Source organism: Brucella sp. RRSP16, from assembly GCF_052246815.1.
In the GTDB taxonomy this organism is placed as follows: domain Bacteria; phylum Pseudomonadota; class Alphaproteobacteria; order Rhizobiales; family Rhizobiaceae; genus Brucella; species Brucella intermedia.
Genome location: NZ_JBQQAM010000012.1, coordinates 1 through 57,671, shown reverse-complemented (window position 1 = coordinate 57,671; position 57,671 = coordinate 1). Strand labels below are relative to the sequence as shown.

The window sequence follows — 57,671 nt, the reverse complement described above, 5'->3', positions numbered from 1 at the left end:
TTACGTTTGAAGGATTTCTTGTCCTTTTTCATGCGCCGGGTGATTGCGTGATGCATGTAAAGCCCGCCGGGGCGCAGAAGTCGATGGACGGCGCTGAAATAGCTGTCGTAATTGGCGATTCCCACATGTTCGAACATTCCCACAGATGAAATCTTGTCGAACTGACCGTCAAGCTCTGCATAGGATTTGACGTGGATGGTAATCCTGTCTTCAAGTCCTGCCAGCTTGATCCTTTCTCGCGCCAGCGCCGTTTGGGCTTCCGATAACGAAACGCCGGTGCCGATGACACCAAAATTCTGCACAGCATAAATCAGGAGAGCGCCCCAACCGCACCCGATATCAAGAAGCCGGTCCCCCGGTTTCAATCGCAGTTTTCGGCAGATGAGCTCCAGCTTGTCCTTCTGTGCCTGGTCGATATCATTGGCCCAGTCCGTGAAGTAGCCGCATGTGTAAACCATTCGCTCATCGAGGAATAAACGGTAAAACTCGTTGGAGACGTCATAGTGATGCGTGATCGCCTCTTTGTTCGATCCGCTGACGAAAGGCTCCTTGCCGTCAAGAACATCGCGTCTATTGGGTTTACCAGCAAAAAGAAGAGCCGGGAGATCCTTCAGTAGCTGCCATTTTGGCAACTCCTTCAGCCTGTTCTTTACGCTCCCGTCGGTTTTGGCTTTGGCGAGATCGAAGATTGTACCATTGCTGATATCGACCCGACCTGAGGTCCATATCTCGATCAGTGAATCGTAATTCGGTTTGAGAAGGAGCTGCCGAACGATCGTCGGATCGTTGATCACCAGTGACGGACCGTCGAATGCGCCTATGCGCGTGCCGTCCCATAACTCCACATTGAACTGTGGGCGCAGCGTTTCAACAACTGTCCGAATGATGCGAACAGATCTGGCTTCAACGGTCATGCCATGCCTCTCTATTGAGGTTTCGGGCGGTGATCTTCCCGGGCTGACCCTAACCTAAGGTGCTTAGGATTGCAGTCATAAAATCGTGACGGTTACGACCATGCCTTCAGCGCGAACAGCAGTTGACATGCGGGATTGCCTGCATGTCGCGTTTAGGTCAAAACAGCGGGGTAACTTGCGATTCAGGAAAAAGAACAGCCGATGGTTAAACGTTCAAAGATAAGCCGATGGCTTGCAATATACTTGGTCGCTGGCTGTATCCTGAATTTTCCGCCCGAATTGCATGCGCAACAAGCCGCAGGTGCAGAGGTCTCAGTGGCCACTGAAGAGACATCGCACCATCCCGCACCGGCAACCGACACCTTTGGTCAGACGCAATTTGTTCTGAGCGGCGATCCCATCGTCCCTCCGCGCGATTATGCAAAAGGGTTGGAGATACCGAATCCTGACGCATATGATCCCAACGAGTCCGGCACTATTTTTGATATCGTTTATCGGGGCGTTGTCGATGGCAGGATGCATTTCGAAATCCGCGGTTACACCGCCAATGATCTGCAAACCCCGGATACGGGGCAGATGTTGGATTTCCCGGCTGACCAAAATTCCATCGAAATCAGAAATATCCGGATTGATGTAGAGGCTGCTGAACTGGGAAGCCTGACCTATAGGGCAAACAGGCTTTCTGACGGTACCGGTAAGTAGCCGGGGTATTGCAGCCGGCACTTGGATGGAGCTGTATCCGCCGAATGGTGCTTTTTGTTCATTCAATGCGGCGTTGTTGAGAAGTGTCTGACACGTTGAACTGTGAAACGATATAGAAACGGCAAGTACGAGCTTGTGATTCGAAGAGCCGAAATTGCTCCGCATTGGACCACGTTAAAAGGCAGAGGGCATGGAATTTCCCCGTGACATTGTAGATGCGGCCAGAAATTTGTGGCTCGAAGTCTCAGAGGCCAACGAAAGAATAGCACCTGTTGACGCAATCGCGCTTGCCATCCTCCGGGAAAGGCAGCGATGCGCGACGATTGCGCTCTGCGTGTTTGATGATGAAGAGTGGTCGGACGATTATCGCATGGCAGGCGGGTTGGCTGCGGATGCAATACTCGCAGGAAATGGCCAAGTTTCGGATTAGAGCGCTCGCATCGTCGTTGAAACTCATCGCGCACGGAAATGGATCGAATGGTAATCAAACATTCAGGGATAGGGGTCGTTTGCCTGCTTTCACTGGCAGCGGCGGGGTGCACGACATCGCCGCAGAATTATGCAGCCACCCTCTCATCTCAGGACCCCAAATGGCAGTCGCCGCAGTGCGAAGAAATTCGTGCTGAGGCTGTGAACTATGAGGCGAGAGAAACGAAGGCTTCCGATTTGACTCCAGGCCTGCTTATCGGTCCCTACGGGCTCGGCATTGCGGCAGCCATAAAAGAGAACGACGAGAAGCGCAGAAAATTGTTCGTTCGTGAGATGCATCTGCGCTGCTCGAGCTTGCCTCTTCCGAAGGAACTTGAAAACACCCAAAGCGAAACGAACCAGTCGAAACGGGCGGATACTTTTCGATAGATCGTTAGGCTCTGCAACCTGTCTCCGACTTAGTCACCCTCTTTAACAGTGAGATAAGATGTCCAAATTCGTCCCCGTAATTGCGTTGCATGGCGGCGCTGGAACCATTCTCAAGGCCAATATGACGCCAGAGAAGGAAGCGGCCTATCATGCCGGATTGCGTGAATGCCTGCAGGCGGGACTGGACGTCTTACGTAAGGGCGGCAAAGCTCTCGACGCTGTGACGGCCTCGGTGATTGCTCTGGAAGAGAATCCGCTCTTCAACGCTGGTCGCGGAGCTGTTTTCACGGCGGACGAAACGCATGAGATGGATGCAGCCATCATGGATGGCGCTACGCGCGCTTGTGGGGCAATTTCTGGAATTTGCGGCCCGCGCAATCCTGTTCTTGCGGCACGTGCGGTCATGGAAAAGACCGAACACGTATTTTTGGCAGGTGAAGGAGCAAAGCGTTTTTGCGAAGCAACTGGCCTGGAAATGATGGCTCCCGAATGGTTTTCGACAGAACAACGCCGCAAGGCATTGCATGACGAAATGGAACGTCGTCGCAGCGGCGCAGCCGACGATGGCGATCCAGCCCGCAAGCACGGCACGGTAGGCGCTGTAGCACTGGATGGCTTCGGACATCTGGCCGCAGCTACCTCCACGGGCGGTATGACTGGGAAGACGCCGGGACGCGTTGGCGACAGCCCGGTCATCGGCGCGGGAACCTGGGCGGACGACCAGACGGTTGCGCTTTCCGCCACGGGTCACGGAGAATATTTCATCCGCTGGGCGGTGGGCCATGAAATTGATGCACGGATGCGCTGGGCAGGGCAATCACTCGATGAAGCGGCTGGCACCGTTGTCCGTGAACTTGGCGAAATCGGGGGCTCTGGTGGTCTGGTTGCGGTAGACCGTAAAGGCAATCTCAGTTTGCCGTTCAACAGTCCGGGCATGTATCGCGCATGGTGCGGTACAGATGGTGAGATTCATACCGGCATTTATGGCCTGGATTGAATAACTCGCTGAGATCGCAGAGCTTGCTGGGGTTTTGCAAGTTCTGTTGTCTTGAAACGGTTGTTCATATCGTAAGGGACTATTCCATACGCCTTAAATCCCTTTCTGAAGATGCTGGCAACGTTTGCTTCGACACATTAACGGATCAGTATTATTCGATCTCCGGTGGGATAAGCCTATCAACGATATGACAGCGCATGGCAACCTATTCCAAATTGGAATGGCAAGTCTAAAATTGCATTGGCCAAAGCCTCAATTTGCTGCCTATAAATTTCAAACAACAAAATTGACAGTCAAGGGAGGATGCTCCTCAGCTTTTCTTTAAGCTTTCGAAAAAGCGAGAGATTAGCTTCGGGCAACTATGACTGGCGCGTCTTTCAAACATGCGCAAAAAATGGGGAAATAAATGACGGAAGCCAAGTGCGTTCCGGAGGGGAGGAATTACCCTTCTGACGAAAAGGCGCAGCTATTCAATGATATGGCACCTCAAAGCGGCGCCAGTGATGCGGTAAGTGCTGCGCAACCGACGCAGCAGTTCCGCTTGCCGGTCAGCGATCTGCATGCGCTTTCCGTTTTGGAATATGGTAATCCGAAAGGCATCCCAGCGGTCTTTCTGCACGGCGGTCCTGGTGCAGGCGTGTCAGCCAAGCAGGTAGCCAGTTTTGATCTTGATACCTATCGCGTCATCACCTTTGATCAGCGTGGTGCGGGTCGTTCCACCCCTGCCGCTGAAATTGCTGAAAACACCACACAGCATCTGATCATGGATATGGAAACCCTGCGTGAAAAGCTTGATGTCGAGCGCTGGCTCGTGGCGGGGGGCTCGTGGGGATCCTGTCTTGCGCTTGCTTATGGCCTGGCGTACCCGCAGCGTTGCCTCGGCTTTCGGCTGCACGGCATATTTCTCGGCGGGCAGGAAGATGTCGATTGGTGGTTCTATGGCTGTCGGGCTATTTTTCCAGACCACTGGCAGAAATTTGCCGAATTCGTGCCGGCAAGCGAACGCAGCGATCTACTTACCGCTTATTATAAGCGGCTAACCTCTGGAAATCCGCTACAAGAACAGGAGGCCGCCCGGAGCCTGCGAGGATTTTCGGCACGTACACAAACTTTCGAACCGAACACGGACCATGTTTCCAAACTTTTGAAGCCGGAAGCGGCTTTGTCTGTATCACGCATTTTTACCCATTATTGCGTCAACCGGGCTTTTCTTCCAGACAATTATCTCCTCGATAACATCGATCGTATCCGACACCTTCCCGCTGAAATTGTGCAGGCGCGCTACGATACTGTCACTCCGATGATGACGGCGTGGAAACTCAAGGAAGCTTGGCCAGAGGCGAATTTCACCATCGTCACGCTTGCTAATCATCAGTCGACAATCGGCCCGATGGCAGATGCACTGTCAGCCGCATCAGCCCGGCTGGCGAGACAATTGACCTAAGCCCACACTGCAATGCCTGGAATTGAGGACAGTTCGATGTTCGATACAAGAACCGCCGAGACATCGCTTTCGATGACGCACTACATCGATATCTGCAAGGCAGTAAAGCCAGCCGTCTCGCCGGATGGTGAGCTTCTGGTTTATCTTAGCGATGAAAGCGGCACGGCGCAGGTCTGGGCGCGCCCGCTCGCGGGCGGCAGGCCACGCCAGATTACCAACCTACCAGAACCGGTCGGCAATCTTGCATTCAATCCGAAGAGCCGTGATCTGCTCATAACCACCGACTGGGGTGGTGATGAGCGTCACCAGCTGTGGCTGATCGAAAACGCCGAAGGAGAACCGCGTCTCCTCACCACTGATACGACGGTGGTGCACGCCTGGGGCTGTTGGTCGCCGGATGGAACGCAGATCGCCTATGGCGCCAATTATCGCGACCGTTCGCATATGGACATTTATGTGATGACCGTTGCCACGGGCGAGACCAAATGTGTCTACAAAGGTGCCGGCTGGCGCACGCCCGCCGCCTTTGCGCCCGATGGCAAGTCGCTTCTGGTCAATGATTGCCAGCGTGCCATGACGGATCAGGATTTTTGCCGTCTCGATCTCGAAACAGGCGCTTATGAGAACATCCTGCCACATGAGGGCCGGGCGCGCTATCAGGCTCCGAAATTCTTCAAGGACGGTTCCGGCATTCTCTTGATTGCCGATCAGGAACGTGAGTATCTCTCGGTTATGGTCAAGCCGCACGGTGTGGCAACGCTGACAGAACTTGCCGCTTTCGAAGGGCGAGATGTCGAAGCGCTCGCAATCTCACCTGACCAGAACGCGATAGCACTCGTCGTGAACCGTCAGGGCTGGAACGATGTGGTTCTGATCGGCCGTGACGGAGTCGTACGGAAACAGCTAGAGATGCCGGTTGCAGCGGTCGTCGCTTCGATGGCCTGGACGCCTGACGGCACGTCGCTGATCATGCCAGTGGAAGGCGCCACGATGTCGGGCGATATCTGGCGCTGCGATGTTGAAAGCGGTGTTTTCACGCGTCTGACGGACGTGCCGAAGGCTAAGGTGAAACTGCCAGCCTTTGTGGAACCCACGGTAACGAGCGTCGCAAGTTTTGATGGTCTGGAAATCCCCTATTTCGTCTACAAGCCGGAACGTGCAGCCGGCCCTGATGGTTATCCGGTGATGGTCATCGTACATGGTGGCCCCGAAGCACAGTGGAAGCCGGACTTCCGGGCTGACATTCAGTATATGCTGGCGCGGGGCATAATGGTCATCGCGCCCAATATTCGCGGCAGCACTGGCTATGGCCGCGCCTATCAGCACCTCGATGACCGTGAGCTGCGTATGGACAGCGTAGCCGATCTCAAGGCGGTGCGCATGGAGGTCGGGGCACGCGATGATGTGGACGAGAGCCGCATCGGTGTGTTCGGCCGTTCCTATGGCGGGTTCATGGTCCTATCAGCCATGACGGAATATCCAGATTTGTGGAAGCTGGGCGTCGAATATTACGGGATCGCGAATTTCCTCACCCTGCTGCAGACCACGGGACCTTGGCGCAAGGAATTGCGTGCAATCGAATATGGCGATGCCGAAACCATGCGGGATCAACTGGAGCGGTTCTCACCCATCAATCGGATCGGCAACATCGCCGCGCCATTGATGATCGCGCACGGCCTGGAGGACCCGCGCGTCACGCCATGCGAGAGCGAAATGGTCTATTCGTGCCTCCGCGGTCTCGGCAAACCTGTCGAATATCTGCGCGTTCCGCATGAAGGCCATGGCTTTGCACGCATTGAAAATCGCCGTCGTGTTTTTGGCGCGCTTGCCCGTTTCATCGACGAGAATCTTTAGAAGTATTGTGGGGAGAATACGCCGTGAAGAATGGTGAAGAGATCTGGGATCTTGTGGACGCGAAGAAGGCTGATTTTGAAGCCTTGAGTGATCGAGTCTGGGGCATGCCGGAGATTGCTTATACCGAATATCGGTCCTGTGCCGAGCATACTGAAATGCTGAAGGAACAGGGGTTCCGTATTGCCGAGAACGTGGCTGGCATTCCCACCGCCGTGATGGGCGAGGCCGGTGAGGGCGGACCAGTCATCGCAATCTTGGGCGAATACGATGCTCTTCCGGGCCTCAGCCAGGAAGCCGGTATTGCGGAACCGCGTCCGATCCCCGGTACGGGACACGGCCATGGCTGCGGCCACAACCTTCTGGGTTCCGCTGCCATTCTGGCCGCGACGGCGGTCAAGGACTGGCTGGAACAGACCGGCAAGAAAGGCCGTGTACGCTATTACGGTTGCCCAGCAGAAGAAGGCGGCGCGGCCAAGTCGTTCATGGCGCGCGCTGGCGCTTTCGACGATGTCGACATCGCCATCTGCTGGCATCCGGCTTCGTTCACACAGGTGGATGACGCACAGTCGCTCGCCAATACGCGCATGGATTTCGAATTCACCGGACGAGCCTCCCACGCCGCCGCGGCACCGCATCTGGGGCGTTCGGCTCTGGATGCGGTGGAGTTGATGAGTGTCGGCTGCAATTATCTGCGAGAACACATCCCTTCTGATTGCCGTCTTCACTATGCCTATCTCAATGCGGGCGGCGTCGCGCCAAATGTCGTGCAGGCCAAGGCCAAGGTGCGCTATGCCATTCGTGCTACCGACTTGCCGGGCATGTTCGCCCTCAATGAACGGGTGAAGAAGGTTGCCCAAGGCGCTGCGATGATGACGGAGACGACCGTCGACATTTCCATCATGAGCGCTGTCTCGAACCTCCTGGGCAACACGCCGCTCGAAATCGCGATGCATTCGAACATGGAGCGCCTGGGTGGTGTGCCGTTCGATGATGCGGACCGTGCGTTTGCCGCCAAGATTCAGGCAACCTTGTCGAAGGAAGACATAGAAACTGATTATCTACGCGTTGGCCAACCGCTGGCGGAAAATGAACCGCTTTGCGACTACGTCTTGCCGCGCGAGCAGAAAGGTGTGCCGATGATCGGTTCCACTGATCTGGGTGATGTGAGCTGGGTCGTGCCAACCGTTCAGGCGCGCGTGGCAACGCATGCGATCGGTTCGCCCGGTCATTCGTGGCAGATCACCGCTCAAGGCAAAATGCCGGCCGCGCATAAGGGCATGGTCTATGCCGCCAAGGTGATGGCGGGCACGGCGCTAGATGTTCTTCAGAACGAGAAAATCCTGAGCGACGCCAAAGCTGATCACAAGGCCCGCACGGCAAAGACACCCTACACTTGCCCGATCCCACCTGAAGTCAATCCACCACTTCAGCCGCGTCCGGCAGATTAAACGGCTGAATGATTGCACTTGGTGCTGCGCGTCCGCGCGCAGCACATTTGAAAATGCCCAACCATAAAAAGGGGACAACAATGCAAAGACAGAAGACATCCATCCTGCGTTGCACGACAGCACTTGCGCTTGCCACCGGTATGGGCGCTGCGCTGTTCACGGCTGAAGCCGCCTCACCGCCGAATGCGCTTGTCATGGCATGGAACATCGACGCTATCAGCACTTTTGATCCCGCGCAGATCGGCGAGGCCGCTACCAACGAGATCATCCAGAATATCTGTGACCCGATGGTGGATTTTGATCCGGCTGACGAAACCAAGATCGTGCCACAACTCGCCAAGAGCTGGGATGTCTCACAGGACGGCCTGCAGATCACGTTCCACATGCGCGATGATCTGAAGTTCGACAATGGCGACAGGGCGACGGCAGGCGATATGGCATGGTCGCTCCAGCGCGCGGTCAAGCTCGGTTTCGGTAATGCCGCGACGCTGACGGAATACGGTTTCACCAAGGAGAATGTGGACCAGACCATCTCGGCACCGGACGACAATACGGTGGTTTTCAAGCTCGACAAGCCCTATCCGGTCAACCTCATCCTGGCAGCGATTGCAGCCAACCGGGTAGCCAGCCTTCTTAATCAGAAAGTGTTGATGGAAAACCAGGTCGATAATGACATGGGCAACAAATACCTGGCCACTCGGTCGGAATGCGTTGGCCCCTACAAGCTGATGCGATGGAACCCCGCGGAAGTGGTAATACTTCAGGCGACCGATAATTACTGGGGAGAAGCACCGAAGCTCAAGCAGGTATTGATCCGCCATGTTTCGGAAGCGGGAACTCAACGGCTGCTGCTTGAAAAAGGTGACATCGACATTGCTCGTGATCTGACGCCAGAGGACCTGCGCGATCTCGAAACCCAGGACAAGGTGACCGCCTCACGCTCGTTGAAGCCCTCGCTATTCTACTGGAACTTCAACAATGCCGATCCGATCTTTGCCAACGAGAAGGTGCGCCTCGCGATGCGCTATCTCATTGACTACGAAGGTCTCGGCAAGACGGTAATCAACAATGTCGGCGTGCCGCGTGCGAGCTTCGTGCAGCTCGGTGCTTTCGGCGCGCTGGATGAGAAGGAAGGACAGCCCTTCAAACTTGACGTTGAAAAGGCCCGCGAACTGCTGAAGGAAGCCGGTTACGAGAAGGGCTTCGAGACGACGATGTTTATCAGTACCGCGCCTTATGCAGCTCCGATTGCTCAGAGCATTCAGGACGCAGCCGCCAAGGTGGGTGTAAAAATCAAGATTGAGCGCATGGCCAATGCGCAATTGTTCAGCCGTATCCGGGGCCGCGAGTTCCAAACCTCGCTGATGGGCTGGCAGACTACCGTGCCGGATGCGCATGGCAATGCTTCGCGCCAGATTTTCAATCCCGACAACCGGGCTGAAGCCAAGCAGACCATGTATCCGAGTTGGCGTGCGAGCTATTTCAACGAGGCCGTCAACAAAAAGGTCGACGCAGCCTTGTTCGAGAAGGACGAGGCCAAGCGCAAGCAGATGTATATCGATCTGCAGAGAGAGATGATGGAGAAGGGCCCCCACGCCTTCATCTTCCAAATCTACAATGTTGCGGGCGTCAACAAGGCCATGAAGAATTGGAGCTGGAACGGCTTCCGCGTCTATTACGATCTGGCCGCAAAGTAAGGCGAATGGCGTTACCGGCGACTTTCTGGCAGTCGCCGGGCGTCTACTTCGATTTGATGGATGTCCGTATGGCCGCTTGTGGTTCGCAATGTGATCCCGGCCTGGTGTCCCGTTTCTCTCTTTCGGGAGTTTTCAGATGACGACGCACGAAATCATGGAAGACGTCGAGGAGGCCGACCGCGACAGGGAAGCCGGTCCGGTACTTCAGTACCTCGCCGCCACAGCGCGCCTGATTGTTTCAGTGGTGATTACGCTTCTGGGACTGATCACGCTGACCTTTTTCATCAGCCGCCTTTTGCCACTCGATCCGGTCATCGCCATGCTGGGGGACAATGTTTCTCAGGAAGCCTATGACACGATGTATCGTAAGCTGGGTCTTGATCAGCCGTTGATCGTGCAATACGGCCTATACCTCAAGAATGCGCTGATGTTCGATTTCGGCAATGCGTTGACTTCCGGCCGCCCGGTACTGGAAGATATTGCGCGCGTCTTCCCCGCCACCATCGAACTGGCGACTGTGGCAATCGTCATTGGTACCGCGCTTGGCATTCCGCTTGGTGTCTCCTCAGCCATGTATCGCAATTCGCCGCTTGACCATGCCGTTCGCATGGTCAGTCTGCTCGGCTATTCAACGCCAAACTTCTGGCTCGGCTTGATGGCGCTGCTGATCTTCTACGCCACGCTAGGTTGGATCGGTGGTCCGGGACGGATAGATTTCATCTACGAATACTCCGTCGAGCCGACGACCGGTTTCCTGCTTGTGGATAGTGCAATGCAGGGGCAGTGGGATGCATTTTGGAACGCCGTAAGCCATATCATCATGCCAGCCCTGATACTCGCGTTTGGCTCAATGGCTTACATCAGCCGCATGACGCGCGGCTTCATGATCGAGCAGCTCAATCAGGAATATATCATCACTGCGCGCGTCAAGGGATTGTCCTGGGCGCGCACGGTCTGGGGCCACGCATTTCGCAATGTCGCGGTTCAGGTCGTTACAGTCGTGGCACTGTCTTATGCCTTCCTGCTGGAAGGGGCGGTGCTGACCGAGACCGTGTTCGCATGGCCAGGCTTCGGGCGTTACCTCACCAATGCGCTTCTGGCAGGCGACATGAACGCGGTTGTCGGCTGTACTCTTATTGTCGGCATTCTGTTCGTCGGTATCAACCTGATCAGCGATCTCCTGTATCGCGTTTTCGATCCCCGCACCCGATAGGAAATTGCCGATGGACACGCACAACAGCACATCGCCAACTTCCGGTTCCCTGCGGGCCTGGCTGACCGCCTCCGTACCTACTTCTGCCTTTCAGGCCAATATTCAGCAGTTGCGCCGTTCCTGGTTCAAGCTGTTGGCCAACACATCCGCCGTCTTCGGCCTAGCAGTAATCGTGCTTTTGGTGTTGATCGCCATTTTTGCACCTTTGATCGCCACGCACGATATCGGAGCCAACAATCTCGCGAACCGCCTTCAACCACCGTCCTGGGAGCACTTCTTTGGCACGGACGAACTGGGTCGCGATATTTTCAGCCGGCTCGTCTATGGTTCGCGCATCACGCTTTACATCGTGACGCTGACTGCCATCATTGCGGCACCCATAGGTCTCATCGTCGGCACCACTGCCGGCTATATGGGCGGCTGGGTCGATACGGCACTCATGCGCATAGTCGACATCTTCCTTGCCTTTCCCAGTCTGGTACTGGCGCTAGCCTTCGCTGCGGCACTTGGGCCAGGCATTGAAAATGCGGTTATCGCCATCTCGCTCGCCGCCTGGCCACCGATAGCGCGCCTTGCCCGTGCCGAAACACTGACCATTCGCTCGTCCGATTACGTCGCCGCGATACGTCTGCAGGGGGCTTCTACCATGCGGGTGATCGCTAAGCATGTCGTGCCAATGTGCATTCCCTCGGTGGTGATCCGCATCACACTCAACATGTCTTCGATCATTCTCACAGCCGCTGGTCTTGGCTTTCTCGGCCTAGGTGCGCAGCCGCCAAGCCCTGAATGGGGCGCGATGCTCTCCAGTGGGCGGGAATTCATGATGACCTCGTGGTGGCTTGCCGCCGTTCCCGGCACCGCAATCCTGCTCGCCAGCCTCGCCTTCAACCTTTTCGGTGATGGTTTGCGCGATGTGCTCGACCCCAGAAACGGATAAGATCAATGACAGAACCATTGCTTGAAGTTGACGATCTTTGGGTGTCTTTTCCGGGTGCTGACCGCAACATCGATGTTGTTCGTGGTATCAGTTTTTCCGTTGGTCGCGAAAAGGTTGGCATTGTGGGCGAATCCGGCTCCGGCAAATCGATGACCGGGCGCTCGATTCTCAAACTAACGCCAAAGGCGGCACAAATCCGCGCCAAGAGCCTGCGTTTCGGCGAGATTGACCTGCTGTCTGCCAGCGAACGCCAGATGCGTAGCGTGCGTGGCAACCGCATTTCAATGATCCTCCAGGACCCAAAATATTCACTCAATCCGCTGATCCGTATCGGTGATCAGATTATGGAAGCTTATCGGCTCCATCATCGAGTGAAATCGACAGAGGCGCGACAAAAGACGATTGCCATGCTGGAGGCTGTGCACATTCGCGATCCTGAACGTGTCATGCGTCTGTTCCCGCACGAGATTTCCGGCGGTATGGGGCAGCGTGTGATGATCGCGATGATGTTGATCCCCGAACCGGACATGATCATTGCGGACGAGCCGACCTCGGCCCTCGACGTGACGGTGCGGCGCCAGGTTTTGACAGTTCTCGATGAACTGGTAAGCCGTTCAGGTACCGGGCTGATGTTTATCAGCCATGATCTCAATCTGGTGGCGGATTTCTGTGACCGGGTATTGGTCATGTATGCGGGGCGCATCATGGAAGATCTGCCAGCCAAGGAACTGCACAAGGCGCGCCACCCCTATACACAGGCGCTGCTGGCGAGCCTTCCTCGGCTGGACCAGCCGGTCGATATGCTGAAGGTGCCGGAACGGGAGAAGAGCTGGCTCACCGAGCCGACGTTGGTTGGAGGAGTTTCATGACACATGCAGCCAACTCTCCATTCGTGGATGTTTTGGACCTTTCCATCAGTTTTGGCAAAGGGCGCAAGCGCGCCACAGTTGTCAGGAAGGCGCAATTTCATATCGAGCGCGGCGAAGCCTATGGGCTGATCGGCGAATCTGGTTGTGGCAAGTCCACAATCCTGCGCGCTCTCGCAGGTCTCATTCCGCACTATCAAGGAGACTTTTTCTTTGACGGACAAAGAATGGGCGGCGAGCGCGATAAAGTGTTTTTCCGTCGTGTTCAGATGGTCTTCCAAGACCCCTATGCCTCACTGCACCCGCGCAAGCAGGTACACAAGGTGCTGGCGGAATCGCTTGCTATTCACGGCATGGATCGCAGGGACGAGCGCATTCGTGACGTATTGCAAGCGGTCGGTCTCGGTCCAAGCTTTCTCTATCGCTATCCGCATGAACTGTCTGGCGGTCAACGCCAGCGCGTCGCGATAGCGCGTGCGCTTATCATCGAGCCGGATGTACTGCTTCTCGATGAACCGACATCTGCGCTCGATGTTTCGGTGCAGGCGGAAATCCTCAATCTGCTCAAAGTGCTGCGCCGGGAACGCAATCTCACCTACCTGATGGTTTCGCACGATCTCGCTGTGGTGGCGCATATCTGCCAGCGCGTCGGGGTCATGCATAAGGGTATCATTCTGGAAGAACTGACGGCGGACGATCTTCGTCACTCACGCGCCAAGGCCAAATACACGCAGGAATTTCTGCAGGCTAGCGTGGAAGCTGTCGCACATAATTAAGCTAGGGAAGTACGAATATGAACTATCATTCGGTAGCCAATCCTGGACCGGAATGGGAACGCTTGCAGAATCCTGCTGCAGCGGGTTGGTCGGTGGCTGGACTTCGTGCTGTTGGTTCTTGCGCGGATCAACAGGAAACCGACGCGTTGATGGTCGTTCAAGGTAACAAGATCGTCTACACCTATGGCGACATCACACACAAATATCTCTGCCACTCCATTCGCAAGAGTATCCTTGCCGCACTGATGGGGCAGGATGTGGCCGATGGAACCATCGATCTTAGCCTGACGCTGGAGCAGCTGGGCATTGACGACAATGAAGGCTTGAGCGAAGTCGAGAAGCAGGCAACGGTTTATGATCTCCTGACCGCGCGTTCGGGCATCTATCATCCTGCGGGCTACGAGACGCCCTGGATGCGGATGATCAAGGAAAAGCGCCACTCCCATGCGCCAGGAACCTTCTGGTGTTATAACAACTGGGATTTCAATGCGCTTGGAACTATTTTCGAACAGCTTACGGGCAGGACCGTGCATCAGGCTTTCGATGAACGTATCGCTAAACCGCTCGGGCTTGAGGATTTCAGGTTGGACGGCGAAAAACCGGATGGTTGGCATGATCGATTTACGGAAAGCCAGCATGCCGCTTACCCGTTCCGTCTGTCCACACGTGATCTAGCTCGCTTCGGCCAGCTTTATCTGCGCAATGGTCGCTGGAATGGTGCATTCGTTCTACCTGAAGGCTGGGCGCAGGAGTGTGTGATGCCTTATTCTCATGCCGGTGCCCGCGGGGCCTATGGCTATATGTGGTGGCTGGAGCGTGACGGCGTCTTCTTCCCCGGTGTGGTTACACCGAAAGGCAGCTATGCAGGCTTCGGTGCGGGCGGTCACTTCTGTATCGTATTGCCCGCGCTCGACATGGTGATTGTGCATCGAGTGGATACCGATGTTGCTGGCCGGCAGCTGAACCGGCACAAGTTCGGGCGTCTCCTGAAACTCATTCTTGATGCTTTTCAGGGGTAACGTCATGCAGCGGGAGGAGATGACGGTCGCGCTCGCGATAGCTTCAGCTTGTGCAAAGCCGATTACAAGCATCGATGCACGAAAACTGGCGTGCGACGCCATATTGGATACGTTGGCCTGCATGGTGGCCGGTCGCGGCGACGACAGCACGAAAAGCGTTGCTAAAGCCTTTGCAGAGTTCAGCGCCGGTGGAACTGCCTTGTCGGTTACGGGGGGGACAGGCAGCCCGATGTTTGCTGCACTGGTCAACGGTACAGCAGCGCACGCACTGGATTTTGATGATAATTTCCTGCCCGGCATGAGCCATGCTTCGGCAGTGATAGTCCCTGCCATCGTGGCGCTGGCCGATTTGGATAAAACAACGGGGCGTCGCTTGATTGACGCCTATCTGGCCGGGTTGCAGGCGCAGGCGCTGGTGGGCGAGGGTTTGGGACAGGCACATTACACAGCTGGCTGGCATGGGACATCCACTGTGGGGAGCATCGGGACGGCTGTCGCGACTGCCCATATGCTTGGTCTCGATATTACGGCGACGGCACAGGCGATAACCATCGCTGCCAGTTTTGCATCCGGTACCAAGGGCCAGTTCGGTACACTGATCAAGCCGTTTCATGCGGGTATGGCCGCGCGTAATGCGGTTGAGGCCGCGTTGCTCGCAAAAGCCGGAATGCAGGCACGGCACGATATTTTGGAAGGTGAGCAGGGAATTCGTGAGCTATTTGCAGGGGATCCACGTCTCGGCTGGAATATCGAAGCCATCCTCTCCGATAAGCCGCATGTCATTGAAACGGTCGGTGTCATGCCGAAACGGCATCCTTGCTGTGGGTCCACCCATATGATTGTCGATGCACTGCTTGATCTTAAGAGAGAGCACCGATTTGATGCCGAGGATATTTTGGCTGTAGATACATTGGTCGGGATCGCGAACTATCGCAACCTCGCCTACACGCAGCCGGTCGACCAGATGCAGGCACGCTTCTCCATGCAATATTGCGTCGCACGCGCTCTGCGGCAGGGATACCTCACGCTCGCAGATTTCACCCCGGAGGCCGTGGATACTTTCCGACATGATCCACTGATCAATGCTATTACCATGCGCAGCTATTCAGGAGAAGAAGAACGGGCATCCGCGGAAAAACTGCCGCACGTCGTAACTGTTACACTGAAAAACGGTGGTGTATTGCAAGGGGCTCGTAGCTTCGCCGTTGGTACCCTGCAGCAACCGTTCAGCGTCGATGACCGTGCGCGAAAATTCCTCGATTGTTGCGCGACAATTCCTGCCGCCGATCGGATCTATAGGGATCTGGGCGATCTGGACGATAAAGAGAACCTGAAAACTATTGCAGCGCTTTTCCCCCGGCTCTGATGTTTTAACCGGACGCAGGACTTCCGGCGTCGTGGCCATTTTTCTGGGCAACCAGTTGCGAGGCACGGCGCCAGAGGAGTTCGGCCTGCTTGTTCCTGAATTGGGGTGTTCGGTAAACGCGGATATCAATCAACAGATCGGTGTCGGTTTCACCGGCGCGGACCAGCACGCCACGCTTGAGTTCATCATCGACAAGGCTTTCCGGTATCCATGCAACACCATGTCCGGAAACCGCCATTGCCTTGAGCGCAACAGACATTCCGTTTTCATAAACCGTGTTCAATTCGAACCCATGTTTCTCAAACAGCCAGGGCAATGCGAGAGAAAAGAACGAGTTGCCACGATAGCTGAGAAAGTCGATCGGCAACGACTTTTCCTTAAGGCTATGAAGGGCTTGTCCATTCGGGGCAGGAGCGGAGACGGGGATGACCCTTTCGGTGCCAAGCGCCAGAAATGGATAACCACTGAGATCATCCATCTGCGGAACTGCCGGATGCGCATAAGTCAGGAAGAAGTCGCAATGTCCGCTGACAAGCGTGGAAATATTTCCGACGAATGATGAATGCGGATCGGCAAATCGAGCGCGGAATGACACGCCGGCGGCTTCAATCTGCGCCATCCAGTGCGGAAAGAACGTGAGTGACAGCGTATTGAGTGTAGCAAAAGAAATGATTTCCCACGATGCGCTATAACCATCGCTGACGGTCTTACGGGCGGTAAGCAGCATTTCAAGAGCATCATGTGCTCGCGGAAGAAAACATTCTCCCGCCTTCGTCAAGCCAATAGGATTCGAAGAGCGATCGATTAGGGGTAGACCAATCCAGTCCTCCAGTTGCTTGATGCGTTTGCTGAGGGCGGACTGTGTAATATTGCGGTCACCTGCCGCGCGGGAATAGCTCCTGTGCTCTGCAAGACTGACGAAATCTTCAAGCCATTTCAGTTCCATAGTCTGCACCGATGCATCAGATAAGCAAAAGTTTCCAACCTCATCTATAACGCGAACTGATTGGATTGAGGTAGACTTCATCTGATGTTTTCGATCAAACAGTGATCTGGATGATAGCGGGCCGCATGCTCTTCTACATCGTATCGCGGACGCGCTCCCACGCTTTCGTCAAATGGCGCCTCAGCACCTCGGAGAGCCGTTCCGCATCGCGGGCTTCGAGAGCCGTGATCATTTCTTCATGCTCGGAGACGGCTGCGGCCCATTTCTCCGCGCCCTCATGCCCCACAAAGCGGATGCGCTTCAACCGCGTCTGCAGCATCTGGTGAATATCCGCAAGCGTTGGATTTCTGGCAAGACGGACAATGGCCAGATGTATTTGCTGGTTGAGCTTGTAATATTGCAGGCGGTCAGCGTGCTTGTAACGCTCGATCATTTCATCATGCAGTGCTCGAACTTCTCCGATTTCCCGGTCGGTCGCCAGTTCGCAGGCAAGTTTTCCAGCAAGCTCTTCCAAGGCGCGCAGGACTGTAAGCATGTCCTTTACATCGGCCGCACTGAACCGTTTCACAACGGCGCCGCGGCTTGGAACAAGTTCCACCAGACCTTCGCTGGCCAGATACTTGATCGCCTCACGCAGTGGCGTGCGCGACACCCCCAGCTGTTCGCCAAGCTGACCTTCATGCAGGCGGGTGCCCGGTTCCAGCTGCCCTTCGATGATCATATCGCGCAGATGGTTGACGAGCATATCGTGCAAAGCAGTGCGGCGAAACGCCTGTGAGCCGTTATCGGACTGCTCGGTTTTCTGAATTTCGTCCATCGACCATTTTTCTCAAAGAGTGAGCTCGAATCCCATCTCACCGTCTGATGCGAAGATGGCTGGCCTGCTCTCAACCGTCAATATAAAATGCTGCATACAGAATACAAAATGCTTGCGCCCCCACTAAGAGTGACTTATGCATGCTGCATACAGAATGCAGACGAGGAGGATGCTAATGACTGCCACTGGCGCTGAACCGAGCGTGATTGCGCTTGCAATGGGGGATCCAGCCGGTATCAGTCCCGAGCTGACGGCACGTCTTCTGGCCCTGCCGGATGTCAAGAAAGAAGCGCATCTCATCGTTTTCGGGGACCGTCGTATTCTCGATGAAGGGGCCCGCGTCGCAGGTGTCGAACTTGATCTGCAGGATGCCAATATCGAAAATGCGCCTGGCATGCCGGTGGGCAGGCATGTGTTCGTCGACCTGGAGAATCTCGATCCGAAGGATGTCGTGCGTGGCGAGGCCACACTGGTTGGAGGAACTTTCGCGACCCACAACTTCCGCACCGCATTGAAGTTTGCCGAGGCAGGTCACGCGCAGGCCGTTTGCTTCACGCCTTTCAACAAGCAAGCCATGCGGTTTGCATATCCAGGCTACGACGACGAAATCCGCTTTGTTGCCGATGTGCTGAGCTTCACGGGCAAGGTGCGTGAATTCAACGTTCTGGAGAAGGTTTGGAATGCGCGCGTAACGTCGCATATTCCGCTCAAGGACGTAGCCTCGACCCTGACTGTCGAAGGAATTCTGGCTGAGCTCGAACTGGCTTGGGCCTGCCTGAAAAAGGCGGGATATGACAACCCGAAGATTGCAGTAGCCGGGCTCAATCCGCATGCCGGTGACGGAGGCAGCTTTGGGATGGAAGAAATCGACATCATTGAGCCGGCGGTAAAGGCTGCCAAGGCCAAGGGGTTCGATGTGGATGGGCCCTTTCCGGCGGACACGGTGTTCCTGCGTGCCCTCAAGGATGGCTTCCAGGCGGTGCTGACAATGTATCACGACCAGGGGCAGATTGCGATGAAGCTGATGGGCTTCGACAAGGGCGTGACGATGATGGGCGGACTGCCATTTCCGCTTTGCACGCCTGCCCACGGCACAGCCTATGATATTGCCGGGAAGGGGATTGCGGATGTGGGAGCTACGCGCGAAGCGATCCTGCTTGCCGCACGGATGGCGAAAAGAGCCAAAGCGCTTCCGAGCGCTGCCTGATTGCTGACATTTTGATGCTATCGGCATGGGGGGAGGCCCATGCCGTTTAACTGGGAGGATAGACCATGAAGAAGTCTTTGCGCATTGCATGCCTCGCCGCAGGGGCGGCGGTAGTTGCCTCGTCTGTGCACGCATTCGAGCCGACGCGTCCTGTGGAATTTGTCGTAACCGCCGGACCGGGCGGGGGAACTGATATTTTCGCGCGCACAATCCAGTCGATCATCGGCAAGTATGACCTGATGAGCGCGCCAATCGTCGTCACGAACAAGGGGAGTGCGGGCGGAGCCGAAGGCTTTGTCTATACTGCTGGTTACAAGGGTGATCCGTACAAGCTCGCTTTCGGCACCAACAACGCCTATCTTTTGCCGGTGCGCGCCAAGGTTCCTTACAAATCGGACGATTTGATACCCGTTTCAGCCCTTGCCGCCGACGAGTTCATCCTTTGGGTCAGCGGAAAATCTGATTTCAAGACCGCCGCAGAGTTTATCGCCAAGGCGAAGGATGACGCGGGTATGAAGGTTGGTGGAAGCCAGTCCAAGGACGTTGACCAGATTCTTACATCCATGATCAACGATGCCACCGGCTCGAAACTCGGCTACATTCCGTTCAAAAGCGGTGGTGAAGCGGCCGTCCAGCTCGCAGGAGAGCACATCGCCGCCAATGTGAACAATCCGAGCGAAAATCTCGGTCAATGGCAGGCCGGGATGGTAAAGCCCCTTTGTGTCTTCAAGAGCGAAAAGCTCAAGGGGGAGGGAAAGGTGGCTGGCGATATGGGATGGAGCGACATTCCGACCTGCATGGAAGCGGGGATCGCAATCGAAAATTACTCCATGCCGCGCACGGTGTGGCTGCCAGCCGGATGCCGGTTACTTTCCGTTCTATATCGGCCTGCTTATCCTGTTCGGAAGTGCGGTTAATCTCGTTGTGGCATTTGTAAAACATCGCGGTAGCGGAGAAATCTTCGTTGAACTCTCCCGGCTGAAACCGGTTCTCGGTTTCGCTGTGCCGCTGGTTGCCTTCGCTGCCATATCGACGGTTCTCGGTCTTTATATCGGCACCGCACTCTACATCGCTGGAGCGATGATGTTTCAGGGGCGCTACAAGTGGTGGGCTTCATTGCCAGCCGGCATTGCCGTTTCCCTCTTCTTTTTCGTCATTTTTGAAATCGGCTTCAAGGTTCCACTCCTTAAAGGTCCGGTCGAGGCTTTCTTCGGGATTTATTAATACCGGAAAGTCCGATGTCTTTGGAGGAAAGACATGGAAAACTTCAGTCTCCTGATGGATGGCTTCGCCCACATACTCAGTTTCAATCATGTTCTGCTGATGATGCTGGGGGTGACGCTTGGAATTCTTGTGGGTGTCCTGCCTGGATTGGCGCGCCCAATGGCGTTTCCCTGCTTTTGCCGCTGACATTCACGATGGACCCGATCTCCGCGATTATTCTGCTCTCGTGCATGTATTGGGGGGCATTGTTCGGTGGGTCGACAACGTCCATTCTGTTCAACATTCCGGGGGAACCTTCGTCCGTAGCCACTACTTTCGACGGCTATCCGATGGCGAAGGCCGGACATGCGAGCCGCGCATTGACGCTGGCGTTCGTCTCGGCTGGGATCGGCGCACTGGCTGGCGTGGTGATGATTACGCTGCTCTCAAGCTGGGTCGCCAATTTCGCCCTGCGGTTTTCATCCCCGGAATATTTCGCTGTGTATTTTCTGGCTTTTGCCAGTTTCATATCCATGGGCGCGCAATCGCCGTTCAAGACGCTCGTTTCCATGATGATTGGCTTCGCCTTTGCTTCCGTAGGTATGGACACGATCTCCGGCAATCTGCGTCTGACATTCGACATACCGGAACTTATCAAGGGTATCTCCTTCTTGATCGCAGTGATGGGCCTGTTCGGGATCGGTGAATTGTTGCTGACGACGGAGGAGGGGCTTCGTTTCGACGGTATCAAGGCGCGGGTGCGTCTTGGCGAGATCGGGCGCACTCTTCTCGAAATGCCGCGCTATTGGTTTACGCTCGCTCGTTCCACGCTGATCGGCATCTGGATGGGTATAACTCCTGCCGGACCGACCGCTGCATCCTTCATGAGCTACGGGGTGGCTCGCCGTTCCGCACGGGACAAATCGAAGTTCGGCAAAGGCGATCCTCGCGGGATCGTCGCGCCGGAAACCGCCGACCATTCTGCTGGCACATCCGCCCTTCTCCCCATGCTGGCACTGGGCGTGCCTGGTTCGGCAACCGCTGCCGTGATGATGGGTGGGCTGATGATCTGGGGGCTCACTCCGGGTCCGACATTGTTCACGGATCGTCCGGACTTTGTCTGGGGTCTGATTGCCTCCATGTATCTCGGCAACATTGTCGCCGTCATTCTGGTGATTGCGACCGTGCCGCTCTACGCATCTATTCTGCGCGTGCCGTTCTCGATCATTGGTCCGATCATTGTCGCGGTCATTTTCTCCGGCGCTTATCAGGTCGCCAACTCGATAACCGATGTCTGGCTGGTGATCGCATTCGGTGTGCTGGGCTATATCTTCAAGAAGCTCGATTATCCGCTCGCGCCTTTGGTTCTCGCCATGGTTCTCGGCGACAAGGCAGAAGATGCATTCCGCCAGTCGATGATGATGTCCGGCGGTCAGCTTTCGATATTCTGGTCGAATGGCCTGGTTGCCTCATTGATGACGCTCGGCGTCTTCCTGCTGGTCTCCCCAGCCCTATTCTGGGCAATCGGCAGGCTGCGGAACCGCAAGCCCCAGGTTCCCTCCGGCAATGGCAATGTGGCCTGATCCCCATGGATGATGCAAAAGAACAGGAATGCAAGTTGAAACAGACAACTTCCAAATGGACACGCGAAACCTGGCCAATTGCAGCGGCGATGATCCAGTATCCCAATATGCTGCCGGATGGCAGTTCGGTGCAGGATCAGTCGGCGGAAGATTGGGCTCGCACCTTGTCCGATGTTGCGGACGCAGGTTTTACGGAACTTGACCCGACAGACAGCTGGTTGCGGCTCGCTGATTTGTCGCCTGCACGCCTCGCTGAATTCATGACCGTTGCCAAATCGCTAGGCCTCACCATTCCTGCAATTTCGATCTCACGGCGCAGTGTGATTGACGCCCAGCGCGGCGATGAATATCTGGCCTATGGGCATCGGCTTATCGACACGGCGAAAGAGATCGGCGCGGGCAGCGTTTCCTTCGGATTGTTTGAACCGCTGACGAATGCACAGAAACAGGCATTGTGGTTCTGGACGGTTGACGGGGCGAAGAACCCGGATGACCCGGCTGTCTGGAAAAAGGCCGTGGAGCGAATTCGCGAACTCGGACGCCATGCGGAGGAGCTCGATATAGAGCTTTCGCTTGAAATGTATGAGGATACTTATCTTGGCACTGCGGACAGTTCGGTTCGTTTTGTCGAGGAAGTCGGTCTCGACAATGTCGGGATCAATGCCGATCTGGGCAATCTCATTCGTCTGCACCGTCCGGTCGAGCATTGGCAGCAGATGATGGAGAAGGTGGCGCCTTACGCAAAGTTCTGGCACGTCAAGAACTACACCCGCACCGAAGATCCCGCATCAGGCGTAATCGTCACGCATCCGGCTCCGCTCGAAAGCGGTATCATCAATTATCGCGCCGCGATCGGAATGGCGCTGGATCACGGATTTGCCAGCCCGTTTTTATGCGAACATTATGGTGGCGACGGGCTTTCCGTTTCGGCTACAAATCGTGACTATCTGCGCCGCATCCTGCCACGCGGCTAATGACCCAGACCAAGGACTGTTTCAATGACGACGATTTTCGACGCGCCGGAGGAGTTTGCCTCGACCGCTCTTGCCGGGTTTGCCAGTATCTATAACCGCTATGTTCGCCACGTGCGGGGCGGCGTTGTTCGCTCGACAAAGGTGCCTCAAGGCAAGGTCGCTGTGGTTGTGGGGGGCGGCTCCGGCCATTACCCGGCGTTTGCCGGATATGTGGGGCCGGGTCTAGCCGATGCAGCTGTTGCTGGCGACGTATTCGCTTCACCCTCGACAGCGGCAGTGGCCCGCGTCTGCCGTCAGGCGCATAAGGGCGGTGGTATTCTTCTGGGCTTTGGTAATTATGCAGGCGATGTCCTCAATTTCGGCGTTGCCGCCGAGCGCCTGCGTGCCGAAGGGATCGACGTACGCATCGTGCCGGTAACGGACGATGTGGCCAGTGCTCCGGCGAATATGCACGAAAAGCGGCGGGGTATTGCTGGCGATCTGGTCGTGTTCAAGATTGCTGGCGCGGCTGCTGAAGCCGGTCTGTCACTGGATGAGGTCGAACGGCTGTCGCGTCATGCCAATGCGAACACAGTCTCCTTTGGCGTTGCCTTCAAAGGCTGCACATTGCCTGGCGCTCCACATCCGCTCTTCACCGTACCGGAAGGCCAGATGGCGCTTGGTCTCGGCATTCATGGCGAACCGGGAATCAAGGAAGAGGCGATCCTGCCTGCCTCCGGTCTGGCAAGCCTGTTGGTGGAGAAGCTTCTGGCGGAGCGTCCGGAAGGAACGCGAAGGGTTGGCGTTATCCTGAACGGCCTCGGTGCGACAAAATATGAAGAGCTGTTTGTCTTGTGGACGGCGATCGCGTCGCTTCTGGAAAAATCCGGTCTTGATATTGTAGCGCCGGAAGCGGGTGAATTTGTTACCAGTCTCGATATGCAAGGGTGCTCACTGACACTCCTGTGGCTCGATGAAGAACTCGAGCGCTATTGGACGGCAGCTTGCGATACTCCGGTTCTTCGTCGCGGCGCAGCCATTGCAGTGGAACCCGCTGACGATATCATCGCCAATGAGGATGCAGCCCCGGTTTTTGCTCAGGCGGATGAGGCAGGACGAGCAGGAGGCGCCTGCATTCAAGCTATTCTGCAGGCCGTCGGTGACGCACTGGTTGAAGCCGAAGAAGAGCTGGGCCGCATTGATGCTTTTGCCGGCGACGGCGATCACGGGCAGGGTATGCGACGCGGCTCCGCCGCTGCAAGGGAGGCTGCGGATCAAGCCGTGAAAGCTGGAGCCGGGTCCGCAAGCGTATTGGCTGTAGCCGGTGACGCTTGGGCAGATCGAGCGGGAGGAACATCCGGAGCGCTATGGGGGCTCCTGCTGCGCTCATGGAGCACAGAACTTTCCGACAATGGCAGCATTGATGATGGTGCAGTCGTCCGCGGCGGTAGGCGCGCGCTCGATGCCGTCACCACGCTTGGCCGGGCCAAACCCGGCGACAAGACATTGGTGGATGCTTTCGTGCCTTTTGTGGAGACGCTCGAAAATGAGTTTGCAGCAGGTGTTCCGCTGGCGCATGCATGGAATAAAGCTGCCGATATAGCAAAGGCAGCAGCCGAAGCGACGGCGCCTCTTGCCCCGAAACTGGGCCGTGCAAGACCGCTTGCCGACAAGAGTATCGGTCATCCGGACGCGGGAGCCATTTCGCTGGCGATGGTTGCAAAAGTCATCGGTCGGAAACTGAAGGGCTGAACGCCCGCTCCGGCGGGCCAGTTTCAAACTGGTCCGCCTTATGTACTCGGTAATGGTCTAGGAAAGCGGTCAGCCCGGAAGAATCTGGTAGTAAAAGTCGAGTTTTCCAGGCTTCGAGTGCGCCACAAGCATCACCAGTTTTTCCCGGTCGAACAGGCGAAACCAATCTTCCCATTCGACGATTTCAAGACCGCCCGCGTCCAGCGGGCGTTCGACATCGGCGACGAACTCTGGTTCGAAAACAATTCGCAAGACCGGCGCAGCATCGGGATCTATGGAGGTGCTGACAAATGCCGGATTTCCGTTGCGAGCAGCCACCCAGTCGCGAATGGCTTCATGGGTGTCGAGAGTGATCATTTCACTCATAGAGAACATTCCTCCGGTTGTTACGATGAAGTCCGACACCGTCAGGGACAGGTAAATGCCGCCCTTGTCCCGCTTGTCATGTCCTATCAGATAGGCCTCACTTGCGTTCTGGAAAGGCGATGCTCCGTTCACTTTCTTCGTGATTCTGCATTCGGGGTAAAATCTTTCAGTTCATCCTGTTGACGACGGCTTTGCGTTCATTCATGTCGTAAACCGACTATTCGCTGTTACAGCATGGAAATCCCCAAAATGACTGAACGTCTCTCCCTCGCTCGCGACCGCATCAATGTTCTTCTGCTGGAAGGCATTAACCAGACGGCCGTCGATTACTTCAAAGCCTCCGGTTACACCAATGTCACGCATTTGCCGAAGGCGCTGGATAAGGCCGATCTGATCGAAGCGATTTCGTCAGCGCATATTGTCGGTATTCGCTCCCGGACGCAGTTGACCGAAGAGATTTTTGCTGCGGCTAACCGCTTGATCGCAGTCGGTTGTTTCTCCGTCGGGACCAACCAGGTTGAACTGAAAGCAGCCCGCAAGCGCGGCATTCCGGTCTTCAATGCACCATTTTCGAACACCCGTTCGGTGGCGGAACTGGTGATTGGCGAAATCATCATGCTGATGCGTCGAATCTTCCCGCGTTCGGTCTCTGCGCATGCAGGCGGTTGGGACAAGACGGCAACCGGCAGCCGCGAAGTGCGTGGCAAGACGCTGGGTATTGTAGGCTATGGCAATATCGGTTCGCAGGTCGGCAATCTGGCCGAGAGCCTCGGCATGACGGTCCGCTATTTCGACACTTCCGACAAGCTGCAATATGGCAATGTCAAACCGGCTGCGAGCCTTGATGAGCTGTTGAAGATTTCGGACGTCGTCAGCCTGCACGTGCCGTCGAACAAATCGACTTCGAAGCTGATTACCGAAGCAAAACTGCGGAAGATGAAAAAGGGCGCTTTCCTCATCAATAATGCTCGCGGTACGGTTGTCGATCTGGAGGCTCTGGCGAAGGTCCTGCAGGAAGGACACCTCGCAGGTGCAGCCATCGACGTATTCCCGGTTGAACCAGCCTCCAACAACGACAGGTTTGTTTCGCCCATTCAGGGACTGGAAAACGTCATTCTCACGCCGCATATCGGTGGATCGACGGAAGAAGCGCAGGAACGTATCGGTTTGGAAGTCACCCGAAAACTGGTCGAATATTCCGATGTCGGCTCTACCTTGGGTGCCGTCAACTTCCCGCAGGTGCAGTTGCCGCCGCGCCCGACGGGTACGCGTTTCATGCACGTGCATGAAAACCGCCCCGGCATTCTCAACAGCCTCGTGAATGTTTTCTCGACACATAACATCAATATCGCCAGTCAGTTTCTGCAGACCGATGGCGAAGTGGGTTATCTTGTTATGGAAGCTGACGGCGTCGGCGACGCCAGCGAAACGGTCTTGCAGGCCATTCGCGAAATTCCAGGCACCATTCGTGCGCGTTTGCTCTATTGATCTATTTCGCAGCGCTAACTATCGCTGGCGCTGCGATTTCTCATAACGTTTGACGAGGCGGTCGCGGCGCAATCGCGAGAGGGGCTGTATCCAGAAAATACCGTCAAGCTGGTCTATTTCATGCTGGTGGCAAACGGCGAGCAGGCCTTCCGATTCCTCGGTTTGCTCGTTCCCGTCGAGGTCCTGATAGCGGATTTTGATGCGGGCGTGGCGTTCGACCTCATCGACAACGCCCGGCATGGAAACGCTACCTTCCTGATGATGGATCTTTTCCTCTGAAGCCCAGAGGATTTGCGGGTTCACATAGAATTTCGGGCCCGCTTCAGGCAGTTCCAGAACCACCAAACGCATTGCAATACCGATATGTGGCGCGGTGATCCCGATGCCCGGGGCTGCTCGCATCGTGTCGAGGAGATCGGTTCCCAGTTCCTGCAAAGCGCTGTCGAACAGGGTGACAGGATCGGCTACGGCACGCAGCCGTTTATCCGGATAGCTTACAATCGGGCGAACAGTCATCGGGCCTCACAATGCGGCGCGGATACACGCTTATCCGCATGCGCTCTTTGGCCGATTTTCATCGTGACTTGCAAACATTATTGCAGGGAGACGATCACAATCCCCGTGCAATAACGAGACGTTGGACGTCGCTCGTGCCCTCGTAAATCTGGCATACGCGAACATCACGATAAATGCGCTCAACCGGATAATCAGCCAGATACCCGTAACCGCCGTGAATCTGGATCGCGGCGGAGCAGACCTGTTCGGCCATTTCCGAAGCGACAAGTTTGGCCATCGAAGCTTCCGTCAAACAGGGTTTGCCTGCTTCACGCAATGCGGCTGCATGCAGCACCATCTGCCGGGCCGCCTCAATTTTTGTCGCCATATCCGCGAGCCGGAACGCAACCGCTTGATGCTCGATGATGGGCTTGCCGAATGTAACGCGTTCCCTGGCATAAGCACGCGCGGCTTCGAATGCGGCGCGGGCCATCCCGACTGACTGTGCGGCGATACCGATACGCCCGCCTTCCAGATTGGCAAGCGCTATCTTGTAGCCTTGGCCCTCTTCACCCAGCCGGTTTTCCACCGGAATGCGCATGTTTGTGAAAGCGAGCGCACATGTATCAGATGAATGCTGGCCGAGCTTGTGTTCGACTGAAACGACCTCGTAACCCGGTGTATCGGTCGGCACAATGAAAGCCGAGATGCCTTTCTTGCCTGCCGATGGATCGGTAACGGCAAACACGATCACTACGCTGCCATTCTTGCCCGACGTGATGAACTGTTTGGAACCATCCATCACATAATGATCACCATCGCGGCGTGCACGGGTTTTGAGCGCGGAGGCATCGGAACCGGCTTGGGGTTCGGTCAATGCGAACCCGCCAATCCATTCGCCAGACGCCATTTTGGGCAGAAACCGCTGTTTCTGCTCTTCGGTGCCGAAACGGAGGATGGGAACGCAGCCGACCGATGAATGGACCGAAACGATGGTCGAACATGCCCCATCGCCGGCCGCAATCTCTTCCAGCGCCAGCGCATAGGCAACCGTACCGAGATCGGAGCCGCCCCATTCTTCCGGCACCAGCATTCCGAGAAAGCCAAGCTCTCCCATTTCGGTGAGTTCTGCGCGCGGAAAGGCGTGCTCCCTGTCGCGTGCGGCAGCACCCGGCGCAAGCCGTTCCTGTGCGAACTGCCGGGCAGCTTCGCGAATCTGCTCCTGCGTATCGTTCAAGAGCATCAGACAATCCTCTCAATGCCTACGGCGGTGGCCTCGCCACCGCCCAAACAGATGCCAGCCACGCCGCGCTTCAGGCCGTGGGTTTCGAGGGCTGAAAGCAAGGTGACAAGAATGCGGGCACCCGACGCGCCGATTGGATGGCCAAGGGCGCAGGCGCCACCATGAATATTGACCTTGTCATGCGGAAGATCGAGATCGCGCATGGCAGCCATGGCGACAACCGCAAAGGCCTCGTTGATCTCAAAAAGATCGACATCACTCAGGTTCCAGCCGATCTTTTCCGAAAGCTTGCTTATCGCGCCGATGGGGGCTGTTGGATAAAGGTTCGGCTTGTCGGCATGGGTGGCATGGCCGACCAGAACGGCGCGCGGGGTGAGCCCGCGCTTTTCCGCCTCCGATGCGCGCATGAGAACGAGTGCAGCTGCCCCATCCGAGATCGAGGAGGAATTGGCGGCCGTCACAGTGCCACCGTCGCGAAATGCCGGGCGAAGGGTCGGAATCTTCTCCAGTTTCGCCTTGCCTGGCTGCTCGTCAATCGAAACTTCAACTTCGTTGCGCCCAGCCTTCACCGTGACGGGCGTGATTTCGGCGGCGAAAAGCCCGTCCCTGATAGCATTCTGCGCACGCGTCAGCGAGGCAATGGCGAATTCATCCTGAGCTTCACGGGTGAATTGATAGGCTTCCGCGCAATCTTCGGCAAAGGTGCCCATGAGACGGCCTTTATCATAAGCATCTTCAAGCCCATCAAGGAACATATGGTCGAGAATCTGGCCGTGTCCCATACGATACCCGCCACGTGCCTTGGGCAGCAGATAGGGGGCATTGCTCATGCTTTCCATGCCGCCCGAGACGATCACACTGGCGGAACCCGCGAGGAGAAGATCATGCGCGAGCATGGTCGCCTTCATGCCGGAGCCGCACATCTTGTTGATGGTCGTCGCGCCTGTGGAAACGGGTATTCCGGCTTTGATCGAAGCCTGACGCGCCGGAGCCTGCCCCTGACCGGCGGGCAGAACGCAGCCCAAATAGACGTCTTCGACCGCTTCCGGTGCAAGTCCCGCTCCTGCAAGTGCGCCACGAATGGCCGCGGCACCGAGGTCTGTAGCCTGAGCGCTGGCAAAATCGCCCTGAAAGCCTCCCATGGGAGTACGGGAAGCACCGACAATGACAATGGGATCGCTGTTGGACATGATCGTTCCTCGTTGTTTTTTTTCCGTACGCAATTCCGGACGGAAAACCGGTTTCCACTTTTCCTGGAATGACTTTATTTCGCTGCCATGCGAAGTGCACCATCCAGGCGGATGACTTCACCGTTGAGCATCTGGTTTTCCAAGATATGGCGGGCAAGAGCCGCATATTCTTCCGGACGCCCCAGCCGAGGCGGGAAGGGCACGGATGCACCGAGGGCATCCTGCACTTCCTGCGGCATGCCGGCCATCATCGGCGTGGCGAAAATTCCCGGTGCGATGGTCATGACCCGGATGCCGTGACGCGCAAGTTCGCGGGCGACCGGCAAGGTCATCGCAGCAACGCCGCCCTTGGAAGCGGAATAGGCAGCCTGACCGATCTGGCCGTCAAAGGCTGCAACCGATGCGGTGTTGATGATGACGCCGCGCTCCCCGCCTTCACCGGGGTCGTTCTTTGCCATGGCTTCCGCGGCAAGGCGCAGCATATTGAACGTGCCGATCAGATTGATCGAAATTGCGCGCGTGAAGCTTTCCAGTCGATGCGCCCCGTCGCGTCCGAGGACCTTTTCGCCGGGCGCGACACCGGCACAATTGACGAGCACATCAACGCGTCCGAACGCTTCCAGTGCGGCTGCTATAGCTGCTTTGCCATCCTCGTCGCTGGTGACATCCGTGCGGTGGAACTTTGCTGCCGCGCCAAGCGCCTTCGCCTGCGATTCGCCTGCTTCTGCATTCACATCCAGAAGCATAACCTTGCTACCAGCATCGACGGCCATTTTCGCAACCGCAGCGCCGAGGCCGGAGCTTGCACCGGTAATAAGGAATACCCGATCCTTAATCTGCATATTCTTGTCCTCAGGCCTTCGTCTGTTGCTGTTTGTCGATTTCCGCCTTGCGCAGGAGGAAACGCTGTATTTTTCCACTCGGTGTCTTGGGAAGTTCGCTTAGAAAGTCGATTTCACGTGGATAGGCGTGGGCGGAGAGCCGCGTCTTCACGTGCAATGCCAGTTCATCTTTCAGTGCCTGCGTACCTTCGAAACCCGGCGCAAGGATAACGAATGCCTTCACAATTTCCGTGCGTTGCGGGTCCGGCACGCCCACGACCGCGGCTTCATTGACCGCTGCATGTTCAAGAAGGGCGCTTTCCACATCGAACGGTCCGATGCGGTAACCGGATGATGTTATAACGTCGTCAGCCCGGCCGATGAAACTGATCGAACCATCCGGCTCGAATTCCACGGTGTCGCCAGTGCGATAGTAACCGCCCGCAATGGCTGGCGTTTCCTGCTTGTAATAGCCGGAAAACCAGAGAAGCGGCGATTTTGCTATATCAATGGCAAGAATACCAGGCTGGTTAGGACCGAGTTCGTTGCTTTGTTCATCCAGAACGGCCACACGATAGCCGGGCATGGCGTAACCAGCCGACCCGTGCCGGACCGCGTGTTCAAGGCCGTGATGATTATTGACCACCATGCCCAGTTCCGTCTGGCCGTAATGATCATAGATCGGTGCGCCGAGATATGCGTCGAACCAGCGAATAACCTCCGGGTTGAGTGGCTCTCCGGCGCTCGACACGACGCGCAGGCGACCCTTGACGCGTTTGGCTGCTTCCGGTCCTTCCGCCATCAGCAGTCGAAAGGCGGTCGGTGAACCGGCAAGGCTCGTAACACCGAGACGCTCAATGATATCGTAGGTGCTTTCAGCGGTGAAGCCGCCTTCGTACAGCGTGGTTGCGATGCCTAGCTGCAATGGTCCTGTCACTGCATAATAAAGTCCATATGCCCAGCCCGGATCGGCAATATTCCAGAAAATATCGTCGGAACGCAGGCCGATGGCGTCGCGCATATAGGCGCCGAATGCCAGCAGCGCATAAAGCGGGACTGGTACGCCTTTCGGTAGGCCCGCCGTACCCGAGGTCGACATCATCATGAACAGATCGCTGCCTGTGCGAAGTACCGGGGGGCAGTCAACCGAAGCGGACGCAGTCGCATCGCGAAAATCGATGTCCCCGGCGGTCAGGCTTTCACCAGATGCGAGAACGGTAGCGATCTTGGGACAGTTTTCGACTTCAGCAAGCTTGGCACGATTGGCCGTGTTTGTGACGACCAGTTTTGCGCCGCTGGTTTTCAGACGATGTTCAATCGCTTTGGGACCGAAGGCGGTGAAAAGCGGCTGATAGACAGCGCCGATACGCCACGCGCCGAGAATGGTTGCGATGAGTTCTGGCGTGCGCGGCAACAGACCTGCGACGACATCGCCAGCGCCGACACCTCCATCTTTCAGTACATTGCCCGCACGAGCGGCCATATCGCGCAGGTTCTCGAAGGTGAATTCAGAAAGTTCGCCATTTGTCGCAATGGCACGCAAGGCGACGCGATTATCACCGATATGCCGGTCGCAGCATTCAACACAGGCATTGATGCCGGTTTCCGGATTGCCGTGAAGCTTTGCGATAGCATCTTCGATGCGAAATTGCGCAACGGCATCCTCATAACGCGCCAGCCGCGCTGAAACGGACGTTTCAGTCATCCAGTATAACCTCCCTGACCGCCACCTCCTCGTGGCCAACCATTCCTGAAGGTTAACTCTTCATGCATTGCAAACAATGACATTAGATGCATTAATGTGTGATCGATTTTGCAATATGGGGAGACCATGGAGCGCCACAATATCGCGCCGGGCTTTGTCGAGGATGCGCTCGAAAGTGTGCGCGTTCGGGGGATAGATGTAGCTCCCCTCATGGCCCAAATCGGCTTGTCCGAAAGAGTGACTGAGCCCGTCACCAATGTCGAATACGGTCGTTTGTGGTGGCTGATCGCCGAAACGATCAACGATGAATTCTTCGGGCTGGCTGCAAGGCCGATGCGTCCTGGCAGTTTCAACCTCCTTTGTCACGCGGTTTTGCATGCAGGCACGCTGGAACGTGCCTTGCGGCGGGCCTTGCAGTTTCTCAATGTGGTATTGGATGATCCGCAGGGTGAATTGCGGATCCGCGACGGCATGGCCCATGTTGTTCTGACTGATGCCGGACCTCCGAGGCCGGCCTTTGCCTATCGGGCCTATTGGCTGATCCTGATGGGAGTGGTCTGCTGGCTGATCGGACGGCGTATTCCCCTGCGGACGCTGGACTTTGCCTGCCCTGCGCCTGTCCACCGTCAGGATTATCATAAATTTTTCGGAGCGCCGGTTCTCTTTGACCAGCCGGTCACGCGACTGGTTTTCTCATCATCCTATCTGTCGCTGCCGATCATTCGGAGCGATGTGGCGCTGGAAAATTTTTTGCGCGAAGCTCCTGCCAATATTCTGATCCGCTATCGTCATGATAACGATCTCTCTGCAAGAGTGCGGTCGCAACTGAACGCCTTGCCAATGGCGGACTGGCCGTCCCTGGAAGAGTTGGCAAGGGGACTTGGCATGTCCGTACCGACCTTGCGGCGCAGGCTGCGGGGGGAGGGGCAGAGTTTCGGCACGATCAAGGACGAGTTGCGCTTCGTGACAGCCGAAAGGCTTCTGCAGGAAAACAGCCTCAGTGTAGCGGAGGTAGCCGCCGAACTTGGCTACAGTGAACCGAGCGCCTTTTATCGCGCATTTCATAAATGGATGGGGCAGAGCCCGGGACTGTTTCGAACGGTACAGCAGGAGAAATAAAAAAATGCCGGGCACTGGGCCCGGCATCTCTTCGCTTGGGAGGCTGTGTCAGTCTTCCTTGATCATGCTGTCCTTGCTGGTATCGCGCATGCGCAGGTACACAATCAGGGAAATGCCGATCATGATGGTGACGTACCAGTAAAAGCCACGTTCCCAACCGCCATTCTTGAAGCTCAACGCGACGTATTCGGCGGTGCCACCGAAGAGGGTGTTGGCCAGCGCATAGGGAAGGGCGACGCCGAGCGCGCGAATATGCGCCGGGAAAAGCTCCGCCTTCACCACAGCGTTGATGGAAGTGTAGCCGGTGACGATGATGAGCGCACCCATGACCAGCAGACCGGCCGTGATCGGATCGCGGGTCTGTTCCAGGGTCGTGAAGATCGGATAAGTGAAAAGAACACCGGCTGCGCCGAATGCGATCATCAGCGGCTTGCGGCCGATCTTGTCCGACAAAGCGCCAGCGATGGGCTGCAGGCACATGAAGACGAACAATGTGACGGCGTTGATCTGGCTTGCCACTTCACGGCTGAACCCGGACGTGTTCACCAGAAACTTCTGCATGTAGATCGAGTATGCGTAGAAGGCGAGCGTGCCGCCAGCGGTCAGAAGCATGACGAGGGCGGTTTCCTTCGGATGGTGCTTGATAAGCGTCCAGAAACCGGATTTCGGTGCGTCCTTGGTCTTTGCATTCTTGAAGCTCTCGGTTTCCGCCAGGCCGCGACGCAGCCAGAACACGACAACGGCAAGCAGTGCGCCGATGAAGAACGGAATGCGCCAGCCCCAGGATTCGAGCGCAGGGGTTTCCATCGTCGACTGAAGCACGATCAAAAGCAGGATTGCGAGAAGCTGCCCCGAAATGAGCGTGACATACTGGAAGGAAGAGAAGAAGCCACGGCGATCCTTGCCTGCCATTTCCGACAGATAGGTGGCGCTTGCGCCGTATTCGCCGCCGACCGAGAGGCCCTGCATCAAACGGGCGAGCACGAGGAGGGCGGGAGCTGCAAGCCCGATGGTCTGGTAGTCCGGCGTCAGCGCGATAATCAGCGAACCGGCACACATGAGCGTCACGGACAGCGCCAGACCTGCCTTGCGGCCCTTACGATCGGCATAAATACCCATGATCCAAGCGCCGATAGGGCGCATGACGAAACCAACCGCAAAGACTGCGGCCGCGCTCATGAGCTGGGCAGTCTGGTTATCGGACGGGAAGAAGTGCGGTGCAAAATAGAGCGCAAATGCTGCATAGACATACCAGTCGAACCATTCGACCAGATTGCCGGTCGAGCCGCCGATGATGGATTTCAGGCGGCTGTTGGTGCTTTGCACTTCACTCCGTTCGTTTGTAATTGAGACCATGGTTGCTCCTTCAAATCTCTCGATTTTTGAATTTCACCCCTTGTTTGGGAACCGGATCGACGAAACGGTTTCGGGGTGTTTTCCATCGCTTCAACTCCTCTCGGCACTTCCTTTTGGGATTGTGGGAGAAGACTTGTGTAGCGCTGGTGAATAATCTCAGTCCGCACTCCGCTTCAGCGTCGAGCAGGCAATTGCAGTGATCCGGCCGATAAGAGCGACGCCGGAAATCAATTGCGGTGCTGGTGCTATGTTGAAGTGGTTCACGGCTAACTCCTCCCCTCGAAACTCCCTATTTCGAAGTGGCGCTAACATGCTGCAGTGCAGAAAACATCGCCAGACAGAGGAGTTAAATTTTTTAAGCCGTTGAAACAAAATGAAGTTTATTAATTCTCGGCATAGTTCGCAGGAAATTGTGTGCAAGATTCTGCGTGACTCATTGTTCAAATTTGCATAAATCAGCACAAATGACGCTGCCATCAAAGATCGCAAAACTCGCTTTGGTGACCCTCGCTTTCCTGCTGTCACTCGGCGTGTGGTTTTCCGCCGGGCTGTGGGCGGAGCGCGGGGCGCTTGATCGTCTTCGCGAGGACGCAACACTTATAGCGCGCCAGCAGACCCGACTGATTGACAGCGAACTTGCGAAGTTCCGGCTGCTGCCTGTCGTTTTGAAGGAATATAGCGATCTGCGCGATGTGCTCGCCGGTGGCTCGCGGGATGCCACAGCCCGTCTCAATCAGAAACTCGAACTTGTTGCACATCAGATTGGCTCACCAATCATCTATGTCATAGCGCGTGACGGTACTGTTATCGCGTCCTCGAACGCCAACACACCGGAGAGCTTCGTAGGGCGGAACTACGATTTCCGCCCTTATTTCAAGGGCGCGATGGCGGCGGGCTCGGCTGAATATTATGCCATAGGCGATCTGAGCGGGCGCTTTGGTCTGTTCCTCGCGCAGCGCATTGGCGATCAGGCTGATCCGGTCGGTGTGGTCGTGATAAAGTTCGAGTTTCATAGACTGGTTCAAACCTGGTCCAACGATCCTGGGCAAACCTTCGTTGTCGATCCCCGGGGCATCATACTCGCCTCGACGGATAAATTCGAAGACCTTCGTTCGTTTCAGCCGATAACAACCACAGAACGCGCGCAGATCATTGAAAGCGGGCAGTTCAATGCGGCGGATATGAAACCGAGCAATTATCGCTTTGCGCCGGAAGGAATGATGATCGAGCCTTCTGGCGGATATTCAATCGCTGTCGATGAGCCGATTGCGGGAACGGCGCTGAAACTGGTCCATATAGAACCAACGGGACCAGCGTTGCGGGCCGCAAATGATCTTGCCCGTCTGGTGACTGTGGCGGCGATGCTCGTTTTCGTCATAATAGCCGGTGCCATATATTGGCGGGTAAGCCGCGCTGCGCGTGCTGCGGCTTATCGTACAGAGCTTGAGAGTGCGGTTGAGGAACGTACCGCGGCATTAAGTGCCGAAATGGCGGAACGGGAACTGGCCGACAAGCGTTTTCGCGATGCCCGGGAGGAGCTTGCCCAGGCAAACCGCCTTGCCTCCCTCGGATCAATCACCGCAGGACTTGTGCATGAGATCAATCAGCCTGTCGCGACCATTCGAACACTTGCGGAAAACGCGCAGCATCATCTTGCAAATGGGAAGCTCGACAAGGTTGCCAGTAACCTTAGTACGTCGGTGGAGCTCACGGCTCGTATCGGTTCCATCACACAGGAGATGCGTCGGTTTGCCCGCCGGCGGAGCGGTATCGTTCGCCCACTTCCGTTGAATGAACTGGTGGATGGCACAATGCTGCTTATGGGAGACAGGTTCCGCAACGCCAATGTCCGACTGGATATACCCGAGCGATCCGACGTGGTGATACTCGCCTGCCGCATACGATCCGAGCAGGTGCTGGTGAACCTGCTGCAGAATGCATTGGATGCGGTAGCGACCAGCCAAAATCCTCGAGTTGCATTCAGCATCCGCGAGGAAGGGGACCAAATTTCCCTTGTCGTGGACGATAACGGCAAGGGGATTGAACCGAAGCTGGCCGATGAGATCTTCAGCCCCTTTGTAACCGGAAAAGCGGATGGGCTGGGCCTGGGCCTGGGTATTGCAAGAGACCTCATGACTGAAATGGAAGGAACATTGCACGTCATTCCATCGCAGCTTGGCGGCGCGGCTTTTGCAGCCACTTTGAGGCGTGCAGGAAAGGAGGGGCACCGTGACGGAAAGTGAGCCATTGCGGGTCATGTTGGTCGATGACGATGCGGCATTTCGTACGGCCTTGGCCGATTCATTCGAGATCGCAGGTCTCGATATTGAGGCGCATGGCGACGGGCAGTCGGCTTTGAGCAGTCTGACGCCCGATTATCCAGGCATCGTTGTGACCGATATTCGCATGCCGCGCGTTGATGGGCATGCGGTGATGGAAGCATTGCTGGCGCGCGACCCGGAACTGCCGGTCATTTTGATGACGGGGCATGGCGACATTGGAATGGCTGTGGCATCTCTCAAAAAGGGAGCCTTCGATTTCATTGCCAAACCGTTCGCCGCCGATCATCTGATATCGAGCGTGCGGCGCGCGCTGGAAATGCGCCGTCTGGTACTGGAAAATCGTCGCCTTCGCCGGGCGGCGGCAGATGCCGAACAGGATTATCCCTTGCTTGGCGAAACGCCGGTGATGATGCGGTTGCGCGATACAATCCGCCAGCTTGCCAGCGTCGATGTCGACGTGTTGATCGAAGGCGAAACCGGTACAGGCAAGGAACTGGTGGCCCGCCTTCTGCACCGCTGGAGCGCGCGCCACGCACGCGGTTTCGTTGCCATCGATTGCGCGGCTTTGCCGGATCCCATAGCGGACGAAGTCCTGTTCGGCAGTCGCATCCAGCGCGGAAGGATAGCCGATGCAGATCGGGGCACCTTGTTTCTCGATGAGATAGACAGCATGTCGCCAGCTGTTCAGGGTAAACTGCTTCGTGTTGTCGAGGAGCGTGAACTGCCCTCGCTTTCCGGGGAGCCGCGTGCCGTGAATCTCAGGATCATCGCGGCTGCAAAAGGAAATCTCGAAGAAGCTGTGGCCTCGGGTCGCTTTCGTTCCGACTTGTTCTATCGCCTTGAAACGGTCAGGCTCCGTATTCCTCCGCTGCGTGAGCGGCGGAAGGACATCGGTTTGCTTTTCTCCTATTTTCTTGATGAAGCAGCAGCTCGGTTTGGCCGGTCGCGACCGGCCATCGATGCGGCGATGGAAGCGAGGCTGAATTCAGACGAATGGACAGGAAATGTTCGCGAGTTGCGCAACTATGCCAAGCAAGTCGTGCTGGGACTGCGCCACGATCCCGTCGCGGAACCCAACCCGCCATCACTGTCGGAGCAGATGGATCGTTTTGAAGAAAGTGTCATTCGAGCGACGCTGGGCCGGTTCAGCGGCGACGTCGGCGCCGCCGCAGAGTTGTTGCAATTGCCGCGACGAAGCCTCTATGCCCGTCTGCAGAAGCTCGCAATCGACGCTTCGACTTTCAGGAAGCGTGATTGATATTTTCGTGCATCTGTGAACTGCCTCTTGGAGGAAGGTGCCACGGTCGCCCGAAGGTCGAGTTACATCGATCTAGAGCATTTCCAGCAAAATTGTGAAACGGTTTTGCGTTGGATAATGCGATAAAACAAATAATTAAAGCGGTTCCGGCGATTCTGTTAGAACACGAACCGCTCTAGTGTGCTGCGGCTGAACGCTGCCGGCTGATCCATGCAGCTCCGATATTTCCGTGCAGAAAACCGTTTGAGAGCGGCACATCGGGATAGATTTTTCGCAGGCGCGCGGCTCCTTCGTCCGGACTGGTTACCTGTTTCAGCACATCGTCATGAATGCGGGCCACTTCCACCATATCGCAATCCTGCGGTGACAGTCTGAAACGCCTGATCCCTGCTTGGAGCAGATCGGGCAGGTCCTCAATCAGCGACTGACAGGTATGAGAGAGCGTCTGCACGCCATTGAGAGCCAGGAAGGGTTGACTGTCCAGCGTTTTGACGGGCAGTCCGTCCGGCTCTTCACCGCATACAAACTGACAATTGTCCTTTATGTGACCCTTGGACCGCGCATGCGCGCAACGGGCTGAAATGGCGAGCGGCACTCGTCCGAACGTGAATATTTCGAAAGCAATGTCGGGTGCAGCTTTGACAATCTCCCGGATAGAGCTGATCGGTAATTCCGGCGGAAGACAAATCGACTGCGCGCCGCGAGCGGCAAGAACCTTGGCGGTTGCCGCATTATAAACATTGACCAGTGGACCGACCATGTGCGGCACACCGGACAACAGTCCCAATGCAGACAGATCGTTTGCCTCAACAGGAAGTGTTGCTTCCTTGATCGTTTGGCGGACCTGCTTGGCTTCGCGTTCAAGCATCACCAGCGCAAGCGAACCGAGGCTCACTAGCTTGCCTGCGCGCTGCAGCCGCTCTATCACGGCGTCCATGTAAGGTGTCAGGAAATGGAACCGCTTGGAACAGACGATTTCACCGACAGTCACATTGGTAATTGGCGCTTCGTCGGCGATGCGGAAGTAAAAATCGCGCCATTTGGGGCCGTCCCACAGAAACAGAACGGGACCAAGGCTGAGGCTCGCTCCTGACATGTCTATCTCCAGCGTTTGTCGTAAGCGCCTGAAGTCGTCTGCTGGCCCTCGCTCAGCAGTCTGAGACGCGATAGCAGGGCTGCACGGCTCTCGGGAGGTGCGGCAAGTGTTTGACGCAGCGTGGAGACGACTTCGCTGACATAAGCCTTGCCGCGCTGGCGACCTTCAATCTTGAGCGCCGAGACCCCTGCCGCCCGCAACTCGTCTATATGGTTCATGACGTCGAGCGAAACGGGGTCTTCGAAGGCATAGCCTTGCTCGTCTGCAATGTTGAAGCGGCCCTTGCAAAGCGTCGGGTAGCCGGTGGGTTCGCCCACCGGGAAACGATTGATCGTATATTCACCGAGTTCGGAAACGAGTTCCTGCCCATCCTGCCGGTAGCGGACATGGCTTGCCGGTGAACAAACGCCGTTCATGTTAGGCGATCTGCCCGTTGCGTAAGAAGACAGGGAGCAGCGCCCTTCAGCCATGACGCATAATCCTCCAAATACGAAGACTTCCATTTCGCAAGTGATCTTGCGGCCCAATTTCGCAATGTCGGGGATCGTCAGCACGCGGGGCAGCACGACACGCCTTGCCTTGAATGCATCAACGAGAAACTGAATTGCATCTGCGTTGGAAGCGGAAGCTTGTACGGAGACGTGAAGCCGCTGCGTTGGATGTTTTTCAGCCGTATAGGCCATCAGCCCAAAATCGGCGAGGATCACCGCATCTGCGCCGAGTGTTGAGGCATCATCCACGGCGCGATACCAGATGTGTTCATCGCCCGCGCGCATGAACGTGTTGATGGCAACGAAAACCTGCGTTTTGCGGGAATGGGCGAACTGGATCGCGTCGCGTAGCTCATCGCGGCTGAAGTTAAGGCCGGGAAAGTTACGCGCATTCGTTTCATCGCGAAAACCACAATAGACGGCATCCGCTCCGGCACTTACCGCTTCGCGCAAGGCCGCGGGCGTGCCTGCAGGGCAGATCAGTTCCATCCGTCAGTTTCCTTGCCCAAGGCTTTGCTTCGCACATAATTTGCGATGCCGCACACCATCGGCGCAAATGGCCCGGCGCCGGTGCCGAGATCGGATGGAAGATCTATGTTGCAGTCGTCCAGCGCATTGCGAAGCGCGAGCATGGCTTCCATGTCGCCTGTCACGGTAATGTCCCGGGAGAAGAACAGCGCGTCCCCATCGAGTTTGCCCTCGAGGAGCGCAAGCAACATAACCAGCGGTCCTTCTATGCCCGCATCGACCGATGTCGCCTCATTTTCGCGCATGATCGTGATGCGTGGCTTGTCCGGCTCAATCACAAAAGCAAACGGAATGTCGGACGGGTGAAAACGGAAACGCTTTGTCGCATAATCCCCAAGACGTTCGAAGAGCCCCGGGTGGGCTCGCATCACGTGAAAGAATATGCGCGAGACGAACGGGGCGATCAGAAACGGTGGAACAAGCCGGGCTGGCGCAGCCACAGCCGAGGGTATCTTCATCATCATCCAGCTCCGGTGAGCCTTACAAGGTGAAACCAGAATTAGGCGATTCAATACAAGGACAGTTTGATTCAGATCAAAGACGGCGAAAGAATTCGATATTCAAAAATGGGTTATGAAAACGGCCCGATCTTTTCCACCATATTACGACTGCCTGCAAAGCTTCTTATTGGAGCTTGAACGTCGCAATGATCTCGTCAGGATCAGGCGTCCGGTATCGCTCGTTCAGGAGATAACCGAAATCCATAAACGAGTGCTTGAGGATGATGGCCCCGCGCTGCTTTTCGAGCAACCCGTCAACGCAGAAGGGCGTCGGCACTCAATTCCTCTGTTAGCCAATCTTTTCGGCTCGAAGCGGCGTATCGCGTTGGGGCTTGGCCGTTCTGTCGAAGAAATTTCCGGCCTTGCCGAGACGCTTGCGGAACTGCGCGCGCCAAAGCCGCCGCGTTCGGCGGGTGAGATATGGAGCAAGCTGCCTTTGGCAAAGGCCGCATTGAACATGCGCCTCCGTCATGTCCGACAAGCGGCAGTGCAGGCTAAGGTACTCGAGGGCGAAGCCATCGATCTCGATCTGCTGCCCATCCAGTGGTGTTGGCCCGGCGAACCCGCCCCACTTGTTACCTGGCCGCTGGTCATCACGCAGGCGCCGGACGATCCATCCGATGTCAATGTCGGAATTTATCGGATGCAGAAGCTTGGACACGACAAGCTAATCATGCGCTGGCTTGCCCATCGGGGCGGTGCACGCCATCATCGCATGTGGCAAAGGCGCGGCGAGGATATGCCTGTTGCCGTGGCCATCGGGGCCGATCCCGCGACAATCCTCTCGGCCGTCGTGCCCTTGCCTGAAGGGATGAGCGAACTCGCCTTTTCGGGCCTGCTTTCCGGGCGGAGGCCTTCGGTGGTCAGTGCGCGCACCGTGCCGCTCTGCGTACCCGCCAATGCCGAAATCATTCTGGAAGGACGAGTTTCCTCATCCGCTACCACGCCGGAGGGGCCCTATGGCGATCACACCGGCTACTATAATAGTGTGGAGGAATTTCCGGTGATGCAGGTGACGGCGATTACCATGCGAAAGGATCCCGTCTACCTTTCGACCTATACGGGTCGTCCTCCAGATGAATCCTCCAGACTTGGCGAAGTGATGAACGAACTGTTTGTGCCGCTTGTGCGGAAACAGTTTTCGGAAATCGTCGATTTGTGGCTGCCTCCGGCAGCATGTTCCTACCGCGCAATGGTGGTTTCGATCGACAAGCGCTATCCCGGCCAGGCCCGGCGGGTGATGATGGGGCTTTGGTCCATGTTGCCGCAGTTCAGCTACACGAAACTCATAATCACAGTCGATCCAGACATAAATGTCCGCAACTGGGATGATGTCATGTGGGCGCTCGCCACGCGTTTCGATGCGAGCCGAGACGTCGTCACGCTGGCTGGCACACCGGTGGATTATCTCGACTTCGCGTCGCCTCGTTCGGGTCTGGGCGGGAAACTTGGACTTGATGCAACCAACAAGATCGGCGCTGAAACCGAGCGGGAATGGGGTGCCGTGCTGAAGATGAGCGATGACGTGATTGCCCGTGTGGATGCGATGTGGGGCGAACTGGGTCTGGATAAGGAAACCACGCGATGAAACGGATTGTTGTCGGCATCTCGGGGGCCTCAGGCGCTCTCATCCCGCTCAAGCTGCTGGAACAGCTTTCCGCCTTAAGTGATGTCGAAACCCATTTGGTTGTGTCGGACGCCGCTCAGCAGACCTTGCGTCACGAGCTGGGTCCTGACGGTTATGCCCTTCTGCACAGGCTCGCGAATAGAAGTTATTCTGTCGGCGACATAGGTGCCCTTATCGCGAGCGGATCGGTTGCCACCGCAGGTATGATCATTGCGCCATGCTCCATGCGTACACTTGCAGCGATCGCCACGGGGCACAGCGACAGCCTGTTAACCCGCGCGGCCGACGTTCATCTGAAGGAACGACGCAAGCTGGTTCTGATTGCACGAGAAACTCCGCTGCATCTGGTCCATTTGCGCAATATGTGCACTGTAACGGAATTGGGTGCGATTGTGATGCCGCCGGTTCCGGCCTTTTATTTCAAGCCGCAATCTGTCGACGAGGTGGCCGAACAGATCGCGGCGCGGGCCATCGACCTGATCGGCATTGGCGAAAAGAGATCAGAAAGCTGGGCGGGTATTCCAGCCCTCCGATAACAGCAAGTGCAGGCCTATGCGAAAGGTTGCGTTGGGCTTTTTGCTGGCTGGGTGAACCATTTTGGCCCCGTTGCCGTCATATGGATATGATCTTCCAGACGGACGCCGAACTGGTCGGGGACCACGATCATCGGCTCGTTGGAGAAGCACATGCCTTCCGCAAGCGGGAGTGAGTTCCCGCGGACGACATAGGGGGCTTCGTGAATTTCCAGGCCAAGGCCGTGACCAGCGCGGTGGGGAAGGCCGGGCAGGGCATAATCCGGTCCCAATCCGTGCCTCACGAGCGTAGCGCGCGCTGCATCGTCAAGGGTTGAGCAAGCAGCGCCGAGCTTCGCCGCGTCGTAAACGGCTTGTTGGGCTTCGCGTTCTATCGCCCATATGCGCGAAAACTCTGCTGTAGGCTCATCCGGTATATAGGTGCGCGTGAGATCGGAATGGTAGCCATCGATGCGGCAACCCGTGTCCACAAGGATAACATCACCCGGCTGATAAAACTGTTCGCCGTCCGCGCCGTGCGGCAGCGAGGTCGCAGTCCCAAATGAGACGATACAGAATGTCGAGCCACCCCTCGCGCCGAGTGCGCGGTGCTGTTCATCGATAAAACGCACGACTTCGCTTGCGGCAATGCCGGGCTTGATCATTGCATGCGCACGGCGGTGGACTTCAAGCGTCAGATCCATCGCATACTGAATGATCGCGATTTCTTTGGCTGACTTGCGGATACGCTGTTCCCGGATCAGCTCGCTGCCGTCGAGCAGCCGGTCCGGCTGGATCTCTTGCCTGAGAGCATTATAGAAAAACAGCGGGACGGCGTCGTCGACCGCAAGTTTAGTACCTGCCGGGAGGAGCGATGCGATCAGCGCGGCTGGGTTCTCTTCCTCCTGCCAGATGCGGATTTCTCCAGCCAGATGCGGGAGGCTTTCGACGCGGCTCTGCTCAAAGCCGGGAACGATGTAAATTACCTCCGAAGGCGTAACGAGGGCGCCCAGAAAACGTTCGCTGATGTGCCAGACCAGCCCGGTATAATAACGCAAATTTGCTGTCGGCCCGAGCAGAAGCCCGCCGATACCACGTTCTCTCAACTTGCTTTGCAACGATGCCAGCCGTTCGAGACGCTCTTCCTGTTCGATTTGCGGTGGTGATGATGGCGAAGTCATAATGCATACCTTTGAGTTGTCGTTTCTGTGCACGGCTGTTTGCTCGCCGGCAGATATATCACGGCTTTTGCCGTCTGGTAGTCATCTCTTCAGCCTTGATCCAAAAGCTTGTGCAGTTGCAGTTCAATGGCGGTGCTATGGCCCTGAACGCGCCTGCGAAACGGACCACCGGAGTGCTGGAAGGGTCGACTATTCACAAATAGATGATGATCAGGAACAGCGCTGTACATTGCGCGCTGGAATGGAAAGCACTAACTGGGTCACACTGTGGTAACAAAATTTGGGTAAGAAACCGCAGTTTTCAAATTGGGTTAGCGTCTGTGAGGTTTCATGCCTGAGGTATGGCAGTGGGTTTCCGCTTTTGGCTTTTCGGTTGTTATTGTCGTGGCGGCGCTCGTCTATCTCAACATGTCAAACCGTGAAATGCCGGGTGACACATTCAATCTCTTCACAAAAGTTGGTGCTGTCGCCGTAGCATTCGTTGCTGCCTTTGCGAGCCTCGCCGCCGCAGCTATTATCGATTGATCTTGTCGTTCATAGTTTCAGCGAAGACACCGCCGCTTCGCTTTTATGCACGTAATCGCTGGCATCTGATTGTCGCTGAAACAGCAAGATAAAGAGCAGGTCCGTCAAAATCAGTTGCGCGTCGCGCGCGGTTATCGATGACGAGCGAACCCGCTCTTCATCCGCAACGGTATACAAGCGAATATCGGCAATTTCATTAAGCGGACTCCTGTTGAGACCTGTAACAGCGATTACGGTCGCTCCGCATTTCCTGGCTTCTTCCGAGATGCGGATGGTTTCAATACTTGCTCCAGAATAGGAGAGGGCAAACAGGACATCGCCCTCGTGCAAGGTCGAAACATTGGCCATCTGGATATGACTGTCGCTATCGTGCATCACGTTGCGGCCGAGTTTCATCAGCTTATAGGAAAAATCGCGCGCCACGAGTGACGATGCGCCAACGCCGGCGAGATGGATACGTCGCGCGCTGATCAGCGCTTGCAATGCATCGTCGATATCCTGCTCGCTGTTGGCGGAAACCGTTCGTTGCATCGACTGCAGCTTGCTGCCGATAAGCTTCTGCAGAACGGTGATGTAACTATCTCCGGTTTCGATGGAGCCGTGCACCATGCCTGCTGGAACCTGCCATTCCTTGGCCCGGGCTTCGCTGACGGCGAGTTTGAGTTCCTGATAGCCGTCAAATCCGAATTTCTGGCTGAACTTGACCACGCTTGACTGACTGCGTCCGGTCGCCGCCGCGAGCGCGGAGGAAGAAAGTTTCAACACCTGTTCCGGATGGTCGACGATAAACTGGCCGATCTTTCGATCCGCAACGGTCAGTTCGTTCAGTTTGGCGCTGATCTTTTGTAGAATCGACATATGTAATTATTCCCGATTCCGGAAGGTTCGATACTCGATTGCCCCGGTCGTAAGACAATTCGATTTGCTTTGGAATACAGAATTCCAGCATAAACGATTATGCGGAATTGCCCAACGGTATGTGTGGAATGCGGCGCGGGGGCCGGAACGCTTCAGCGGATAGCTCGCGATTAGATTCGATATCGGCAGAATTCACCCCCTTCCGCTAATGGCAATCCGGCAGTGTATATCAGTTGTGGTGTACCCGATTGGACCTTGCCTCGGTGAAGGTAAGGAATAAAATATTCCATATTGGAATTGACGAAAAGAATTTTCAATCATAGCATATTAACCATAAAGGCGCATTTGAACGCCGCTCGACAGGCAGGCAGAGCATGACAGAACAGGCGTTGTTATCTGAACTGGATAAGCTGGTTTCAGAAGAGCGAAATCCGCGCACGATGGATATCGATCTGCTGGCCAGTCTTGCTATCGTGCGCCGCATTAACGACGAGGATCATCTGGTGCCCGCCGCTGTCGAAAAAGTTCTGCCTCAGGTCGCGCAGGCGGTCGACAGAATTGTTGACGCCTTTCGGAATGGCGGTCGGCTGATTTATTTGGGTGCTGGAACGAGCGGACGTCTTGGCGTTCTTGATGCCTCGGAATGCCCACCGACATTCAGCGTACCGGAAGGAATGGTGGTGGGCTTGATTGCAGGTGGCGCCGATGCGCTGCAACATGCAATCGAAGGCGCAGAGGACGATCCCTCGCTGGGGGAGGCAGATCTGCGCAATGTGAGTCTGGCCTCAAAGGATGTCGTCGTGGGAATCGCGGTCAGTGGACGCACTCCTTATGTGATCGGAGGGCTGGCTTACGCGGCAACAATTGGTGCTACGACTGTGGCGCTTTCGTGCAATCCGAACTCCACGATTGCGGCTATGGCTGAAATTGCCATATCGCCAGTTGTAGGGCCTGAAATACTGACTGGTTCGACGCGGCTCAAATCCGGCACGGCGCAGAAGCTGGTGCTCAATATGCTGACGACGGCAAGCATGATCCGAATAGGAAAAACATATGAGAACCTCATGGTGGACGTCAGTGCCACCAACCACAAGCTCGTCGCACGTGCCTCGAGAATTGTCATGCAGGCAACCGGTTGCGGGGCGGGGGAGGCAAAACGCGTTCTCGCCCTGACGGATAATGACGTCAAGCTTGCAATCCTCATCACGATAACCGGAATGCCAGTGGATGAGGCAAGAAAGGCATTAAAGAATGCTGGGGGATTTCTTAGACAGGCAATAAATGCCAATAAAGCGTGAGCCGAAGCGGGGAAGCGGTCGGACATCAGCATTGCAGTGATTTGCGAGGGAAGAAAATGGGAGCGATTTTCAAAAGAAGCCTGATTGCGGGCGCCGCCACATTGGCATTGAGCATTGGGAGCTTCAGCGGGCTGGGCCTGTCTACGGCTTCTGCCGCGACGCTTCGCATGGCCTGGTCACAGGATGCTACCGGTCTTGATCCGCATAAGCAGCCAGCGTTTTCATCGATTCGGCTGCTTGAACTCATCTACGAGCCGCTCGTTCGTCTCGGTTCCGATCTTCAGATCGCGCCTGCCATTGCGAAAAGTTGGGAGTTTTCCGATGGCGGCAAGGTTCTGACATTCAAGCTCGACCCGAATGCAAAATTCCATAACGGCCAGCCGGTTACGCCAGCCGATGTGAAGGCATCCTTCGAGCGTATCCTGGACGAAAAGACGGGTGCGGTGGCGCGTGCCAATTTCGGTTCCATCGCCGCTATTGAGACGCCGGACAACGAAACGGTTGTCTTCAAACTCTCGCAGGCAGATGTCCCGCTATTGGCGGCCATTGCCAGCATCAATGCGGCGGTCCTTCCTGAAAGCGAGATCAAGGCGGGCAATATTGGTACAAAGACCGTTGGATCCGGCCCGTTTGTCCTTGAACGTTGGGAACCGAATTCCAAGGAAGTACTGAAAGCCAATCCTAATTGGGCCGGCGGTAAGGTAGCGGTCGACGGAATCGACATCAGTGTTCTGCCAGATGAAACGGCGATTCTCGCCGCGCTTCGCGCCAAGCAGATCGATTTCGCGCTTCTCAACGACCCGCTGGTCGCAACGATGGTGCCGAACGAAAGCGCTCTTGAACTGGTGCGCACGCCGGCGCTTGCTTATCATGTCCTGCAATTGAACCCGTCGCGCAAGCCCATGACGGAACTGGCCGTGCGTCAGGCTATTTCCTGCGCCGTTGACCGGCAGGATGTTCTCGACACGGCCTTGCTCGGCGAAGGAAAGGTGACGGGCCCGCTGACAATGCCCGCCTATGCAAGCGACCCGAGCACGCTTTTCTGCTATAAGCCCGATGTTGAAAAAGCGAAGAAGCTGATGGTGGATGCGGGCTATGCGGACGGTTTCTCGGCAACGATCATCGCGGCAAATGGAGAGCCTGCGACCGCTGCGGCCGAGGCGCAGGTGCTTCAGTCGCAACTCGCCGAAATCGGCATCAAGCTCGATATCCGGATGATGGAACTGAACGTCTATGTCGATACGTGGCTGAAGGGGGACTTCGACATGGCGGTGGCGTTGAACGGCGGTTCGGCTGATCCCTATACGATGTATGGCCGATACTGGACCAAGGCGGGCAACCTTCAGAAGGTCGCGCAGTATATCGACGATACGCTTGACGATCTGATGCAGAAGGGGAGAGCCGAAACAGACCCTGAAAAGCGCAAGGTGATTTTTGCCGACTTCGATAAGCACATAACGGAAGTTTCTCCGTGGGTATGGCTCTATACGGCTAACACTTATGTTGCTCACCAGAAAAACGTTACCGGTTTCGAGCCTCGCGCAACCGGATCGCTATTCGGCATAACCAAGCTGCAGATCGGGCAGTGATGTCACGAAATCCGCCACGTCTTCCTGAGAAGGCGTGGCTTGCAAGTGCCTTCCGGAACGGCAGGCCGTGAGTAATCTGACATGAATTATCTGACACGTCGGCTGCTGACATTTCCTCTGGTCATGCTGGGGGTGTCGATCCTTGTCTTCGTTGCGATCCGTCTGGTGCCGGGTGATTCCATCACTGCCATGCTCGGAACGGAGGCAGGGTTGTTGACCCCGGAACAGCGGCAGGCGCTGGCGCAATATTTCGGTATCGACCAAAGCTGGACCACCCAGTACTGGCGATGGCTGGGTGATGTGCTGCAAGGTAATCTTGGTGTCTCGGTGACATTCGGAAAGCCGGTTTTGACGGTTATCCTTGAGCGTTTTCCGCTGACGCTGCAACTTGCATTGATGTCGATGTTTATCGCTTTGCTCGTTGGGCTCCCCGCTGGCGTTTATGCGGCAACGCGCAACGAGAAAATATCCGATCTGGCGGTGCGCATTTTCGCAATGATCGGGCAGTCGACTCCGAGCTTCGTTCTCGGTCTCCTCTTTATTTATATACTGTCGGCGGGGTTTGGGGTTTTGCCTGCGATGGGCGAATTTACACCTTTCTGGGTGAACCCGTGGCAGAATTTCCTGCAGATGATCTTGCCGGCCCTGACGCTCGGCTTTGCTTTTGCGGCATCGGTCACACGCATATCGCGTTCGGCCATGCTGGACGTTCTCAGCGACGATTATGTTCGCACGGCTCGCAGCAAGGGAGCATCGGCTCGCTCTGTCATCTGGCGGCACGCATTGCCTAATGCGCTGATACCAGTAGTGACCCTGAGCGGAGTGGAGTTCGGCTATCTTTTGGGCGGAGCCGTGCTGGTTGAGCAGATATATGCTCTGCCGGGGCTTGGACGCATGGTGCTCGACGCCATTCTCCAGCGCGATTATGCTCTGGTGCAGGGCAGCATTCTTTTCATTGCCTTCAATTTCATGATCGTCAATCTGCTGGTTGATCTCCTGTATGTAGCGCTCGATCCGCGCATTCGTCTGGAGGAAAACTGATGCAGATATTGCGTTCTGTTTTCGCTCATCCCAGCGGCCGTATCGGCGGGTTCATCGTTCTGGTTTATCTGATTGTGGCTTGTCTCGGCTATTTCGGCTTCACGCCGCATGATCCTCTGATGCAGTATCGGATAGGCAGGCTGCGTCCTCCAGGTGCTGCCCACTGGATGGGAACCGACCTTTTCGGACGCGACGTCATGAGCCGCCTGATGGCTGGTGTCGCGCAATCCTTCATGGTGGGCTTTTCGGCAGTCGGAATTGCCGCTTTCGCGGGAACTGTTCTGGGATTGACTGCGGCGTGGTTTGGGCGCTGGTGGGACGGTGTCGTCATGCGCATCATGGATGTGCTTCTGGCGTTTCCGGCAATCTTGCTTGCGCTTCTCATCATTGCTGTTGTCGGGCCGGGAACAGGAACAAGTGTCGCCGCCATTGCTATCGTTTACACCCCGATCTTCACGCGGGTTGTACGCGGCCCGGCCTTGTCGATCAAAACACGCGAATTCGTTGATGCGGCGCGTACGTTCCACAGCAGCAACCGTTATATCCTTTCCCGCCATCTGCTGCTCAATCTGGTGGCCCCTTTGACAGTGCAGATCACCCTGGCGCTAGCCTGGTCGCTGCTGACGGAGGCAGGCTTAAGCTTTCTGGGTCTGGGCACACAGCCACCCGCTTCGTCACTTGGTCTCATGCTGGCCGATGCGCGTAATCTCATGGAGACCGCGCCATGGCTGCTGGCCTTTCCGGGACTGACGATCATGATCGGCATTCTTGGCTTCAACCTTCTGGGTGATGCCCTGCGCGACATCCTCGACCCGAAGATGCGGAGAGCGATGGCATGAGCACGCTGCTTTCTGTCTCGAGCCTTCGCGTTGGATTCGGTCGCAATCCTGAAGCCAACGAGATCGTGCGTGGCGTAAGTTTTGATCTCGCCGTGGGTGAAACACTGGCAATTGTCGGCGAAAGTGGTTCCGGCAAATCTGTAACGGCCCTGTCGATCAATCGTCTGGTGGATTTTGGCGGCGGTCGCGTCATCGACGGATCAATCAAGCTGAATCGCGCAAACGGTAGCACAATCGATCTCGTAACTGCGAACGAAGCAGAGCTGACGAAAATCCGCGGTGCAGAAATCGGTATGATCTTTCAGGAGCCGATGACATCGCTCAATCCTGTGCTGACGATAGGCACGCAGATTGAGGAATCATTTCGTCTCCATCGCGGGCTCACAGGAAAACAGGCAGCTTCCGCTGCCAAGGACGCGCTGGATCGCGTGCGTATTCCAGACGCCGCACGGCGGCTCAAATACTGCCCGAACCAGCTTTCCGGTGGCATGTTGCAGCGGGTGATGATCGCCACGGCGCTTGCATGTAATCCGCGCCTCATGATTGCCGACGAGCCCACGACTGCGCTCGATGTTACCGTGCAGGCGCAGATCATGGCGCTGCTCGCACAGCTGAAGCGAGAAACCGGCATGGCGATGATCTTCATCACGCATGACATTGGTCTGGTCGCAGGAATGGCCGACAAGGTCATGGTGATGCAGCATGGCAAGGCGGTTGAACAAGGACAGCTGAGCACTGTTCTCGACCAGCCTCAGCATCCCTACACACAACATCTCCTGAAGGCCGTTCCGCATTTTGAAAGCGGCAAAGCGGTGCGAACCGATACCGTGCGCACCACGCTATCGGGAACAAAACCGATCCTGTCGGTGAAAGGATTGACGGTCCGTTTTCCGGTCAAAGGCGGTTTTCTGGGTCGCAGGCTGGGGGCAGTTCATGCGGTGGAGAACGTCGATCTTGATCTCATTCCCGGTGAAACGCTTGCGATCGTGGGGGAGAGCGGTTCGGGAAAATCGACAACTGCGCGAGCCATTCTCGGGCTTGTCAAAGCTTCACGCGGAAAGTTGGAAATTGGTGCGGTTAGCACCAACGATGCGGGAAATTTCTCTTCGGTGCAGATGGTTTTTCAAAACCCCTACGCATCGCTCAATCCGCGTCTGCGCATAGATAGTATCCTTGCCGAGCCGGTTATCGCAGCTGGCGGGCGGGACGGACCGGAGACGCGGCAGAAGATGCTACAACTGCTTGACCGCGTCGGGCTCCCCGGCAACAGCTTGGAGCGCTACCCACATGAGTTTTCGGGCGGGCAACGCCAGCGGCTCTGTATGGCCCGCGCGCTGATGCTGAACCCGGCGGTCGTAGTTCTGGACGAAGCCGTTTCCGCGCTGGATGTATCTGTGCAGGCCAAAGTTCTGGACTTGCTGATCGACCTCCAGAAGGAGCGTGGCCTTGCTTACTTGTTCGTATCGCACGACATGGCAGTGGTAGAGCGGATCGCGCATCGCATAGCAGTTGTCTATGCCGGGCAAATCGTGGAAATCGGCGATGCCGCAACAATCCTTTCTGCGCCGAAACACTCTTATACGAAGCGGCTGATTTCTGCTGTTCCAAGTATTGATCGGCGCAACGAACATTTCGCCCTCGACACACGACAAGTGCCCTCGCTTGTGCGCCCGCTGGGTTATGAGCCGGAGCCGGCAAACTGGCAGACATATGGCCGGGATCACATGGCCCGGACCGAGGCATAATTACCATGGCAGAATCAAATATTCCCCGATCCGATACAGCCTTTACGGCTCGCTTTGAAAAAGCGTTCGCTTTGGTGAAAGACGCTTGCGACTCTTATCGCATTCCCGGCGGTGTTCTTGGGATGGTCGATCTTTCTGGCAACCGCGCTGTCAGGGCAACCGGCTTTGCACAGATCGTCCCGACCAGACGGGCAATGACCATCGATACGTGGTTCGATCTTGCTTCGCTGACAAAAGTCATTTACACGACGCCCCGCATTCTTGCGCTGGCTGAGGATCGCGTCATTGATCTCGATGCGCCATTGATCACCTTGCTACCCGATCTTCGGCAGTATGATAATGACGCCTGGGAGCGCAAGGTCACGTTCCGTGAATGCCTTGGTCACCAGACGCCTTTTCCGTCCGTCGAACCGATCTACACTTACGGGCGTGATCCGGAACTTTTGCGCGCGTTCGTTCTGCAGCGCGAATGGCGCAAATGCGAACCGGTTTATTCGGACATCAATTTCATCCTGCTCGGCTTTGCGTTGGAAAGGCTATACGGCAAGACCATTCGAGAGATGGAGCCCGGCGAGGGCTTCGCTTTTTCTGCGGAGCCGGAAATGAGTGCCGCGACGGAAAACTGCACATGGCGCAATCGTGTACTTTGCGGCGAAGTACACGACGATAATTGCTCTGCATTGCAAGGGGCCGCGCATGCCGGTCTGTTCGGTACTGCCGCATCCATACTCGATTTCGCGCTTGGTCTGCTTGACGGAACGGGAGCACCGCGAAACGTGATCGCCCACATGCGTCAGCCATTATCCGCAACCCGTACGCATGGCTGGGAACGGCCTTATGATGGCTGGTCGGGCGGCAGCTTCAATTCGAAGGATACGATTGGCCATACCGGCTTTACCGGAACCGGCTTATGGATCGATTTTGAAGCAGGCCGGGCATGGACCCTGCTCACCAACCGCATTCATCCCACCCGTCATTTCGACAGCGGTATCTTGGCACTGCGTCAGGGCGTTGGTGACGCAATCTCATTGGGATAGGAGACATCTATGCAGCCAATATGGGCCGTCGGACTGATGACCGGCACAGTTCTTGACGGAAACATCGACGTCGCTCTGTTGAAAACAGATGGGGAAACGGTAACGGAATTTGGAGCTTATGCGCTAAAGCCTTATCCGCGCTGGATTCGCGACCTGTTGGAACAGGCACAGGCCGAAGCGCGCATCTGGAATTTCGAAGGATCGGAGCCCAATGTTTTTGCAGAGGCGGAAGAAGCGCTGACGCGCGCGCAATCTGCGGCTGTCCGCGAACTGGTAGAGGAAAGCGGGCTCTCGATGGCGGATATCGGTGTCGTCGGCTTCCACGGGCAAACGGTTTTGCATCGCGCGCCGCAAGCCGGTCGAATCGGAGACACGAGGCAACTCGGCGACGGAAGGCTTATGAGCGAACTCTTGGGGACCACGGTCGCCTATGATTTTCGCACCGCAGATATCCGTGCTGGCGGGCAGGGGGCTCCGCTTGCTGCCATATACCATGCTGCCTTGCTGCGCAGCGTGGATCCGAGCGGCAGTACAGCGATTCTTAATCTCGGCGGTGTCGGTAACATCACCTGGTGGGATGGTGGGGATGCGCTTGTGGCATTCGACACGGGACCAGCCAATGCGCCCATCAACGATTTCGTGAAAGCACGCGGCTTGGGGGAAATGGATCGCGACGGAGCGCTGGCGGCGAAGGGCAGCGTGGACGAGGCACGGCTCGCAGAACTGCTCAAACACCCCTATCTGGCCGCGCCATATCCTAAATCTCTGGATCGGTTCGATTTTACGGATGCAATGGCTGATGGTCTGGATGAGGAAGATGGGGCGGCCACGCTGACCGCGTTCACGACTTCGGCAGTAGGCAAGGCCTTGGACCTTCTCCCCCGTCGACCTCAGCGCCTTGCAGTCAGTGGGGGTGGACGCCGTAACCCGACAATGATGCGCATGTTGGTTGAGCGCGCGAAAGTGGAACTTGTTCCAGTCGAAACGCTTGGCTGGCGGGGCGATGCCGTGGAAGCGGAATGTTTTGCTTTCCTGGCGGTACGTGTCCTGCGCGGCCTGCCCATCAGTTTTCCAAGCACAACGGGCGTGCCGAAAGCCATGACAGGTGGAAAACTGGCAGGCTGAATCAACGATCCATATCGATTATTTCTACAGGGCGGCGTCATGACGTTGCCCTGTTTTGGTATGGATCGACACTCCAGCCTCAACTGATTATCGGGCATGGCATGTTAAAATGCGACCGTTATATGAAAGCTATCTAATATTAAGATGGTTCTCCAACTGCGACCCTTTGAAGTTACGTTGCGTCAGGGGAGCTTTTGATATTTCATTTTTATTGCAGATAAGCATGAAAAGGTACAAAACTGGTGCGATCTTCACGTTGATTTAGGCAATTCTCTTTAATGGTTTAGTTTATTATGGAGAATGCAATGAAACTTATCCGAGCCCTTTTCTGCCTGGTCTTGCCTCTTGCCTGGTTGTCCGGGGCAGCTGCTGAACCCTTGGCGAAGCCGACCGGTAAGCCGATTCTCGTCATATCCGGCAAAATCTCGAATACGAATGTTGGCGATACGGCCCAGTTTGATCGGGACATGCTGGAAGCGATGGGGTTGGTCACCGTGGAAACGGCAAATCCTTGGTATGACGGTCGCGTGCGTTTCGAGGGCGTGTCGATGGACAAGCTTATGTCGCTCGTCGGCGCGAAGGGAACGAAGGTGACCGCGGTCGCTTTGAACGATTACGTTAGTTCGTTGCCGTTGGAGGACTTCAAGAGATTCAATGTTATTCTTGCCATGAAGCGGGATGGGAATTACATGCCGGTTCGTGACAAAGGACCATTGTTTATAATTTACCCTTATGACAGCGACCCACAACTTCAAACTCAGACCTATTACACACGTTCTGCCTGGCAGGTTGCCAAGCTGATAGTTGAATAGAGGCAAGTGTGAGACGAATTCTAGGCGTTATTATCTGTTGTTTCGTGGTGGCAACGGCGTATATCGCCTATGTCATTGCCGAACGGCAGACAGCGCTTCAGAAATTCTCCCGTTATAACGACTCTTGGGCCGTCGGGCAGACGGTGTCCGAATATATGCGGCTCGAGCATGTTCTGGCTGGATATGCCCTGAACATGAACGAAGAAAGCCGCGACGAATTACGGCTTCGTCTCGATATTATGTTAGGTCGGCTGGAATTGCTGCAACAGGGCAATCTGCGATCCTTCATTCAGGATGATCCACAGCGCCGTGATCTGTTTTTGAAACTGAGCGATGTTCTGCAGGCGCTTGATCGTCAGTTCGATAAGTTGGACATGGACAGTATCAAAACGGTCCTGCACTCCATGAGCATGCTTGATGGACCGATGACAGCGCTTGCCTCGACGGCCGTCGAATATGACGTAGGGCTTATCGATGCCGCACAGGCGGAAGTGCGCCAACTGCATCTCATCTACACTGGTTTGGCGGCGGGCCTGATCATTTGCGGGGTGGTGCTGGTTATCCTTCTGCTTCGCCACAACAAGCTTCTTGATAGGGCGCATGGTAGCATGCAGCGCCTTACGAGCGATCTTCGACAGGCAACTGGGGAACTGCAGTCCCAGAACTTTCGGCTTGAACATGATGCGCACCACGATGCTCTGACCGGTTTGCCCAATCGTGTTTTGTTCCGGCAGAATCTGGAAAAAAGGCTGGAAGCCGCACATGCCGGAGGCCAGTCGGCGGTCATTCTTCTTCTGGACCTTGATGGTTTCAAAGACGTCAACGATACACTTGGACATGATGTCGGCGATGCGTTGTTGCAGGCTGTCGCGCGGCGTCTCACCAAACTGGGCGCGCGAGGCGACATGGTCTGCCGGTTGGGGGGCGATGAGTTTGCCTTGCTCTCCACAGGACTTCAGGAAGATGAGGCCCTGGAACTTGCAGACCGCCTGATGGAGGCCATCAGTGAGCCATATCATGTGGGCGAATTGGAAATAAAAATCGGAACTTGCGTCGGCGTCGCGATCTCTCAAGGCGAGCCCGATACGGAAGAGCTTTTCAAACACGCCGATCTTGCGCTTTACGAAGCAAAGGCGCTTGGACCCGGTCACGCGAGTGTGTTCGAATCCCAGATGCAGACCCGCTTGCGGGAAAAGAAATCATTCGAAGCCGATCTTCAGAAGGCGCTGGAGAACCGTGAGATGGAGGTCTACTATCAGCCGCAGGCCTGCACAGTAACGCGGGAAATATGCGGTTATGAGGCCCTGCTTCGTTGGACACACCCGGTTCGAGGCTCGGTTTCACCGGTCGAATTCATTCCGGTCGCTGAAAAGATAGGCTTTATACATGCACTGGGGGACTGGGTGCTCAAGACGGCCTGTCTGGAGGCCGCACATTGGAACAAGCCCCTCAAGATCGCCGTCAACCTCTCTCCTGTTCAGTTTCGCAGTCTGAACCTTATTCAGAGCGTTATGGATGCGCTGGAGCAAAGCGGGCTTGGTGCGGACCGGCTCGAACTTGAGATTACGGAATCGGTGCTGCTGGACAAGAACGAACAGACCTTGAGCACGCTGCGCCAATTGAAAGCTCTGGGTATTCAGATCGCCATGGACGATTTCGGCACAGGCTATTCTTCGCTCGGCAGTCTCAGCGGATTTCCCTTCGACAAGATCAAGATTGATCGTACTTTCGTGAGCGATGTGACCACACGGCCCGACGCACTTGCGATTGTCGAACTCGTAACCGGAGTAGGGCGCAGCCTTAGAATGGTGACGATCGCGGAAGGCATTGAAACCGAGGAGCAGTTTGAATGCCTCAAGCGGTTAGGATGCGATCAGGTCCAAGGCTATCTCATTGGTAAGCCGATGCCCGCATCGAAGCTCAAACATCTCCACGGACACCCGCGAGACTTGAAGACAGTCGGTCTGGCTTCCAATCATTGATGATATCATCTCGTTGCAACTGGCTTCAAAGGCACAAATCAGTTTATGCTCATACGCTGATTGCAGCGCAAAATTAGATTGCGATGTAATACATCAATATGTGGGAACTCTTTGCTCGTTCATTCGAACAAGACGTTCCGTGGGGAACCGGGGCGCAGGAATTGCTGAAAGTACATGGGATTAACGTACCGATAACGCCTGACGAAGTTTCGCCGGTTATCTGGCAGGCTTTGACAAGTGGCAGCTATGAGGCCAAGGAAGCACGTTCGATTTTCAAGGCGGTCAAGCCGGGGGATCGTGTGCTGGAACTCGGTTCAGGCATCGGAATTATCACCTCCATTATTGCCAGGATAGCCGATGTGTCGGTTTGGGCTTTCGAGGCGAACCCGACAACAGCGGCACTGGCCCAGCGTGTTGTCGATGCCAACGGTCTCAACAATGTGGTGCTGTCACAAGGAATCCTGACTGCAGGTGAGCCCAGTTCGTTCTGCTTTTATGTGCGGCGTGATCTCTGGATGTCGTCTATGGACGAGAATCAGGGGCCTTACGAACATGCCATAGAACTGTCCTCGACGAATATTGACGAATTCATCACTCGCCACGGCATCAATGTCCTCGTTATGGATATCGAGGGTGCCGAGCGTGATCTGCTGCAAAACGCGGATTTGACAGGCGTGGAACGCATCTTTCTTGAATTGCACGACCATCTCTACGGACTGGCTGGCATTCGGGACATGACCCAAGCGCTTGCGTCTAAAGGCTATGCATATGATCCCCGGGGTTCCCAGGGACCATGCGTATTGTTCTCCAAGGATGATGGTGCGCGGGAATACGAACCTGATTAGCATATCGCATTCCTACATACTTTTGAAAAAGGGCCGCTTTGAGCGGCCCTTTTTCTCTGCTGCCTGTGGAAAGAATTTTTGGAAAAAGTTATGATTGGTCGTTGACAGTTTTGTTTGGTGGGGTCTATATGGCGCCACAACGAGGGCGGCGGCGCCGCAAGCGGC

At 56.1% G+C, this 57,671-nt stretch carries 49 protein-coding genes and 3 pseudogenes (1 of these 52 running past the window's edge); 37 read left to right on the top strand and 15 right to left on the bottom strand.

Annotation, left to right across the window (positions count from 1 at the left end):
- A protein-coding gene (locus ACS5UA_RS18270) for a class I SAM-dependent methyltransferase (RefSeq protein ID WP_443101581.1) crosses the window boundary here: on the bottom strand, positions 1 to 914 show its 5' portion. The gene continues 373 nt to the left of window position 1, outside the view; only the first 914 of its 1,287 coding nucleotides appear in the window; its start codon is at positions 912 to 914; its stop codon lies off the left edge, out of view.
- 201 nt (positions 915 to 1,115) lie between these two features.
- Between ACS5UA_RS18270 and ACS5UA_RS18265 the strand changes: the two genes are divergently transcribed.
- The 14 genes from ACS5UA_RS18265 to ACS5UA_RS18200 all read left to right on the top strand — a co-directional run bounded on the left by ACS5UA_RS18265 (position 1,116) and on the right by ACS5UA_RS18200 (position 16,091).
- The gene (locus ACS5UA_RS18265) at positions 1,116 to 1,616 is read left to right on the top strand and encodes a hypothetical protein (protein WP_443101580.1); all 501 of its coding nucleotides are present in this window, start codon (positions 1,116 to 1,118) and stop codon (positions 1,614 to 1,616) included.
- Positions 1,617 to 1,806: 190 nt separating this feature from the next.
- Positions 1,807 to 2,046: a hypothetical protein gene (locus ACS5UA_RS18260; protein WP_443101579.1), complete on the top strand. Its 240-nt coding sequence runs from the start codon at positions 1,807 to 1,809 to the stop codon at positions 2,044 to 2,046.
- Positions 2,047 to 2,093: 47 nt separating this feature from the next.
- Entirely contained in the window at positions 2,094 to 2,474 is a 381-nt protein-coding gene (locus ACS5UA_RS18255) for a hypothetical protein (protein WP_443101578.1), read from the top strand.
- Positions 2,475 to 2,532: 58 nt separating this feature from the next.
- Entirely contained in the window at positions 2,533 to 3,471 is a 939-nt protein-coding gene (locus ACS5UA_RS18250) for an isoaspartyl peptidase/L-asparaginase family protein (protein WP_443101577.1), read from the top strand.
- A 406-nt stretch (positions 3,472 to 3,877) separates the two neighbouring features.
- Positions 3,878 to 4,915, top strand: coding sequence for a prolyl aminopeptidase (gene pip, locus ACS5UA_RS18245; protein ID WP_443101576.1), 1,038 nt, complete (start codon positions 3,878 to 3,880; stop codon positions 4,913 to 4,915).
- 36 nt (positions 4,916 to 4,951) lie between these two features.
- On the top strand, positions 4,952 to 6,769 hold the full coding sequence (locus ACS5UA_RS18240; RefSeq protein ID WP_443101575.1) for a prolyl oligopeptidase family serine peptidase: 1,818 nt from the start codon (positions 4,952 to 4,954) through the stop codon (positions 6,767 to 6,769).
- Between the two features lie 23 nt (positions 6,770 to 6,792).
- The gene (locus ACS5UA_RS18235) at positions 6,793 to 8,217 is read left to right on the top strand and encodes a M20 family metallopeptidase (RefSeq protein WP_443101574.1); all 1,425 of its coding nucleotides are present in this window, start codon (positions 6,793 to 6,795) and stop codon (positions 8,215 to 8,217) included.
- A gap of 80 nt (positions 8,218 to 8,297) precedes the next feature.
- Positions 8,298 to 9,914, top strand: a complete 1,617-nt coding sequence (locus tag ACS5UA_RS18230) for an ABC transporter substrate-binding protein (protein WP_039853591.1) — start codon at positions 8,298 to 8,300, stop codon at positions 9,912 to 9,914.
- Between the two features lie 136 nt (positions 9,915 to 10,050).
- Positions 10,051 to 11,127: an ABC transporter permease gene (locus ACS5UA_RS18225; protein WP_443101573.1), complete on the top strand. Its 1,077-nt coding sequence runs from the start codon at positions 10,051 to 10,053 to the stop codon at positions 11,125 to 11,127.
- Between the two features lie 10 nt (positions 11,128 to 11,137).
- Entirely contained in the window at positions 11,138 to 12,064 is a 927-nt protein-coding gene (gene nikC / locus ACS5UA_RS18220) for a nickel transporter permease (protein ID WP_443101572.1), read from the top strand.
- Positions 12,065 to 12,069: 5 nt separating this feature from the next.
- Complete coding sequence (locus ACS5UA_RS18215) at positions 12,070 to 12,933, top strand: ABC transporter ATP-binding protein (protein WP_443101571.1); 864 nt, start codon at positions 12,070 to 12,072, stop codon at positions 12,931 to 12,933.
- Entirely contained in the window at positions 12,930 to 13,706 is a 777-nt protein-coding gene (locus tag ACS5UA_RS18210) for an ABC transporter ATP-binding protein (protein ID WP_443101570.1), read from the top strand. Before ACS5UA_RS18215 ends, ACS5UA_RS18210 begins: the two co-directional genes overlap by 4 nt.
- 17 nt (positions 13,707 to 13,723) lie before the next feature.
- Complete coding sequence (locus tag ACS5UA_RS18205) at positions 13,724 to 14,725, top strand: serine hydrolase domain-containing protein (RefSeq protein ID WP_443101569.1); 1,002 nt, start codon at positions 13,724 to 13,726, stop codon at positions 14,723 to 14,725.
- 4 nt (positions 14,726 to 14,729) lie between these two features.
- Positions 14,730 to 16,091: an MmgE/PrpD family protein gene (locus ACS5UA_RS18200; protein WP_443101568.1), complete on the top strand. Its 1,362-nt coding sequence runs from the start codon at positions 14,730 to 14,732 to the stop codon at positions 16,089 to 16,091.
- A gap of 4 nt (positions 16,092 to 16,095) precedes the next feature.
- On the opposite strand, the gene ACS5UA_RS18195 is transcribed toward ACS5UA_RS18200, so the two are convergent.
- Together ACS5UA_RS18195 and ACS5UA_RS18190 are read right to left on the bottom strand one after the other, a co-directional pair.
- Positions 16,096 to 17,118, bottom strand: a complete 1,023-nt coding sequence (locus ACS5UA_RS18195; RefSeq protein ID WP_006470126.1) for a LysR family transcriptional regulator — start codon at positions 17,116 to 17,118, stop codon at positions 16,096 to 16,098.
- A 52-nt stretch (positions 17,119 to 17,170) separates the two neighbouring features.
- Positions 17,171 to 17,854 (bottom strand): GntR family transcriptional regulator, encoded by a 684-nt coding sequence (locus tag ACS5UA_RS18190; RefSeq protein ID WP_443101567.1) that lies wholly within the window; start codon positions 17,852 to 17,854, stop codon positions 17,171 to 17,173.
- 175 nt (positions 17,855 to 18,029) lie between these two features.
- Between ACS5UA_RS18190 and ACS5UA_RS18185 the strand changes: the two genes are divergently transcribed.
- The 6 genes and pseudogenes from ACS5UA_RS18185 (at position 18,030) to ACS5UA_RS18160 (ending at position 24,552) form a co-directional block, all read left to right on the top strand.
- Positions 18,030 to 19,061: a 4-hydroxythreonine-4-phosphate dehydrogenase PdxA gene (locus ACS5UA_RS18185; RefSeq protein ID WP_443101566.1), complete on the top strand. Its 1,032-nt coding sequence runs from the start codon at positions 18,030 to 18,032 to the stop codon at positions 19,059 to 19,061.
- A gap of 65 nt (positions 19,062 to 19,126) precedes the next feature.
- Positions 19,127 to 19,921, top strand: a pseudogene (locus ACS5UA_RS18180) (tripartite tricarboxylate transporter substrate binding protein); the annotation flags it as partial.
- Positions 19,917 to 20,285, top strand: a pseudogene (locus tag ACS5UA_RS18175) (tripartite tricarboxylate transporter TctB family protein); the annotation flags it as partial. The pseudogenes ACS5UA_RS18180 and ACS5UA_RS18175, both read left to right, overlap by 5 nt.
- A gap of 33 nt (positions 20,286 to 20,318) precedes the next feature.
- Positions 20,319 to 21,847: pseudogene (locus tag ACS5UA_RS18170) on the top strand (tripartite tricarboxylate transporter permease).
- 5 nt (positions 21,848 to 21,852) lie between these two features.
- On the top strand, positions 21,853 to 22,821 hold the full coding sequence (locus ACS5UA_RS18165) for a sugar phosphate isomerase/epimerase family protein (RefSeq protein WP_443101565.1): 969 nt from the start codon (positions 21,853 to 21,855) through the stop codon (positions 22,819 to 22,821).
- A gap of 24 nt (positions 22,822 to 22,845) precedes the next feature.
- Positions 22,846 to 24,552, top strand: a complete 1,707-nt coding sequence (locus ACS5UA_RS18160; protein WP_443101564.1) for a dihydroxyacetone kinase family protein — start codon at positions 22,846 to 22,848, stop codon at positions 24,550 to 24,552.
- A gap of 69 nt (positions 24,553 to 24,621) precedes the next feature.
- On the opposite strand, the gene ACS5UA_RS18155 is transcribed toward ACS5UA_RS18160, so the two are convergent.
- Positions 24,622 to 25,050, bottom strand: coding sequence for a hypothetical protein (locus ACS5UA_RS18155; RefSeq protein ID WP_443101563.1), 429 nt, complete (start codon positions 25,048 to 25,050; stop codon positions 24,622 to 24,624).
- A gap of 117 nt (positions 25,051 to 25,167) precedes the next feature.
- Here ACS5UA_RS18155 and serA point away from each other — a divergent pair, with 117 nt between their 5' ends.
- On the top strand, positions 25,168 to 26,406 hold the full coding sequence (gene serA, locus ACS5UA_RS18150; RefSeq protein WP_025091157.1) for a phosphoglycerate dehydrogenase: 1,239 nt from the start codon (positions 25,168 to 25,170) through the stop codon (positions 26,404 to 26,406).
- A gap of 18 nt (positions 26,407 to 26,424) precedes the next feature.
- Here serA and ACS5UA_RS18145 read toward each other — a convergent pair whose 3' ends face one another.
- The 5 genes from ACS5UA_RS18145 to ACS5UA_RS18125 form a co-directional block, all read right to left on the bottom strand.
- Positions 26,425 to 26,922 carry a peptide deformylase gene (locus ACS5UA_RS18145; RefSeq protein WP_443101562.1) on the bottom strand — a complete coding sequence of 166 codons (498 nt, stop codon included), beginning with the start codon at positions 26,920 to 26,922 and terminating at the stop codon, positions 26,425 to 26,427.
- Positions 26,923 to 27,016: 94 nt separating this feature from the next.
- Positions 27,017 to 28,144, bottom strand: a complete 1,128-nt coding sequence (locus ACS5UA_RS18140) for an acyl-CoA dehydrogenase family protein (RefSeq protein ID WP_443101561.1) — start codon at positions 28,142 to 28,144, stop codon at positions 27,017 to 27,019.
- Positions 28,144 to 29,334, bottom strand: coding sequence for an acetyl-CoA C-acyltransferase (locus ACS5UA_RS18135; RefSeq protein ID WP_443101560.1), 1,191 nt, complete (start codon positions 29,332 to 29,334; stop codon positions 28,144 to 28,146). The genes ACS5UA_RS18140 and ACS5UA_RS18135 overlap by 1 nt, the downstream gene beginning before the upstream one ends.
- A gap of 74 nt (positions 29,335 to 29,408) precedes the next feature.
- On the bottom strand, positions 29,409 to 30,176 hold the full coding sequence (locus tag ACS5UA_RS18130; RefSeq protein ID WP_443101559.1) for a 3-hydroxyacyl-CoA dehydrogenase: 768 nt from the start codon (positions 30,174 to 30,176) through the stop codon (positions 29,409 to 29,411).
- Positions 30,177 to 30,186: 10 nt separating this feature from the next.
- The gene (locus ACS5UA_RS18125; protein WP_443101558.1) at positions 30,187 to 31,860 is read right to left on the bottom strand and encodes an acyl-CoA synthetase; all 1,674 of its coding nucleotides are present in this window, start codon (positions 31,858 to 31,860) and stop codon (positions 30,187 to 30,189) included.
- 126 nt (positions 31,861 to 31,986) lie between these two features.
- Between ACS5UA_RS18125 and ACS5UA_RS18120 the strand changes: the two genes are divergently transcribed.
- Positions 31,987 to 32,979, top strand: a complete 993-nt coding sequence (locus ACS5UA_RS18120; protein WP_443101557.1) for an AraC family transcriptional regulator — start codon at positions 31,987 to 31,989, stop codon at positions 32,977 to 32,979.
- A 48-nt stretch (positions 32,980 to 33,027) separates the two neighbouring features.
- Here ACS5UA_RS18120 and ACS5UA_RS18115 read toward each other — a convergent pair whose 3' ends face one another.
- On the bottom strand, positions 33,028 to 34,335 hold the full coding sequence (locus ACS5UA_RS18115) for an MFS transporter (RefSeq protein ID WP_006470142.1): 1,308 nt from the start codon (positions 34,333 to 34,335) through the stop codon (positions 33,028 to 33,030).
- A gap of 464 nt (positions 34,336 to 34,799) precedes the next feature.
- On the opposite strand from ACS5UA_RS18115, the gene ACS5UA_RS18110 reads away from it, so the two are divergent.
- On the top strand, positions 34,800 to 36,578 hold the full coding sequence (locus tag ACS5UA_RS18110) for a sensor histidine kinase (RefSeq protein ID WP_443101556.1): 1,779 nt from the start codon (positions 34,800 to 34,802) through the stop codon (positions 36,576 to 36,578).
- A complete protein-coding gene (locus ACS5UA_RS18105; protein ID WP_443101555.1) occupies positions 36,565 to 37,875 on the top strand; it encodes a sigma-54-dependent transcriptional regulator in 1,311 nt (436 codons plus the stop codon). The genes ACS5UA_RS18110 and ACS5UA_RS18105 overlap by 14 nt, the downstream gene beginning before the upstream one ends.
- 175 nt (positions 37,876 to 38,050) lie before the next feature.
- Here ACS5UA_RS18105 and ubiV read toward each other — a convergent pair whose 3' ends face one another.
- The 3 genes from ubiV to ubiT are packed head-to-tail and all read right to left on the bottom strand — an operon-like array spanning position 38,051 to position 40,451.
- On the bottom strand, positions 38,051 to 38,971 hold the full coding sequence (ubiV, locus tag ACS5UA_RS18100; RefSeq protein ID WP_443101554.1) for a ubiquinone anaerobic biosynthesis protein UbiV: 921 nt from the start codon (positions 38,969 to 38,971) through the stop codon (positions 38,051 to 38,053).
- A 2-nt stretch (positions 38,972 to 38,973) separates the two neighbouring features.
- Positions 38,974 to 39,951, bottom strand: coding sequence for a ubiquinone anaerobic biosynthesis protein UbiU (gene ubiU / locus ACS5UA_RS18095; protein ID WP_113463611.1), 978 nt, complete (start codon positions 39,949 to 39,951; stop codon positions 38,974 to 38,976).
- On the bottom strand, positions 39,942 to 40,451 hold the full coding sequence (gene ubiT, locus ACS5UA_RS18090; protein ID WP_443101553.1) for a ubiquinone anaerobic biosynthesis accessory factor UbiT: 510 nt from the start codon (positions 40,449 to 40,451) through the stop codon (positions 39,942 to 39,944). Before ubiT ends, ubiU begins: the two co-directional genes overlap by 10 nt.
- A 112-nt stretch (positions 40,452 to 40,563) precedes the next feature.
- Here ubiT and ACS5UA_RS18085 point away from each other — a divergent pair, with 112 nt between their 5' ends.
- Both ACS5UA_RS18085 and ACS5UA_RS18080 read left to right on the top strand, forming a co-directional pair.
- Positions 40,564 to 42,078, top strand: a complete 1,515-nt coding sequence (locus tag ACS5UA_RS18085) for a UbiD family decarboxylase (RefSeq protein WP_443101552.1) — start codon at positions 40,564 to 40,566, stop codon at positions 42,076 to 42,078.
- Positions 42,075 to 42,653, top strand: coding sequence for a UbiX family flavin prenyltransferase (locus tag ACS5UA_RS18080; protein ID WP_196108395.1), 579 nt, complete (start codon positions 42,075 to 42,077; stop codon positions 42,651 to 42,653). Before ACS5UA_RS18085 ends, ACS5UA_RS18080 begins: the two co-directional genes overlap by 4 nt.
- A gap of 14 nt (positions 42,654 to 42,667) precedes the next feature.
- Here the strand turns inward: ACS5UA_RS18080 and ACS5UA_RS18075 are convergent, their stop codons facing one another.
- Complete coding sequence (locus ACS5UA_RS18075; protein WP_443101551.1) at positions 42,668 to 43,810, bottom strand: M24 family metallopeptidase; 1,143 nt, start codon at positions 43,808 to 43,810, stop codon at positions 42,668 to 42,670.
- Positions 43,811 to 44,140: 330 nt separating this feature from the next.
- Between ACS5UA_RS18075 and ACS5UA_RS18070 the strand changes: the two genes are divergently transcribed.
- Positions 44,141 to 44,335: a hypothetical protein gene (locus ACS5UA_RS18070; protein WP_006470151.1), complete on the top strand. Its 195-nt coding sequence runs from the start codon at positions 44,141 to 44,143 to the stop codon at positions 44,333 to 44,335.
- 9 nt (positions 44,336 to 44,344) lie between these two features.
- Here the strand turns inward: ACS5UA_RS18070 and ACS5UA_RS18065 are convergent, their stop codons facing one another.
- Positions 44,345 to 45,193, bottom strand: coding sequence for a MurR/RpiR family transcriptional regulator (locus tag ACS5UA_RS18065; protein WP_443101550.1), 849 nt, complete (start codon positions 45,191 to 45,193; stop codon positions 44,345 to 44,347).
- Positions 45,194 to 45,567: 374 nt separating this feature from the next.
- On the opposite strand from ACS5UA_RS18065, the gene murQ reads away from it, so the two are divergent.
- From murQ to ACS5UA_RS18015, 10 genes are all read left to right on the top strand, one after another.
- Complete coding sequence (gene murQ, locus ACS5UA_RS18060) at positions 45,568 to 46,491, top strand: N-acetylmuramic acid 6-phosphate etherase (RefSeq protein WP_443101549.1); 924 nt, start codon at positions 45,568 to 45,570, stop codon at positions 46,489 to 46,491.
- A 56-nt stretch (positions 46,492 to 46,547) separates the two neighbouring features.
- Complete coding sequence (locus ACS5UA_RS18055; RefSeq protein WP_443101548.1) at positions 46,548 to 48,080, top strand: ABC transporter substrate-binding protein; 1,533 nt, start codon at positions 46,548 to 46,550, stop codon at positions 48,078 to 48,080.
- 81 nt (positions 48,081 to 48,161) lie between these two features.
- Entirely contained in the window at positions 48,162 to 49,121 is a 960-nt protein-coding gene (locus ACS5UA_RS18050; protein WP_266032931.1) for an ABC transporter permease, read from the top strand.
- The gene (locus ACS5UA_RS18045) at positions 49,121 to 49,960 is read left to right on the top strand and encodes an ABC transporter permease (protein ID WP_443101547.1); all 840 of its coding nucleotides are present in this window, start codon (positions 49,121 to 49,123) and stop codon (positions 49,958 to 49,960) included. Before ACS5UA_RS18050 ends, ACS5UA_RS18045 begins: the two co-directional genes overlap by 1 nt.
- Positions 49,957 to 51,705 carry an ABC transporter ATP-binding protein gene (locus tag ACS5UA_RS18040; RefSeq protein ID WP_443101546.1) on the top strand — a complete coding sequence of 583 codons (1,749 nt, stop codon included), beginning with the start codon at positions 49,957 to 49,959 and terminating at the stop codon, positions 51,703 to 51,705. The genes ACS5UA_RS18045 and ACS5UA_RS18040 overlap by 4 nt, the downstream gene beginning before the upstream one ends.
- Before the next feature lie 5 nt (positions 51,706 to 51,710).
- On the top strand, positions 51,711 to 52,742 hold the full coding sequence (locus ACS5UA_RS18035; RefSeq protein ID WP_443101545.1) for a serine hydrolase domain-containing protein: 1,032 nt from the start codon (positions 51,711 to 51,713) through the stop codon (positions 52,740 to 52,742).
- A 9-nt stretch (positions 52,743 to 52,751) separates the two neighbouring features.
- Positions 52,752 to 53,867 carry an anhydro-N-acetylmuramic acid kinase gene (locus ACS5UA_RS18030; RefSeq protein WP_443101544.1) on the top strand — a complete coding sequence of 372 codons (1,116 nt, stop codon included), beginning with the start codon at positions 52,752 to 52,754 and terminating at the stop codon, positions 53,865 to 53,867.
- A 305-nt stretch (positions 53,868 to 54,172) separates the two neighbouring features.
- Positions 54,173 to 54,679: a molybdopterin-dependent oxidoreductase gene (locus ACS5UA_RS18025; RefSeq protein WP_006472448.1), complete on the top strand. Its 507-nt coding sequence runs from the start codon at positions 54,173 to 54,175 to the stop codon at positions 54,677 to 54,679.
- Positions 54,680 to 54,687: 8 nt separating this feature from the next.
- On the top strand, positions 54,688 to 56,661 hold the full coding sequence (locus ACS5UA_RS18020) for a putative bifunctional diguanylate cyclase/phosphodiesterase (protein WP_443101543.1): 1,974 nt from the start codon (positions 54,688 to 54,690) through the stop codon (positions 56,659 to 56,661).
- Positions 56,662 to 56,759: 98 nt separating this feature from the next.
- Entirely contained in the window at positions 56,760 to 57,506 is a 747-nt protein-coding gene (locus ACS5UA_RS18015) for an FkbM family methyltransferase (RefSeq protein WP_443101542.1), read from the top strand.
- Positions 57,507 to 57,671: the final 165 nt, after the last annotated feature.

Bases quoted from the DNA above. Each gene is read 5' to 3' on its own strand.
- ACS5UA_RS18265 (WP_443101580.1), top strand. From the start codon at position 1,116: ATGGTTAAACGTTCAAAGATAAGCCGATGGCTTGCAATATACTTGGTC.
- ACS5UA_RS18260 (WP_443101579.1), top strand. From the start codon at position 1,807: ATGGAATTTCCCCGTGACATTGTAGATGCGGCCAGAAATTTGTGGCTC.
- ACS5UA_RS18255 (WP_443101578.1), top strand. From the start codon at position 2,094: ATGGTAATCAAACATTCAGGGATAGGGGTCGTTTGCCTGCTTTCACTG.
- ACS5UA_RS18250 (WP_443101577.1), top strand. From the start codon at position 2,533: ATGTCCAAATTCGTCCCCGTAATTGCGTTGCATGGCGGCGCTGGAACC.
- pip (WP_443101576.1), top strand. From the start codon at position 3,878: ATGACGGAAGCCAAGTGCGTTCCGGAGGGGAGGAATTACCCTTCTGAC.
- ACS5UA_RS18240 (WP_443101575.1), top strand. From the start codon at position 4,952: ATGTTCGATACAAGAACCGCCGAGACATCGCTTTCGATGACGCACTAC.
- ACS5UA_RS18230 (WP_039853591.1), top strand. From the start codon at position 8,298: ATGCAAAGACAGAAGACATCCATCCTGCGTTGCACGACAGCACTTGCG.
- ACS5UA_RS18225 (WP_443101573.1), top strand. From the start codon at position 10,051: ATGACGACGCACGAAATCATGGAAGACGTCGAGGAGGCCGACCGCGAC.
- nikC (WP_443101572.1), top strand. From the start codon at position 11,138: ATGGACACGCACAACAGCACATCGCCAACTTCCGGTTCCCTGCGGGCC.
- ACS5UA_RS18215 (WP_443101571.1), top strand. From the start codon at position 12,070: ATGACAGAACCATTGCTTGAAGTTGACGATCTTTGGGTGTCTTTTCCG.
- ACS5UA_RS18210 (WP_443101570.1), top strand. From the start codon at position 12,930: ATGACACATGCAGCCAACTCTCCATTCGTGGATGTTTTGGACCTTTCC.
- ACS5UA_RS18205 (WP_443101569.1), top strand. From the start codon at position 13,724: ATGAACTATCATTCGGTAGCCAATCCTGGACCGGAATGGGAACGCTTG.
- ACS5UA_RS18200 (WP_443101568.1), top strand. From the start codon at position 14,730: ATGCAGCGGGAGGAGATGACGGTCGCGCTCGCGATAGCTTCAGCTTGT.
- ACS5UA_RS18195 (WP_006470126.1), bottom strand. From the start codon at position 17,118: ATGAAGTCTACCTCAATCCAATCAGTTCGCGTTATAGATGAGGTTGGA.
- ACS5UA_RS18190 (WP_443101567.1), bottom strand. From the start codon at position 17,854: ATGGACGAAATTCAGAAAACCGAGCAGTCCGATAACGGCTCACAGGCG.
- ACS5UA_RS18185 (WP_443101566.1), top strand. From the start codon at position 18,030: ATGACTGCCACTGGCGCTGAACCGAGCGTGATTGCGCTTGCAATGGGG.
- ACS5UA_RS18165 (WP_443101565.1), top strand. From the start codon at position 21,853: ATGGATGATGCAAAAGAACAGGAATGCAAGTTGAAACAGACAACTTCC.
- ACS5UA_RS18160 (WP_443101564.1), top strand. From the start codon at position 22,846: ATGACGACGATTTTCGACGCGCCGGAGGAGTTTGCCTCGACCGCTCTT.
- serA (WP_025091157.1), top strand. From the start codon at position 25,168: ATGACTGAACGTCTCTCCCTCGCTCGCGACCGCATCAATGTTCTTCTG.
- ACS5UA_RS18145 (WP_443101562.1), bottom strand. From the start codon at position 26,922: ATGACTGTTCGCCCGATTGTAAGCTATCCGGATAAACGGCTGCGTGCC.
- ACS5UA_RS18140 (WP_443101561.1), bottom strand. From the start codon at position 28,144: ATGCTCTTGAACGATACGCAGGAGCAGATTCGCGAAGCTGCCCGGCAG.
- ACS5UA_RS18135 (WP_443101560.1), bottom strand. From the start codon at position 29,334: ATGTCCAACAGCGATCCCATTGTCATTGTCGGTGCTTCCCGTACTCCC.
- ACS5UA_RS18130 (WP_443101559.1), bottom strand. From the start codon at position 30,176: ATGCAGATTAAGGATCGGGTATTCCTTATTACCGGTGCAAGCTCCGGC.
- ACS5UA_RS18125 (WP_443101558.1), bottom strand. From the start codon at position 31,860: ATGACTGAAACGTCCGTTTCAGCGCGGCTGGCGCGTTATGAGGATGCC.
- ACS5UA_RS18120 (WP_443101557.1), top strand. From the start codon at position 31,987: ATGGAGCGCCACAATATCGCGCCGGGCTTTGTCGAGGATGCGCTCGAA.
- ACS5UA_RS18115 (WP_006470142.1), bottom strand. From the start codon at position 34,335: ATGGTCTCAATTACAAACGAACGGAGTGAAGTGCAAAGCACCAACAGC.
- ACS5UA_RS18110 (WP_443101556.1), top strand. From the start codon at position 34,800: ATGACGCTGCCATCAAAGATCGCAAAACTCGCTTTGGTGACCCTCGCT.
- ubiV (WP_443101554.1), bottom strand. From the start codon at position 38,971: ATGTCAGGAGCGAGCCTCAGCCTTGGTCCCGTTCTGTTTCTGTGGGAC.
- ubiU (WP_113463611.1), bottom strand. From the start codon at position 39,951: ATGGAACTGATCTGCCCTGCAGGCACGCCCGCGGCCTTGCGCGAAGCG.
- ubiT (WP_443101553.1), bottom strand. From the start codon at position 40,451: ATGATGAAGATACCCTCGGCTGTGGCTGCGCCAGCCCGGCTTGTTCCA.
- ACS5UA_RS18085 (WP_443101552.1), top strand. From the start codon at position 40,564: ATGAAAACGGCCCGATCTTTTCCACCATATTACGACTGCCTGCAAAGC.
- ACS5UA_RS18080 (WP_196108395.1), top strand. From the start codon at position 42,075: ATGAAACGGATTGTTGTCGGCATCTCGGGGGCCTCAGGCGCTCTCATC.
- ACS5UA_RS18075 (WP_443101551.1), bottom strand. From the start codon at position 43,810: ATGACTTCGCCATCATCACCACCGCAAATCGAACAGGAAGAGCGTCTC.
- ACS5UA_RS18070 (WP_006470151.1), top strand. From the start codon at position 44,141: ATGCCTGAGGTATGGCAGTGGGTTTCCGCTTTTGGCTTTTCGGTTGTT.
- ACS5UA_RS18065 (WP_443101550.1), bottom strand. From the start codon at position 45,193: ATGTCGATTCTACAAAAGATCAGCGCCAAACTGAACGAACTGACCGTT.
- murQ (WP_443101549.1), top strand. From the start codon at position 45,568: ATGACAGAACAGGCGTTGTTATCTGAACTGGATAAGCTGGTTTCAGAA.
- ACS5UA_RS18055 (WP_443101548.1), top strand. From the start codon at position 46,548: ATGGGAGCGATTTTCAAAAGAAGCCTGATTGCGGGCGCCGCCACATTG.
- ACS5UA_RS18050 (WP_266032931.1), top strand. From the start codon at position 48,162: ATGAATTATCTGACACGTCGGCTGCTGACATTTCCTCTGGTCATGCTG.
- ACS5UA_RS18045 (WP_443101547.1), top strand. From the start codon at position 49,121: ATGCAGATATTGCGTTCTGTTTTCGCTCATCCCAGCGGCCGTATCGGC.
- ACS5UA_RS18040 (WP_443101546.1), top strand. From the start codon at position 49,957: ATGAGCACGCTGCTTTCTGTCTCGAGCCTTCGCGTTGGATTCGGTCGC.
- ACS5UA_RS18035 (WP_443101545.1), top strand. From the start codon at position 51,711: ATGGCAGAATCAAATATTCCCCGATCCGATACAGCCTTTACGGCTCGC.
- ACS5UA_RS18030 (WP_443101544.1), top strand. From the start codon at position 52,752: ATGCAGCCAATATGGGCCGTCGGACTGATGACCGGCACAGTTCTTGAC.
- ACS5UA_RS18025 (WP_006472448.1), top strand. From the start codon at position 54,173: ATGAAACTTATCCGAGCCCTTTTCTGCCTGGTCTTGCCTCTTGCCTGG.
- ACS5UA_RS18015 (WP_443101542.1), top strand. From the start codon at position 56,760: ATGTGGGAACTCTTTGCTCGTTCATTCGAACAAGACGTTCCGTGGGGA.